The organism is Paraburkholderia nodosa, from assembly GCF_001718195.1.
Classification (GTDB): domain Bacteria; phylum Pseudomonadota; class Gammaproteobacteria; order Burkholderiales; family Burkholderiaceae; genus Paraburkholderia; species Paraburkholderia nodosa_A.
The window spans coordinates 170,875-226,289 of record NZ_MCNV01000009.1 but is presented as its reverse complement, the minus strand read 5'-3'; the positions used below and the strand labels follow the sequence as shown (position 1 = coordinate 226,289).

Annotated in this window: 54 protein-coding genes (1 of these 54 running past the window's edge); 16 read left to right on the top strand and 38 right to left on the bottom strand. The window is 64.8% G+C overall.

Annotation, left to right across the window (positions count from 1 at the left end):
* A protein-coding gene (locus BFD71_RS18125; protein WP_069265673.1) for a penicillin-binding protein 1A crosses the window boundary here: on the bottom strand, positions 1-948 show its 5' portion. The gene continues 1,581 nt to the left of window position 1, outside the view; only the first 948 of its 2,529 coding nucleotides appear in the window; its start codon is at positions 946-948; the stop codon falls past the left edge of the window.
* 227 nt (positions 949-1,175) lie between these two features.
* On the bottom strand, positions 1,176-1,406 hold the full coding sequence (locus BFD71_RS40590) for a hypothetical protein (protein ID WP_141710711.1): 231 nt from the start codon (positions 1,404-1,406) through the stop codon (positions 1,176-1,178).
* Between the two features lie 139 nt (positions 1,407-1,545).
* On the opposite strand from BFD71_RS40590, the gene BFD71_RS18120 reads away from it, so the two are divergent.
* The 4 genes from BFD71_RS18120 to BFD71_RS18105 all read left to right on the top strand — a co-directional run bounded on the left by BFD71_RS18120 (position 1,546) and on the right by BFD71_RS18105 (position 6,175).
* Entirely contained in the window at positions 1,546-2,199 is a 654-nt protein-coding gene (locus BFD71_RS18120) for a hypothetical protein (RefSeq protein WP_069265672.1), read from the top strand.
* 398 nt (positions 2,200-2,597) lie between these two features.
* Positions 2,598-3,278, top strand: a complete 681-nt coding sequence (locus BFD71_RS18115) for a PspA/IM30 family protein (RefSeq protein ID WP_069265671.1) — start codon at positions 2,598-2,600, stop codon at positions 3,276-3,278.
* 126 nt (positions 3,279-3,404) lie between these two features.
* Complete coding sequence (locus BFD71_RS18110; RefSeq protein WP_069265670.1) at positions 3,405-4,571, top strand: tetratricopeptide repeat protein; 1,167 nt, start codon at positions 3,405-3,407, stop codon at positions 4,569-4,571.
* A 113-nt stretch (positions 4,572-4,684) separates the two neighbouring features.
* Positions 4,685-6,175, top strand: coding sequence for a flavin-containing monooxygenase (locus BFD71_RS18105; protein WP_069265669.1), 1,491 nt, complete (start codon positions 4,685-4,687; stop codon positions 6,173-6,175).
* On the opposite strand, the gene BFD71_RS18100 is transcribed toward BFD71_RS18105, so the two are convergent.
* Both BFD71_RS18100 and BFD71_RS42185 read right to left on the bottom strand, forming a co-directional pair.
* Positions 6,172-6,942 (bottom strand): class I SAM-dependent methyltransferase, encoded by a 771-nt coding sequence (locus tag BFD71_RS18100; RefSeq protein WP_069265668.1) that lies wholly within the window; start codon positions 6,940-6,942, stop codon positions 6,172-6,174. The two genes, BFD71_RS18105 and BFD71_RS18100, sit on opposite strands and share 4 nt — an antisense overlap.
* A gap of 18 nt (positions 6,943-6,960) precedes the next feature.
* The gene (locus BFD71_RS42185) at positions 6,961-7,092 is read right to left on the bottom strand and encodes a hypothetical protein (protein ID WP_256094777.1); all 132 of its coding nucleotides are present in this window, start codon (positions 7,090-7,092) and stop codon (positions 6,961-6,963) included.
* A 219-nt stretch (positions 7,093-7,311) separates the two neighbouring features.
* Here BFD71_RS42185 and BFD71_RS18095 point away from each other — a divergent pair, with 219 nt between their 5' ends.
* On the top strand, positions 7,312-8,730 hold the full coding sequence (locus BFD71_RS18095) for a methyl-accepting chemotaxis protein (protein ID WP_069265667.1): 1,419 nt from the start codon (positions 7,312-7,314) through the stop codon (positions 8,728-8,730).
* Between the two features lie 84 nt (positions 8,731-8,814).
* Here the strand turns inward: BFD71_RS18095 and BFD71_RS18090 are convergent, their stop codons facing one another.
* The 4 genes from BFD71_RS18090 to BFD71_RS18075 form a co-directional block, all read right to left on the bottom strand.
* Positions 8,815-9,633: an ABC transporter permease subunit gene (locus BFD71_RS18090; RefSeq protein WP_069265666.1), complete on the bottom strand. Its 819-nt coding sequence runs from the start codon at positions 9,631-9,633 to the stop codon at positions 8,815-8,817.
* Positions 9,630-10,565 (bottom strand): ABC transporter permease subunit, encoded by a 936-nt coding sequence (locus BFD71_RS18085; RefSeq protein ID WP_069265665.1) that lies wholly within the window; start codon positions 10,563-10,565, stop codon positions 9,630-9,632. The genes BFD71_RS18090 and BFD71_RS18085 overlap by 4 nt, the downstream gene beginning before the upstream one ends.
* Positions 10,562-11,722, bottom strand: coding sequence for an ABC transporter ATP-binding protein (locus tag BFD71_RS18080; RefSeq protein WP_069265664.1), 1,161 nt, complete (start codon positions 11,720-11,722; stop codon positions 10,562-10,564). The genes BFD71_RS18085 and BFD71_RS18080 overlap by 4 nt, the downstream gene beginning before the upstream one ends.
* Positions 11,723-11,845: 123 nt before the next feature.
* The gene (locus BFD71_RS18075; RefSeq protein WP_069265663.1) at positions 11,846-12,946 is read right to left on the bottom strand and encodes a polyamine ABC transporter substrate-binding protein; all 1,101 of its coding nucleotides are present in this window, start codon (positions 12,944-12,946) and stop codon (positions 11,846-11,848) included.
* 466 nt (positions 12,947-13,412) lie between these two features.
* On the opposite strand from BFD71_RS18075, the gene BFD71_RS18070 reads away from it, so the two are divergent.
* Positions 13,413-13,616, top strand: coding sequence for a DUF1289 domain-containing protein (locus BFD71_RS18070; RefSeq protein WP_069265662.1), 204 nt, complete (start codon positions 13,413-13,415; stop codon positions 13,614-13,616).
* Between the two features lie 60 nt (positions 13,617-13,676).
* Here BFD71_RS18070 and BFD71_RS18065 read toward each other — a convergent pair whose 3' ends face one another.
* The 5 genes from BFD71_RS18065 to BFD71_RS18045 all read right to left on the bottom strand — a co-directional run bounded on the left by BFD71_RS18065 (position 13,677) and on the right by BFD71_RS18045 (position 20,124).
* Positions 13,677-14,276: an OmpW/AlkL family protein gene (locus BFD71_RS18065; RefSeq protein ID WP_069265661.1), complete on the bottom strand. Its 600-nt coding sequence runs from the start codon at positions 14,274-14,276 to the stop codon at positions 13,677-13,679.
* 126 nt (positions 14,277-14,402) lie between these two features.
* Complete coding sequence (locus BFD71_RS18060; RefSeq protein WP_069265660.1) at positions 14,403-15,593, bottom strand: NAD(P)H-dependent flavin oxidoreductase; 1,191 nt, start codon at positions 15,591-15,593, stop codon at positions 14,403-14,405.
* Between the two features lie 165 nt (positions 15,594-15,758).
* A complete protein-coding gene (locus BFD71_RS18055) occupies positions 15,759-17,192 on the bottom strand; it encodes an aldehyde dehydrogenase family protein (protein ID WP_069265659.1) in 1,434 nt (477 codons plus the stop codon).
* A gap of 241 nt (positions 17,193-17,433) precedes the next feature.
* Positions 17,434-19,026, bottom strand: a complete 1,593-nt coding sequence (locus BFD71_RS18050; RefSeq protein WP_069265658.1) for an ABC-F family ATPase — start codon at positions 19,024-19,026, stop codon at positions 17,434-17,436.
* A 198-nt stretch (positions 19,027-19,224) separates the two neighbouring features.
* Positions 19,225-20,124 carry an NAD(P)-dependent oxidoreductase gene (locus BFD71_RS18045; protein WP_069265744.1) on the bottom strand — a complete coding sequence of 300 codons (900 nt, stop codon included), beginning with the start codon at positions 20,122-20,124 and terminating at the stop codon, positions 19,225-19,227.
* A gap of 189 nt (positions 20,125-20,313) precedes the next feature.
* On the opposite strand from BFD71_RS18045, the gene BFD71_RS18040 reads away from it, so the two are divergent.
* Complete coding sequence (locus BFD71_RS18040; RefSeq protein ID WP_069265657.1) at positions 20,314-20,523, top strand: dodecin; 210 nt, start codon at positions 20,314-20,316, stop codon at positions 20,521-20,523.
* A gap of 152 nt (positions 20,524-20,675) precedes the next feature.
* On the opposite strand, the gene BFD71_RS18035 is transcribed toward BFD71_RS18040, so the two are convergent.
* From BFD71_RS18035 to BFD71_RS18020, 4 genes are all read right to left on the bottom strand, one after another.
* Complete coding sequence (locus tag BFD71_RS18035) at positions 20,676-21,761, bottom strand: BMP family ABC transporter substrate-binding protein (RefSeq protein ID WP_069265656.1); 1,086 nt, start codon at positions 21,759-21,761, stop codon at positions 20,676-20,678.
* Between the two features lie 91 nt (positions 21,762-21,852).
* On the bottom strand, positions 21,853-22,782 hold the full coding sequence (locus BFD71_RS18030) for an ABC transporter permease (protein ID WP_069265655.1): 930 nt from the start codon (positions 22,780-22,782) through the stop codon (positions 21,853-21,855).
* A gap of 39 nt (positions 22,783-22,821) precedes the next feature.
* Positions 22,822-23,928: an ABC transporter permease gene (locus BFD71_RS18025; RefSeq protein ID WP_069265654.1), complete on the bottom strand. Its 1,107-nt coding sequence runs from the start codon at positions 23,926-23,928 to the stop codon at positions 22,822-22,824.
* Between the two features lie 66 nt (positions 23,929-23,994).
* On the bottom strand, positions 23,995-25,623 hold the full coding sequence (locus tag BFD71_RS18020; protein ID WP_069265653.1) for an ABC transporter ATP-binding protein: 1,629 nt from the start codon (positions 25,621-25,623) through the stop codon (positions 23,995-23,997).
* Positions 25,624-25,880: 257 nt separating this feature from the next.
* Here BFD71_RS18020 and BFD71_RS18015 point away from each other — a divergent pair, with 257 nt between their 5' ends.
* Complete coding sequence (locus BFD71_RS18015; RefSeq protein ID WP_069265652.1) at positions 25,881-26,813, top strand: LysR substrate-binding domain-containing protein; 933 nt, start codon at positions 25,881-25,883, stop codon at positions 26,811-26,813.
* A 66-nt stretch (positions 26,814-26,879) separates the two neighbouring features.
* Here BFD71_RS18015 and BFD71_RS18010 read toward each other — a convergent pair whose 3' ends face one another.
* Positions 26,880-28,289, bottom strand: a complete 1,410-nt coding sequence (locus BFD71_RS18010; protein ID WP_069265651.1) for an 8-oxoguanine deaminase — start codon at positions 28,287-28,289, stop codon at positions 26,880-26,882.
* 160 nt (positions 28,290-28,449) lie between these two features.
* Positions 28,450-28,647: a hypothetical protein gene (locus tag BFD71_RS18005; RefSeq protein WP_141710710.1), complete on the bottom strand. Its 198-nt coding sequence runs from the start codon at positions 28,645-28,647 to the stop codon at positions 28,450-28,452.
* Between the two features lie 230 nt (positions 28,648-28,877).
* Here BFD71_RS18005 and uraH point away from each other — a divergent pair, with 230 nt between their 5' ends.
* Together uraH and BFD71_RS17995 are read left to right on the top strand one after the other, a co-directional pair.
* Entirely contained in the window at positions 28,878-29,231 is a 354-nt protein-coding gene (gene uraH / locus BFD71_RS18000; RefSeq protein WP_028204021.1) for a hydroxyisourate hydrolase, read from the top strand.
* 216 nt (positions 29,232-29,447) lie between these two features.
* A complete protein-coding gene (locus tag BFD71_RS17995; RefSeq protein ID WP_069265649.1) occupies positions 29,448-30,641 on the top strand; it encodes a urate hydroxylase PuuD in 1,194 nt (397 codons plus the stop codon).
* 363 nt (positions 30,642-31,004) lie between these two features.
* Here BFD71_RS17995 and BFD71_RS17990 read toward each other — a convergent pair whose 3' ends face one another.
* The 12 genes from BFD71_RS17990 to BFD71_RS17935 form a co-directional block, all read right to left on the bottom strand.
* Positions 31,005-31,529, bottom strand: a complete 525-nt coding sequence (locus tag BFD71_RS17990; protein WP_069265648.1) for an ureidoglycolate lyase — start codon at positions 31,527-31,529, stop codon at positions 31,005-31,007.
* Between the two features lie 18 nt (positions 31,530-31,547).
* Positions 31,548-32,558: an allantoicase gene (gene alc, locus BFD71_RS17985; RefSeq protein ID WP_069265647.1), complete on the bottom strand. Its 1,011-nt coding sequence runs from the start codon at positions 32,556-32,558 to the stop codon at positions 31,548-31,550.
* Between the two features lie 82 nt (positions 32,559-32,640).
* Complete coding sequence (uraD, locus tag BFD71_RS17980) at positions 32,641-33,162, bottom strand: 2-oxo-4-hydroxy-4-carboxy-5-ureidoimidazoline decarboxylase (RefSeq protein WP_069265646.1); 522 nt, start codon at positions 33,160-33,162, stop codon at positions 32,641-32,643.
* Positions 33,159-34,118: an allantoinase PuuE gene (gene puuE / locus BFD71_RS17975; protein ID WP_069265645.1), complete on the bottom strand. Its 960-nt coding sequence runs from the start codon at positions 34,116-34,118 to the stop codon at positions 33,159-33,161. The genes uraD and puuE overlap by 4 nt, the downstream gene beginning before the upstream one ends.
* 258 nt (positions 34,119-34,376) lie before the next feature.
* On the bottom strand, positions 34,377-35,165 hold the full coding sequence (locus tag BFD71_RS17970; protein ID WP_069265743.1) for an aspartate/glutamate racemase family protein: 789 nt from the start codon (positions 35,163-35,165) through the stop codon (positions 34,377-34,379).
* 37 nt (positions 35,166-35,202) lie between these two features.
* Positions 35,203-36,717 carry an NCS1 family nucleobase:cation symporter-1 gene (locus BFD71_RS17965; protein ID WP_069265644.1) on the bottom strand — a complete coding sequence of 505 codons (1,515 nt, stop codon included), beginning with the start codon at positions 36,715-36,717 and terminating at the stop codon, positions 35,203-35,205.
* Between the two features lie 299 nt (positions 36,718-37,016).
* Positions 37,017-37,739 carry a GntR family transcriptional regulator gene (locus tag BFD71_RS17960; protein ID WP_069265643.1) on the bottom strand — a complete coding sequence of 241 codons (723 nt, stop codon included), beginning with the start codon at positions 37,737-37,739 and terminating at the stop codon, positions 37,017-37,019.
* Positions 37,740-38,048: 309 nt separating this feature from the next.
* A complete protein-coding gene (ldcA, locus tag BFD71_RS17955; RefSeq protein WP_069265642.1) occupies positions 38,049-38,975 on the bottom strand; it encodes a muramoyltetrapeptide carboxypeptidase in 927 nt (308 codons plus the stop codon).
* Between the two features lie 25 nt (positions 38,976-39,000).
* Positions 39,001-39,636: a tRNA adenosine(34) deaminase TadA gene (gene tadA, locus BFD71_RS17950; RefSeq protein ID WP_069265742.1), complete on the bottom strand. Its 636-nt coding sequence runs from the start codon at positions 39,634-39,636 to the stop codon at positions 39,001-39,003.
* Between the two features lie 56 nt (positions 39,637-39,692).
* Complete coding sequence (locus BFD71_RS17945; protein ID WP_069265641.1) at positions 39,693-40,103, bottom strand: DnaJ family domain-containing protein; 411 nt, start codon at positions 40,101-40,103, stop codon at positions 39,693-39,695.
* A 279-nt stretch (positions 40,104-40,382) separates the two neighbouring features.
* On the bottom strand, positions 40,383-41,579 hold the full coding sequence (locus BFD71_RS17940; RefSeq protein ID WP_069265640.1) for an amino acid aminotransferase: 1,197 nt from the start codon (positions 41,577-41,579) through the stop codon (positions 40,383-40,385).
* Positions 41,580-41,622: 43 nt separating this feature from the next.
* The gene (locus tag BFD71_RS17935; protein ID WP_069265639.1) at positions 41,623-43,017 is read right to left on the bottom strand and encodes an amino acid permease; all 1,395 of its coding nucleotides are present in this window, start codon (positions 43,015-43,017) and stop codon (positions 41,623-41,625) included.
* Between the two features lie 254 nt (positions 43,018-43,271).
* On the opposite strand from BFD71_RS17935, the gene BFD71_RS17930 reads away from it, so the two are divergent.
* From BFD71_RS17930 to BFD71_RS17915, 4 genes are all read left to right on the top strand, one after another.
* Positions 43,272-43,745: an Lrp/AsnC family transcriptional regulator gene (locus tag BFD71_RS17930; protein ID WP_069265638.1), complete on the top strand. Its 474-nt coding sequence runs from the start codon at positions 43,272-43,274 to the stop codon at positions 43,743-43,745.
* 211 nt (positions 43,746-43,956) lie between these two features.
* Positions 43,957-44,697 carry an ATP-binding cassette domain-containing protein gene (locus BFD71_RS17925; RefSeq protein ID WP_069265637.1) on the top strand — a complete coding sequence of 247 codons (741 nt, stop codon included), beginning with the start codon at positions 43,957-43,959 and terminating at the stop codon, positions 44,695-44,697.
* A gap of 159 nt (positions 44,698-44,856) precedes the next feature.
* The gene (locus tag BFD71_RS17920) at positions 44,857-45,852 is read left to right on the top strand and encodes an ABC transporter permease (protein ID WP_069265741.1); all 996 of its coding nucleotides are present in this window, start codon (positions 44,857-44,859) and stop codon (positions 45,850-45,852) included.
* Between the two features lie 185 nt (positions 45,853-46,037).
* The gene (locus tag BFD71_RS17915; RefSeq protein ID WP_069265636.1) at positions 46,038-47,030 is read left to right on the top strand and encodes a sugar-binding protein; all 993 of its coding nucleotides are present in this window, start codon (positions 46,038-46,040) and stop codon (positions 47,028-47,030) included.
* A gap of 81 nt (positions 47,031-47,111) precedes the next feature.
* Here BFD71_RS17915 and guaA read toward each other — a convergent pair whose 3' ends face one another.
* From guaA to guaB, 3 genes are all read right to left on the bottom strand, one after another.
* The gene (gene guaA / locus BFD71_RS17910) at positions 47,112-48,695 is read right to left on the bottom strand and encodes a glutamine-hydrolyzing GMP synthase (protein WP_069265635.1); all 1,584 of its coding nucleotides are present in this window, start codon (positions 48,693-48,695) and stop codon (positions 47,112-47,114) included.
* 179 nt (positions 48,696-48,874) lie between these two features.
* Complete coding sequence (locus BFD71_RS17905) at positions 48,875-49,591, bottom strand: hypothetical protein (RefSeq protein WP_069265634.1); 717 nt, start codon at positions 49,589-49,591, stop codon at positions 48,875-48,877.
* A 6-nt stretch (positions 49,592-49,597) separates the two neighbouring features.
* Positions 49,598-51,058 (bottom strand): IMP dehydrogenase, encoded by a 1,461-nt coding sequence (guaB, locus tag BFD71_RS17900; RefSeq protein WP_069265633.1) that lies wholly within the window; start codon positions 51,056-51,058, stop codon positions 49,598-49,600.
* A gap of 270 nt (positions 51,059-51,328) precedes the next feature.
* On the opposite strand from guaB, the gene BFD71_RS17895 reads away from it, so the two are divergent.
* Positions 51,329-52,381: a DMT family transporter gene (locus BFD71_RS17895; protein ID WP_069265632.1), complete on the top strand. Its 1,053-nt coding sequence runs from the start codon at positions 51,329-51,331 to the stop codon at positions 52,379-52,381.
* A 97-nt stretch (positions 52,382-52,478) separates the two neighbouring features.
* On the opposite strand, the gene BFD71_RS17890 is transcribed toward BFD71_RS17895, so the two are convergent.
* Positions 52,479-52,811, bottom strand: a complete 333-nt coding sequence (locus BFD71_RS17890; protein ID WP_069265631.1) for an RnfH family protein — start codon at positions 52,809-52,811, stop codon at positions 52,479-52,481.
* Positions 52,808-53,245, bottom strand: coding sequence for a type II toxin-antitoxin system RatA family toxin (locus BFD71_RS17885; protein WP_042265786.1), 438 nt, complete (start codon positions 53,243-53,245; stop codon positions 52,808-52,810). Before BFD71_RS17885 ends, BFD71_RS17890 begins: the two co-directional genes overlap by 4 nt.
* A 102-nt stretch (positions 53,246-53,347) precedes the next feature.
* Here BFD71_RS17885 and smpB point away from each other — a divergent pair, with 102 nt between their 5' ends.
* Complete coding sequence (gene smpB / locus BFD71_RS17880) at positions 53,348-53,794, top strand: SsrA-binding protein SmpB (protein WP_069265630.1); 447 nt, start codon at positions 53,348-53,350, stop codon at positions 53,792-53,794.
* Positions 53,795-53,864: 70 nt separating this feature from the next.
* Here smpB and BFD71_RS17875 read toward each other — a convergent pair whose 3' ends face one another.
* Both BFD71_RS17875 and BFD71_RS17870 read right to left on the bottom strand, forming a co-directional pair.
* Positions 53,865-54,824, bottom strand: coding sequence for an SPFH domain-containing protein (locus BFD71_RS17875; protein WP_069265629.1), 960 nt, complete (start codon positions 54,822-54,824; stop codon positions 53,865-53,867).
* A 55-nt stretch (positions 54,825-54,879) separates the two neighbouring features.
* Positions 54,880-55,365, bottom strand: coding sequence for an NfeD family protein (locus tag BFD71_RS17870; protein ID WP_141710708.1), 486 nt, complete (start codon positions 55,363-55,365; stop codon positions 54,880-54,882).
* Positions 55,366-55,415: the final 50 nt, after the last annotated feature.

Below are 55,415 nucleotides of genomic sequence, written 5' to 3'. Positions count from 1 at the left end.
GTATTCGGCGTGCACGTTGTACTCGGTGCCGGCCGTCTTCGTCTGCAACGGCTCCTTGATCGCTTCGTCGTACTGCGCTTGCGTGATGTAGCCGAGGTCGAGCATGCGCTTGAGGATGTACTCCTGGCGAATCTTCGCGCGGTGCGGATTGACGATCGGGTTATACGCCGAAGGCGCCTTCGGCAGGCCCGCGAGCATCGCCGCCTGGGCCACCGTGATGTCCTTCAGGTCCTTGCCGAAGTACACGCGCGCCGCCGCCGAAAAACCGTAAGCGCGCTGACCCAGATAAATCTGGTTCATGTACAGCTCGAGAATCTGGTCCTTCGTGAGCGCGCGCTCGATCTTGTAGGCGAGCAGCATCTCGTAGACCTTACGCGTGTAGGTCTTCTCGCTCGACAGGAAGAAGTTGCGCGCGACCTGCATCGTGATCGTGCTCGCGCCCTGCGAGGCGCCGCCGTGCATCAGGTCGGCCACGCCCGCGCGCAGGATGCCGACGAAGTCCACGCCGCCGTGCTCGTAGAACCGGTAGTCCTCGATGGCGAGCACGGCCTTCTTCTGAATATCAGGAATATCCTGAAAACGCACGAGCTGACGTCGCTCTTCGCCGAACTCGCCGATCAGCACGTGATCGGCGGTATAGATGCGCAGCGGCACCTTGGGCTGATAGTTGGTGAGCGCATCGAGCGACGGCAGTTGCGGCTCCATCACGACGAGCGCGTAGCCCACGAGCAGCGCACCGACCACGCAGAGCGTGCCGATCAGGCCGACGAACCAGAGCGCGAGCGTGGTGCCGAAGGAGCGCCGCTTCGGGCTCCCGTCGCGCGGCCCGTTGCCGCCGGACCCGCCGCCCGATTCAGGCCGGCGAGGCGGCTGGCGCCCGTTGTTGAAGGAGGGTTCCCGATCTTCGTTCGGGTACTGCGGTGAAGGCGGTCGTTTGATGATAGGCATGACTGGAATGATGGGCGCGTCTCGCGCGCGCCGGCTGCGCGCAACTCGCGCGCATGGATCTCGACCACGGCGTCATGGCGCCAATGCGGCATACGACGTCGCCGGCTCAATCCCGGCGACGCGGCGCGACCGGCAACGCCCCCGTCCGGCCGCGCGGCGCGCGCTATGGCACGCCACATGCGAATACCGCCCGTTCGGGCGCCATTCGCGAAATGTAACAGCGCATTCTAAAGAAATCGCGCACGCCGGGTCGCGCTTTTTTTGTAAGAGTTTCTTGGGAAACACTTCCTGCCCGATTTCTGGCCGTCCGGGCGCTCGCTTGCGTCGATCATGGTTTTATGCGCGAAAAGTTTCGTAACCGTCCTTGTGTAGCGCGATAAATTAGGCATCGACTGGTTGTTGACGGCAGATTTTTGCAGGCAGGGTTGTTCCTGGTCGCGCACCTTCTCATTGCGCATCGGCGCACTCGTCTTATCATGAAAGATCTGCTACACGCCCCTGTCCGCGCCCAGGCAAGCACGCATCCATTCTTACAAAAGCTGTTGCGCAGGCAGGCAAACCGACGTCATACGAAGCCGACCCAACGGCCCGTCGATCATGAACAAGCCCAGCGAACGCATCGTCGTCTTCGTTACGCCCGCGCAAAAGCGCGCGATCTCCGCCACCGCCGACGAGCTCGGCATCAGCCTCAGCGAACTCATGCGCCGCGCCGTGATCGCGTTCAGCGCGACGAGCGATCAGGTGAAGGCCGCGAGCATCGTCGACCGGCTGAACGCGCCGCGTCAGCCCGACGCGCTCGCGCAGGTGCTGCAAAAGGCAGCGAGACCGCTGCGTGTGGGTCGAGCCGGCGCGATCCGGCCAGCAGTGGGCGCGGCGGCGGCCATCGGCGCGAGCGACGCGAACGCGGACGCGCAAAAGGCTGGCGAAGCGGCCGCGGCCCTTCACGACGACGACGCCCACGAGGCAACGCTTCAAGCGTCAAACATACCCCTGCCCGCCGCGCACACCGACGAGGCGGACGTGAGCCATGCCGCGCGCGAAATCGCCCAGGCTGTTGCCCGCCTGAGCGCCGAAGCGGCCGCTGCAGCGCAAAGCGCCGCGCTCGACACGGCCGCCGCACAATCGCTGGACGTCGAACCGCTGCAGCCGCTGAGCTCGGCGCCCTTCGCCCGCTCCCGGCGCGACGCGAGCGATCCACGCGACGAAGCCCGCAGCGACGACGCCGCGCCCGAAGGCGGCAAATACGCCTGACACGCGCAGCATCCACGCCGCCATACACACGAGTCACAATCGGCTTAACGCCCGCTTACATACGCGCCGCGAGCGCTGGGCAGGCCCGATTCCTTTAAGTCCCTTTTAAGACGGGCCGTGGTGTAATATCCGCGATCGATAGCGGCGCCCGGCCTGCAGCGGTGCTTCGCGCCGCGCAGCCAGGCCCCGTCCTGATGAACATACGCGTGCAAGAAAACAGCTTCACGCTATTGCAATTGCCGCACTCGCCCCGATTTTCGCCGTGCATGCGCGCCAGGCGCAAAGCGGCGTAAGCTGGCAGATGGATCAGCCCTCTGCCGGCCGGCTGGCGCGTGAGGCCAAACCGCGAACACGCACCTCGGCCCACCACGGCCGATCTCATTTCACTGGAGGAATTCATGTCGCTTTTCGACTCCATCTCCCGCACCGTCAAGGGCCTGCTCAACGACGCCGCAGACTCGGTGCAGGATCCGTCGCGCGACGCGCGCCAGATCGTGCGTGAGCTCGACGACAGCATCGGCCGCGCGGAGAACTCGCTCGTCGAGATCCAGGCGCAGGTCGCGACGCAGCAAAGCAAGCGCGACGTGGCCGCCGACAAGGCGAAGAAGTACGAAGACGGCGCGAAGCGCGCGCTGCAATCGGGCGACGAAGCGCTCGCACGCGAAGCGCTCGGCGCGCAGCAAACCGCGGAAGCCGAACGCGACGCGCTCGCGGGCGAACTCGCGAAGCTCGAACCGTCGGTCGATCAACTGAAGCAGCAGATCGACGACATGCGCCAGCGCCGCAACGACCTGAACGCGCGCTCGAACATCCTGCAGGCGAAGCAGCAGATCGCCCAGGCGAAGGATGTCGCGGCTACGGCGCTGGGCGGCATCGGCGGCAAGAATCTCGACGGCGATTTCCAGAAGCTGGAAGAAAAGGTCGCGCTCTCGAACGCGCGCTCGGACGCCCGCCTGAATTCGTCCGACCAGTCGAGCGGCAAGGCGCTCGACGACAAGCTCGCGGCGCTCAACAAGGGTCCGTCGGTAGACGAGCGCCTCGAGGCGCTCAAGAAGCAGATGAACACGCCGGCACAGTAAGCGCCTGCGTGCTGGATGCGGCGCGGCATGATCCGTGCGGCCGATGGCAATCGGCAGGCGCGCGAGAGCGCCGCATCCCCGTATCGAATGCCATGGAGACGGGCGTCAATCCGCCCGGCCTGCAACATGAAAAAGTTTCTTGCCGCTGCCAGTATCGCCGTCGCGTCGCTCGCCTTTACGGGCGGCGTTGCGTTCGCCGTGCCGAGCGTGCAGCAGATCGAATCCGCGATGTCGCAGGGTGACTGGCAGCGCGCCGATTCCGGCCTGACCGAAGTCCTGCAGGCGCATCCGGACAACGCTCGCGCGCACTACCTCTACGCCCAGGTCCTCGACCGCGAAGGTCGTTACAGCGACGCGCTTACCCAGGTCGAGCAGGCGAAGTCGCTCGATCCGCAAATCCGCTTCACCCAGCCGCAACGTTTCGCGCAGGTCGAAGCGAAGATTCGTTCCGACGCTTCACGCGCCGGCAGTGTCAACACGAACAGCACGGGCAACCCGTTCACGCAGCAGCAGTTGGCCGCGCCCGCGCCACAGAAGCGAGGTCCTGGTATGGGCATGTGGATTGGTATCGCCATCTTGCTGGTCGGCATTGTGCTCGTGCTGCGCTGGACGCTGCGTCGCGCGAAGTCCACCGAAGACGCGAAGGCCGGCGACGACCGCCGCGACCAGCTCAAGCGCGCCACCGAGTTGCTCAACGGCGTGCGCTCGCTCAAGCTCGACGTGAAGCTCTCGACCGCGCCCGGTCACGAAGCGCTCGAAAAGGAAGTCGAAGGACTCGAAGCGCAGTTGCGCAGCCTCGTCGAAACGCTTTCGAACAGCGCGAATCCGCGACCGCCGTATGAGATCGAGGATCTCGAACGCCAGTTCGCGAGCCTCAAGGCGCGCGCCGAGGGCCGCGCCGATCCGAATGCGCAGCCTGCCGCGCCCGACTACGGCAGCAACTCTCCCTACGCGCGCGAAGCCGACGCCGCCTTCGGACGTCAGCCGCAGTATCCGCCTGCGCCGCCGCAGCAACCGCCGCAGGTCATCGTGCAGCAAGGCGGCGGTGGCATGGGCGGCATGGGTGGCCTGCTCACGGGCGTGCTGCTCGGCGAAGCCCTGAATCATGGCCGTGACCGCGTGATCGAGCGCGATGTGTATGTCGACGACGAGGGCCGCAGGGTTCAGCGCGACGGCAACAACGGCGGCGGCCTCGACTTCGGCCAGGGCTCGAACGACTGGGACGACGGCTCGGGCGGCGGCGGTGTCGATATGGGCAGCAACGACAGCTCGGACGACTGGAACAACTCCTGAACGCCTGAGGCTTGCCCAGCGCACGCCGCTAAAGCAACGACGGGCTCCTTCATGGAGCCCGTTTTGCATCGGCGCAAAATACGCAGCACACACACATAACGGCGGACGCACACATGGCCAATCAAGCGCTCGGCAACGGGGGCGCGCTGCGCATCGCCATCATCGGCAGCGGTTTTTCCGGCATCGGCATGGCGATCCGGCTGCGTCGCATGGGGGTGGATTCGTTCACGATCTATGAGGCCGCCGAAGGCCTCGGCGGCACCTGGCGCGACAACGCCTATCCGGGGGCCGCTTGCGATATTCCTTCGCACCTCTACTCATTTTCGTTCGAGCTGAATCCGGCGTGGACGCGCACCTTCGCGCCGCAGCATGAAATTCTCGACTACCTGCGCCATTGCGCGCACAAGTACGATGTCGAGCGCTTCATCGAATACCGTTCGCGCGTGCGCGCGGCGCGCTTCCTGGAGGCGCGCGGCGTCTGGCAGGTGGAGATCGAACGCGACGGCGCGAGCACGACGATCGAAGCCGATATGGTGATCGCCGCGAACGGTCCGCTCTCGCGCCCGGCGCTGCCGCATATCGCGGGCATCGAGCGCTTCGAAGGCACGCTCTTCCACTCGGCGCGCTGGGACCACGACTACGCGCTCGAAGGCAAGCGCATCGCCGTGATCGGCACCGGTGCGAGCGCGATCCAGTTCGTGCCGCATATCCAGCCGCGCGCGGCTCAGCTCACGGTGTTTCAGCGCACGCCGCCGTGGATCATGCCGCGGCGCGACCGCGCCATCAGCGAACGCTGGCGCTGGATTTATCGGCACATGCCGTTCGCGCAACGTGTGGCGCGCGCAAAGATTTACTGGCAGCACGAATCGCGCGCGGTCGGCTTCGCGGTCGAGCCGCGCCTGCTCAAGACGCCGACGAAGTTCGCGCTGAGCTACCTCGCGCACAAGGTGAAAAATCCCGAGCTGCGCGCGCGCCTCACGCCCGACTATCGGCTGGGCTGCAAGCGCGTGCTGCTGTCGAGCGACTACTACGCTGCCCTCGCGCAGCCCAACGTCGAGCTGGTGACCGACGCGATCCGCGAGGTCGTCGCCGATGGCATCGTCACCGCCGACGGTATGCATCGGCCCTACGACGCGATCGTGTGCGGCACGGGCTTCCAGGTCAACGATGTGGACGCGCCCTTCCAGGTGACGGGCGTGGGTGGCCAGGACCTCGGCGAGACGTGGCGGCGCGACGGCCCCGAGGCCTACCTCGGCGCGAGCGTCGCGGGCTTCCCGAATCTCTTTTTCGTGATCGGGCCGAACACGGCGCTCGGGCACAACTCGATGATCTACATGATCGAGTCGCATATCGCCTATATCGCGGCCTGCATCCGCGCGCTGCAGCGCTCGGGCGCCCGCACGATGGAGGTTCGCGCCGAGGCGCAGCAAAACTGGAACGCGCGCGTGCAGGCGCGCTTCGCGCGCACCGTGTGGCAGTCGGGCTGCCGCAGCTACTACCTCACGCAGGCGGGCAAGAACACCGCGCTGTGGCCTGGCTTCACGTTCATGTTCCGCCGCAAAACGCGCCGCGTGCGCACCGCCGACTACGCGTTCGAGCGCTAGATGCGCTGCGGCTGCCCCGCGTACACGCGCGTCTCGTAGGCGAAGTTGACGGTGCCGTCCTTTTGCGTGGCCTCGAACAGCTCGCGCAGCGCCGCGAGCATCGGCTCGTGGCGTTCGTCGCCCGCGCGCGGCGCGTATGACGACGACATCAGCCGTCCGCGCAGGCCATCGAAGTCGAGCAGTTGCGCGTTCGGGAACACGGTCTGATGCTCGAAGCCATCGCCGAACCAGTCGGCCATCGCGGCCGAGTCCGGATAGGTCTCGGCCACGCGCGCGTAGTCGGGGCAAAAACGCTGCAGGAGCGCCTCGTAGCCTGCCAAAAACGCCGAGCCCTCGAGCAGGCGGCTGTTCCAGAACAGCACGATCTTGCCGCGCGGCTTGAGGATGCGCGCGAATTCGCGCTGCGTGTCGGTCTTGTGGAACCAGTGAAACGCCTGTGCGGCGCTCACGAGATCCACGCTCGCGTCTTCGAGCGTCGTCGCCTCCGCCGTGCCCGCCACGCTGCGATAGCCTTGATAGCCGCCTAGCAGTTCGTCCGCCGCGGCGCGCATGGCCGCGTTCGGCTCGACTGCCGTGACAGGATGACCCGCGTCGAGAAAGAGCTTCGTGGAGAGGCCCGTACCCGCGCCGATGTCGGCCACGGGCGCGCCCGGCGCGATGCCGCACTCCACATGCACGAAAGTCGCCACTTCGCGCGGATAGGTCGGCCGGAATTTCACGTAATCTGCGACCCGGTCGGTGAAACGCCGGGTGGAATCGTCGATCATCGTCTGCCCTTTTGTCGTTCAACCGCCGCCGCCGAGGAGCTTCACCAGCTCCCAGAGGAAGCGCAACACCATCACGATCAGCTCCCAGAGCTGGATCAGCTGCTGCCAGAGCGCGAGCGGCGCGCTCCCGCCGAAAATCGCTTCTATCATCTTGCTCCCGTCGCGACGCCCCTTTGCCCCTCTTTTCCGGCTTTCGGAGCGCCCGAGTTCCCGATCATAGCGCCAGGCGCCACCCCTGCGCTCAAGTCGCCGTATTACGCGCCGTAAACCAGTTCAGAAAGCCCGGCGATCGAACCTGCCGACGACCGGGCCTGCAGGTTTGGGCAGTTGTCCGCAGCTTTCATGGCGCACCGGGAAAGGAGACACCCGATGGCACGTTTGCGTTTGTTGGGCCTGCGCGGTCGCCGCGCGGGGAAATCCGCCGGCGTCGTCGGCGACATTGCCGCACATGCCGGCAGGCTCGGTATCGAGATCTGCGACGTGGCGGGCCATGTCGACGAAGTCGCCGCGCGCGTGCAGCGTCAGACCGACGTCTGCCACGCCCTGCGCGAGTCGGCGGCCCACACCCTCGCCGGCAACCATCAGATCGCCACGGCGGCCCGCGCCATGCGCGAGCTGAGCACCGGCACCGCCGCCACCGTGCAGCAGTCGCAGCAGACCATCGAGGAGTCGCTTGCCGACATTCACGGTCTCGTGGAGAGCGTCACCGTCATCGAGACGCAGATCCGGGCGCTCAAAAGCGCGCTCGCGCATGTCTCGAAGGTCTCCGAGGAAATCTCCCTGATCGCGCGGCAAACCCAGCTTCTCGCGCTCAACGCGGCCATCGAAGCGGCGCGCGCGGGCGAGTCCGGCAAGAGCTTCGCCGTGGTCGCGGCCGAGGTGAAAAACCTCTCCGCCAAGACGGCGCAGGCCACCGGCCAGATCGAGCAGACGCTCGGACAACTCACGCAGCAGACCGAGCAACTCATCGCCGAGGGCACCGCCAACACCGAACGCGCGCATCGCGTGCGCGAGGGCACGCACACGATCGGCGAGGCCGTGCACAGCACCGGCCAGGCGATCATGCAACTCGACGAGCACGCCGGCCAGATCGCCCAGCTCACGGGCGAGATCGAAACGAAATGCGACGGGCTCGAAAGCCAGGTGGGCGAAATGGTCGCGGGCGTCGAAGATTCGGGGCGCAACTTCGTGCAGGCGAAGGATCAGCTCGGCAAGCTGCTCGAGGTCTCGGAAACGCTCATCGAGCTGTCCGCCGCAACCGGCGTGGAAACCGACGACACCCGCTTCATCGAGACAGTGCAGCGCGCCGCCGCCCAGGTGAGCAAGCTGTTCGAAGGCGCGCTCGCGCGCGGCGAGATCGGCGAAGCGGATCTGTTCGACAGCGTCTACGCGCCGGTGCCGAACACGAACCCGCAGCAGCATATGACACGCTTTACGGCCTTCACGGACCGCGTGCTGCCCCCGGTCCTCGAACCGCTGCTCACGTTCGACGAACGCGTCGCCTTCTGTGTCGCGATCGATCCGCGCGGCTACATACCGACGCACAATCGCAAGTTCTCGCATCCGCAGGGCGCCGACCCGGTGTGGAACGCCGCGAACTGCCGCAATCATCGAATATTCAACGACCGCGCGGGCCGCGCGGCCGGCTCGCATACCAAGCCCTTCCTGCTGCAAACCTATCGTCGCGACATGGGCGGCGGCACGTTCGTGATGATGAAGGACGCCTCCGCGCCGATCTTCGTGAACGGGCGACACTGGGGCGGGTTTCGTATGGGATACCGGCTGTAAGGACTGCGCCGAATAAAGCAAACGGCGCGCGGACATGACTGCCCGCGCGCCGTCTATTGCAGGCGCTTCGAAGCGCGGCGGCGCTCAGACCGCCATCGCCATCCGCTTGCGCTCCGCGCGCTGCATGAAGTAGTTGCCGGCAATCACGCCCACCGTCACGACCGCGATGAAGAGCGTCGCGAGCGCGTTCATCTCCGGGTTCAGGCCAAGGCGTACGCGCGAGAACACCACGAGCGGCAAGGTGGTCGAGCCCGGGCCCGAGAGGAACGCCGAGAGCACCAGATCGTCGATCGACAGCGTGAACGACAGCAGCCAGCCTGCCGCAAGCGCCTGCGAGATGAGCGGTAATGTGATCTGGAAGAATACCTTGAACGGCGTTGCGCCAAGGTCCAAGGCCGCTTCTTCGAGCGACGGGTTCAGCTCGCGCACGCGCGACTGCACGATGATGGCGACGTACGAAATGCACAGCATGACGTGGCCGATCCAGATCGTGAACACACCGCGCCCCGCGGGCCAGCCGATCAGCTTGCCCATTTCCACGAACAGCAGCAGCAGCGAAATGCCCTGGATCACTTCGGGAATCACGAGCGGCGCATTGATCATGCCCGAGAAGAGCGTGAAGCCGCGAAAGCGCCCCATGCGCGCGAGCACGAAGCCCGCCCACGTGCCGATGAACACCGAGGCGAACGCTGTCATCAGCGCAATGCGCAGCGAGAGCCACGCGGCGGTGATCAACTCGTCGTCGGTGATGAGCGCCTGATACCAGCGCGTGGAAAAGCGCGTCCACACCGTCACGAGTTGCGACTCGTTGAACGAGTAGACGACGAGGCTCAGGATCGGAATGTAGAGGAACGCGAAGCCGAGGCCGAGCGCGATGAACTGCAGAACGCGATTCGGTTTCATTTGCCGCGGCCCTCCAGTTCCTTCGCCTGATAGTGCTGGAACAGCGCCATCGGCACGAGCAGCAGGAGCACCATCGCGCAGGTCACCGCGGAGGCCATCGGCCAGTCGGCATTGTCGAAGAACTCGTTCCACATGACGCGGCCGATCATCAGCGTGTTCGCGCCGCCGAGCAGCTCAGGAATCACGTACTCGCCCACCGCCGGAATGAACACGAGCAGGCAGCCGGCGATGATGCCGTTCTTCGAGAGCGGCAGCGTGATCTCCACGAACGCGCGCCACGGCTTCGCGCCGAGGTCGTAGGCGGCTTCGAGCAGCGTGAGGTCCATCTTCACGAGGTGCGCATAGAGCGGCATCACGAGAAACGGCAGATACGAATACACCATGCCGATGTAGACGGCCGTGTTCGTGTGATACAGCTCGATGGGCGAATGGATGATGCCGATCGACATCAGGAAATTGTTCAGCAGTCCGTTGTTCTTCAGGATGCCGATCCATGCGTACACGCGGATCAGGAACGACGTCCAGAACGGCAGCATCACGGCCATCATGAGGATGTTGCGCGAGGCCGGATTCGAGCGCGCAATGTAATACGCCATCGGATAACCGATGATGAGGCATAGCAGCGTCGAAATCGCGGCCACCACGACCGAATTCACGTAGGTCGCGAAGTACAGGCTGTCCTGGAACAGGAACGCGTAGTGCGAAAGGTCGAGCGAGATATGCCAGATGCCATCCGCGAACGACGTCAGTTCCGTGTACGGCGGAATGCCGAGTTGCTGGTCGGCGAAGCTGATCTTCACCACCAGGATGAACGGCACGAGGAAGAACAGCAGCAGCCAGATGAACGGGCCCGCCACGACGGCCGTACGCCCGGTCAGGTTGAAGCGTTTCGCCGGCCAGTTCAGGGTGCTGCGCAAAGTCGTCGCGCTCATGACGTCAGTACCACACCGGCGGAAGCGCTCCAGCGCACGTAGACTTCGTCTTCCCAGGTGGGCGAATCGATCTCGGAGAGCGCGAGGCTCGACATGTTCGCGATCACCGTTTTGCCCGAATCGAGCTTGACGTGATAGAGCGAGTAGCCGCCCATGTAGGCGATGTTCTTCACTACGCCCTTGCCCCAGTTGAACACGCCCTCGGGCGGCTTGCGCGTGAGCGCGATACGCTCCGGGCGCACCGAGATCGTCACAGGCATGCCGAGCGGCCCGGTGATGCCGTGGTTCACGTAGAGGCGCACCGGCAGCTCGGGGCACTCGACGAATACATGGTCGGGCTCGTCCTCGACCACGTTGCCATCGAAAAGATTGGTCGAGCCGATGAACTCCGCCGAGAAGCGGCTGTTCGGGAATTCGTAGACCTGGTTGGGCGTGCCGAGCTGGACGATCTCGCCTTCGCTCATCACCGCGAGGCGCCCCGCCATCGTCATCGCTTCTTCCTGGTCGTGCGTGACCATGATGCAGGTGACGCCGACCTTGTCCAGAATGTTGACGAGTTCGATTTGCGTGCGCTGGCGAATCTGCTTGTCTAGCGCCGACATCGGCTCGTCGAGCAGGAGCAGCTTGGGGCGCTTCACGAGCGAACGCGCGAGCGCCACGCGCTGCTGCTGGCCGCCCGAGAGCTGATGTGGCTTGCGCCTGGCAAAGCGCGTCATCTGCACGAGTTCGAGCGCGTTGGCCACCCGGTCCTTGAGCTCGCCCTTCTTCACGCCTTCCTGGCGCAGCCCGAAGCCCACGTTCGACTCCACCGTCATGTGCGGAAAGAGCGCGTACGACTGGAACATCATGTTGACCGGGCGGCGGTACGGCGGCATCGACGCGAGATCCTCGCCGTCGATCATGATCTTGCCCGAGGTCACGGTCTCGAGACCCGCGAGCATGCGCAGCAAGGTGGACTTGCCGCAGCCCGAGCTGCCGAGCAGCGCGAACAGCTCGCCCTTCTTCACCGACAGATTGACGCCCTTCACGGCGGTCGTCTCGCCGAACTTCTTGACGACATCGACGATCTGCACGAAGTTGTCCGCGGCCGAATCTGCCGCGGTGAAGCCCGAAGGCAGCGAGCCGGCGGATGCCGGCGCGCTCGACTGGTCACTCATGATTCTCTCTGCCCTGCCTGTTTCTGCGTGAATGCTGGACGGGGTTGACGAACAAAGCCCCCGGCATCGTGCCGAGGGCTCGGGGTAAAACGGGATCGAATTTCAACCGCGGCTGCGAGCGCGTCAGCGGCCCGACTTGAACTCGGTCCACAGACGCGTCTGCAGGCGCTGGATCTCAGGCGGCAGCGGCTTGAGCAGGAACAGCGTCTTCAGGACTTCGGGCGGCGGGTACACGGCCGGGTCGTTGGCGATGTCCTTGTCCACGTACTTGCGTGCTTCCGCGTTCGCACTCGGGTAGTAGACCGCATTCGTGATCGCTGCGTGGACCTGCGGCGTCTCGATGTAGTTGATCCACTCGTGCGCGGCTTCCTTGTGCTGAGCATCCTTCGGGATGGTCATCACGTCAAACCAGATCGGCGCGCCGCCCTTCGGGATGTAGTACTCGATCTTGTAGGGCTTCTTCGCGTCGATGGCGCGGTGCTTGGCAATCACGACGTCGCCCGACCAGCCGTACGCGAAGCAGATGTCGCCGCCCACGAGGTCGTTGATATAGCCCGACGAGTTGAACTGCGTGATGTACGGACGGATCTTTTTCATCATCGCGAGCGCGGCGCGATAATCGTCCGGGTTCGTCGAGAGCGGGTCCTTGCCGATGTAGTGCAGCGCGGCCGCGAACATCTGGTCCGGCGCGTCGAGCACGGACACGCCGCAGGCCTTCAGCTTCGAGATGTTCTCGGGCTTGAAGAGGATGTCCCAGTTGTCGAGCGGTACATTCTTGCCGAGGATCTGCTGCGCCTTCGTGACGTTATAGGCGAGACCCGTCGTGCCGTACGCCCAGGGCACCGCATACTTGTTGCCCGGATCCGCGCCGGCGACGAGCGCCATCAGCTGCGGATCGAGGTACTTGAGGTTGGGGATCTTCGACTTGTCGAGCGGCGCGAAAATGCCGGCGGCGATCTGCTTGCCTGCGTAATTGCTGGTCGGCACGACGATGTCATAGCCCGAGTTGCCAGCGAGCAGCTTGGCCTGGAGCGTGTCATCGCTGTCGTAGTTGTCGTACTTGACCTGAACGCCAGTCCGCTTGGTGAAGTTCGGAATCGTGTCCTTGGCGATGTAATCGGACCAGTTGTACACGTTCAGCTGCGTGTCCTTCGCCACTGACGTCATCCACGGCGCCGCGCACAGTGCGAGCGCGGCCAGTTGCGCCACAACCCCTTTCTTCATCCCGTTCTCCGATCCTGACCGGCTCCGGCCGGCCGCCTGCCTCGCTTCGTGCCGTGCTCCGTTTCACCTGTGCACGGCTCCCCTGACTTTCCCAGAACCTACCATCAAACCCGCCCGGCAAGAAATAAAACGCGGGCGTGTCGCACAAACGGAACATGAGCCCTGGAAGGCCGGCAAGCCGTGCGCGGACGGTAAATCGCGCGCAATTTTAGCCGTTTCACGGGCCGTGTCCACAAAAAACCGCTTCGGTGGCGCATGCGCGCGACGCCCGGCTGCCAGCGGGACGCGGCGGCGCCCTTCACCTTGCTATCGCCTTGCAGCGGCCTGGCCGATTCATCACGCATCGCACATCGCCGCCGCTCGCCTGGAGGTGCGGGCGGCCGCCCCGCGCCGTATCGGTTAACATAGCGGCGTTCCGTACCGAAGCCGGCGCGCGCGATGCCCGGCCACGCCCCAAGGTTCTTCAATGGCATCCAATCTCCACGACCTCCCCGACAGCCCGTGCATCGGTGTGTGTTCGACACTCTTCGACGACGTCTGCAAAGGTTGCGGGCGCACCGCCGTGGAAGTTTCCAACTGGGTATTTCTGAGCGACGAAGAAAAGCGCGCCGTGTGGGAGCGCATCGAGCGCGACGGCACCGCCATGCGCTTCCAGAAAGACCGCGCCTGAACGCGGATAAAAAAACGCCGGGCAAGCCGGCGTTCGAAAAAGCGGTGATGAGGCGACCGATCAGAACTTCATGCCGACGCCCAGACCCACCACGAGCGGATCGATATGCAGCGTGCCGAGAGAGGTGCCGCCCAGCGACGCGTCGGTGTGCATCCAGATCTTCTTGATATCCGCGTTCACGAAGATGCGCTTCGTCACCTGGAAGTCGATACCGAACTGCAGCGCCGGGCCCCAGCTGTGGTTGTCGATCGAAACCGATTGGCCGCCCGCGTGCAGACCGTTGTTGTAGAACAGCGTGTAGTTGATACCCGCGCCCACGTACGGCCGCACCCTGCCCGCGTTGTTGAAGTGATACTGCAGGAGCAGCGTTGGCGGCAGCACGCCCACGCCGCCGAGTGCACCGATATTCGACGTCACCTGGTTGCGCGACGTGCCGAGAATCAGCTCGACGCCGATGTTGTTGGTCGCCATATAGGTGAAGTCGACCTCGGGCACGATGGCGTTGTTCACGTCCGCGCCAAGCGCGCCGAGCGTACCGCTGCCGCGCGCGTCCGGCGCGATTTCGATCGCGCGCAGGCGCACCAGCCAGTCGCCCGCGTAAATGCCCGAGTCGGGCGAACCGGCCGCGCTGGCCGGCACTGCCAGAAAGACCGCGCCCATGGTGAGCGCGGCAGTTGCTGCTGCCTTTCTAATTGCTTTATACATCGTTGATCCCCGTGTCTGTAGGTCTAGCCTTGAAGGCCCACAAATTGTCAGAGACGGGGTCTGGCGCCGTTTTGATACGTGTCAAGCCAGTGCGAAGGCTGCGCGCCGTGCGACCGCAGGTCGCGCAGCGCCGGTCAGCAGCAACTCCAGCAGGTCGCGGACGCTGCGGATTGCATTGCCGAACGGCAACGCTTCACGCCCGCGGAAGAACAAGCCGTTCGCGACGTCGCCACGCAACGCCGCGGCAAGGCGCGTGTCGATGCAGAAGTGGCCGAACTTCTCGATGCCGTCGCGCAGCCCGCAGGCCGAAAGACATTCGAGACCGGTTGGGCAAGCAAGCTTGAGCGAGCCGATCTTGGCGCGAATGCGCGACTCGTTGCGCAAGTAACGTTCGAGCCACGGCGTTTTCACTGCGCGTGCGGGCAGCCCCGTCACACTCACGAACTCGACGATGTCTTCAGGCTTCGCTTCGGCGAGCACGCGCTTGAAGTCGGGGTGCGCGTCGCCCTCCTCGGTCACGGCGAACGGCGTGCCGACCTGCACGCCGTTCGCGCCCGCCTCGAGCCATTTGCGCACGGCCTCGTGGCTGTTGACGCCGCCCGCCACGACGAGCGGCACGTCACGCCGCGAAATGCCGAGCGTGGCATAGACGCCTTCGAGTTCCTCGAATATCTTCGTGAAGGCGAAGCGCTCGTTGCCCATGTCGGCGATGTCGGTCACGCCGAGGTGGCCGCCCGCGTAGGCCGGATGCTCGATCACGATGGCGTCGGGCAGGCGACCCTTCTTCATCCACTTCTTGAGCACGAGCGCGACGCCGCGTGCGTCCGACAGGATCGGCACGAGCGCGATTTCCACGCTCGCCGTGAGGTCGGGCAGATCCAGCGGCAGGCCCGCGCCCATGACGATGGCGTCGGCGCCGTGCTCGCACGCGGCGCGCACGTAGTCGGCATGGGCGTTCACCGCCTTCATGACGTTCACGGCGATCATGCCGTTGCCGCCCGCAAGCTTGCGTGCCGCCGCGATTTCGCGGCCGAGCGCGACGAGGTTCGCGCGTGCGAGCGTTTCGTGCCGCGGGTCCGCGCGGCACATGTCCATGAGGTCGCTGTGATGATGGCGCAGGTCGATGCTCGCAATCGTGCCGAGCGCGCCTTCACGCGCCACACTGCCGGCCAGCCGGTGTGCCGAAATGCCGACACCCATGCCGCCCTGCACGACGGGCAGGAGTTGACGACCGCGAATCTGGAGGGGAGCGAAGGAGTGGCCAGGAAACATGTTGTGCTCTGTCGATGACAAAGCGCTTATGGTCGCGCGTACCCCATATATGACATTGACGCACATCAAACAAAAACGCGGACTTCAGCAAAGAAGTCCGCGTTCATGACTTGCATCAACACGTCGTATTAAAAGATTTGCGATAGCGCGCGACGAGATGCCTCATCAGCCCTTCGGCACCTTGAACTGCATCGACTTGTATTCGAGGTATTCCTCGAGGCCATACGCGCCGTTTTCGCGGCCGTGTCCCGACTGTTTGAAGCCGCCGAAGGGTGCGGCCATGTTCCAGGCGCCGCCGTTGATGTCGATCTGGCCCGTACGGATACGGCGTGCCACGCGCATCGCGCGCTCGTCGCTGCCGGCCCAGACCGCGCCGCCGAGGCCATAGAGCGAGTCGTTGGCGATCGCGACGGCGTCGTCTTCGTCCTTCGCCGTGAGGATCGTCAGCACCGGGCCGAAGATCTCTTCCTGCGCGATGGCCGCGTCGCGCGGCACGCGGCCGAACACGGTCGGTTTCACGAAGAAGCCCTGCGTCACGCCTTCCGGCATGCCGGGGCCGCCCGTCACGAGTTCGGCGCCGTCGGCCATGCCGCGCTCGATGTAGTGCAGCACGCGCTCCTGCTGCACTTTCGAGGCGAGCGGGCCGAGCTTCGCTTTGTCGTCGCGCGGGTCGCCCACCTTGAACGCCTCGGCGGCCTGCTTCGCGAGGTCTCGCGCTTCTTCGTAGCGCGACTCCGGCACGATCATGCGCGTGTGGGCCGAACAGGTCTGCCCCGAGTTGAGGAAGCACGCGCCCACCGTGCCTTTCACGGCAGCCGCGAAGTCGGCGTCATCGAGCACGACGGAGGCCGATTTTCCGCCCAGCTCCAGCGCGACGCGCTTGACCGTGGCCGACGCGACTTCCGACACACGTTTGCCCGCACGCGTCGAACCGGTGAACGACACCATGTCGACGTCCGGATGGCGCGCGAGCAGCTCGCCCACCACGGGACCGTAGCCCGTCACGAGATTGAACACGCCCGCGGGCAGGCCGGCGTCATGGATGGCCTCGGCGAGCACGAATGCGTTCAGCGGCGCGACCTCGGAGGGCTTGAGCACGACGGTGCAGCCGGCGGCGAGCGCGGCGGCGACTTTGAGCGTGATCTGGTTGAGCGGATAGTTCCACGGCGTGATAGCCGCGACGACGCCCACCGGTTCGCGCACGACGAGCGAGTTGCCCACGCGCTCCTCGTACTGGAACTCGCTTGCGAGCTGCGCGTAAGCGCCCCAGTTGTAGACCGGGCCGCCCACCTGAATGGCACGCGCGAGCTTGAGCGGCATACCCACTTCGCCTGCGATCAGCTGCGCGAGTTCGTCGGTGCGGGCCTTGAGATTGTCGGCAATTTTTTGCAGATACGCCCCGCGCTCGGCGGCGGGCGTCGCGGCCCAACCATCGAAGGCGGCGCGTGCTGCGGCGACGGCCGCTTCGGCATCGGCTTCGACGCCCTCGGGGATGCGGCCCATCACCGCCTCGGTGCCCGAATCGATCACGTCGATCGTGCCCTTGCCGTGCGGGGCGACCCATTGGCCGTTGATGTAGAACTGCGTGTAGTCGTTCATCTACTTGTCTCCTGTCTGTCGATGGCGGCTTGCGCTTTAGCGCTTACTGCCATCCCATGCAAAGCTCTGTGTTCGTTCGCGATTTCATCGCGGCGCTCGCCGCGGCGACAGTGCATTCTAGCGTGGTTGACGCATACGTAAAGCGGGCGCGCCGTAGGCTAAGGCACGCAGGCCAAAAACAAAACGGGCGACGCTCACGCGCCGCCCGTTTTCATTTCACGCCTCGATCAGCGATCGAAATTCATTGCAGCCCCTGGCTCACCAGGAAGTCTTCGTAGTTGCCGCTGTAGTCCTTGACCGTGCCATCGGTTTTCACCTCGATGATGCGGTTGGCCAGGCCGTTCACGAACTCGCGGTCGTGCGACACGAAAATAAGCGTGCCTTCGAACTTTTCGAGCGCGATCTGCAACGACTCGATCGATTCCATGTCCATGTGGTTGGTCGGCTCGTCCATGAGCAGCACGTTGTGGCGGCCGAGCATCAGCTTGCCCCAGATCATGCGACCCTTCTCGCCACCCGACAGCACCTTCACCGACTTCCTGATGTCGTCCGCATTGAAGAGCAGACGGCCCAGCGTGCCGCGCACCGACTGCTCGTCGTCGCCTTCCTGGCGGTACTGGTCGATCCAGTCCATCAGCGTCACGTCGGCCGGAAACTCTTCGTACGTGTCCTGCGGCATGTAGCCGACGTTCGCATTCTCCGCCCACTTTACCGAGCCGTTGTCGACGGCCAGATTGCCGAGCAGCGAACGCAGCAGCGTGGTCTTGCCCGCGCCGTTCTCGCCGATGATCGCGATGCGCTCGCCCGGCTGCACGCTGATGCTGAGCTTGTTGAAGATGCGGCGCTCGTACGTCTTCGTGATCTCTTCCGCGACCACGACGATGTTGTGCAGCTTCTTCTCGAATTCGAAGCGGATGAACGGGTTCTGGCGCGACGAGGGCTTGAAGTCCTCGATCTTGATCTTGTCGATCATCTTCAGGCGGCTGGTGGCCTGGCGTGCCTTCGACTTGTTCGCCGAGAAGCGGCGCACGAAGTCCTGCAGGTCGGCCACGCGCTCCTTCGCCTTCTGGTTCGCGGCCTGCTGACGCTCGCGCGCCTGCGTCGACGCCAGCATGTAGTCGTCGTAATTGCCCGGCCAGACCTTCAGCGTGCCGTAGTCCATGTCTGCCATGTGCGTGCAGACCTGGTTCAGGAAGTGTCGATCGTGGGAGATGATGATCATGGTCGAGTTGTACTCGTTCAGAACATCTTCCAGCCAGCGGATCGAATTGATGTCGAGGTTGTTGGTCGGTTCGTCGAGCAGCAGCACGTCCGGCTTCGAGAACAGCGCCTGCGCGAGCAGCACGCGCAGCTTCCAGCCCGGCGCCACGCCGCTCATCGGGCCGTTGTGGAATTCCGTGCCGATGCCGATGCCGAGCAGCAGTTCGCCCGCGCGCGCTTCGGCCGTGTAACCGTCGTACTCGGCGAACTTCGCTTCGAGCTCGGCGGCGTGCATGTAGTCGTCGTCGGTGGCTTCGGGGTTTGCGTAGATCGCGTCGCGCTCGCTCATCGCGGCCCACATTTCGGTGTGGCCCATCATGACGACGTCGAGCACGCGCACGTCTTCGTACGCGAACTGGTCCTGACGCAGCTTGCCCAGACGCACGTTCGGCTCGAGGATGACGTTGCCCGAACTCTGCTCGAGATCCCCACCGAGGATCTTCATGAACGTGGATTTGCCGCAACCGTTCGCGCCGATCAGGCCATAGCGGTTGCCTTCGCCGAATTTGACCGAGATGTTCTCGAACAAGGGCTTCGGCCCGAATTGCATGGTGATGTTGGCGGTAGAGAGCACAGCGCGTCCCGGAAAGTAGATCGACGAAAAACCTGTAATTTTAGCAGGTTATGCCACTTCGCGCGCGAGTTCCAGCCGCGCGGACAGCCTTGCTCCGCGCAGCATGACACGGCAGGAAGTGAGCAATGTGAAGGCCGCCATGCACGCCGGTTACAACGGGGCCGCATCGCTCGCGAGGCCTGCCGGTGCCTGATCAGGTCACGCTTCGCCGCTGCGCGGTGTCTGCAGCACGTCGATGAAGCCCGAAAAATCGGCCTGCTCGAGGCCCATGGCTGCCGCGAGACGCAGCAATTGCTGGACCGTGCCCGAGACGGGCATAGGCGTGCCGGTCTGAGCGGCCGCGGCGGCGATCGTGTCCACGTCTTTCTGGAACGTTTTGAGCGTGCCGATGGATTCGAACCCGTCTTGCGTCATACGCGGCACGAACGTGCGCAGCAACGTCGAATCGGCCCAGCCGCCCGCGAGCGCCTCGGGCAGCTTCGCCGCCTCGATGCCGCTGCGCCGCGCGAGGCTCACCGCTTCGGCAATTGCGGCGACCGTAGCCGTGACGATGGCCTGGTTGCACAGCTTGGTGGTCTGACCCGCGCCCACGCCACCCATATGGGTCACGCGCGCCGCGTAGGCGCCGAGGATCGGCGTAACGGCTTCGACGTCGGCCGCTGCGCCGCCCGCCATGATCGCCAGCGTGCCGTTTTGCGCGCCCGCCACGCCGCCCGACACCGGCGCGTCGATCCAACCCACGCCGAAAGCCGCCGCGCGCTCCGCGAGCCTGCGCGTCGCGTCGGGAGGAATGCTCGAATGATCGACGATGCGACGCACGCGCACGCTCGCGCCGGGCGTACCGGCCAAAAGCCCGTGTTCGCCGAACACCACCTGCTCGACCGCCGCCGCGTCGGCGACGCACAGCAACACCACGTCAGCCTCGCGCGCGAGCTCGCCAGGCGTCGCGGCCACCTGCGCGCCGTCGGCGATCAGCGCCTGCGCCTTCGCCGGCGAGCGGTTCCACACGCGCACTGCATGCCCGGCGCGCAGCAAGTGACGGATCATCGGCGCGCCCATCAGCCCCGGTCCGCAAAAACCCAACACCTGCCCGTCCATTTTCTCCGTCTCCTGTCGATCGCCGTTGCGCATTCCCGCCTGCAAAACGGGCACGTCGAATGCTCGTTTTCGGGCGAGGCGTCATGATAACTGGCGCCGGGCTTCTCTCATCTTTGCCCTTGCGCCCCGGTCCGTTACCTATACTCGATTGACGCGCCGACGCCGCGCGACCCACGAGGAGACTCTGCCATGAACGACCACGTCTACAAGCAGATCGAACTTACCGGCTCGTCGAAGGTGTCCAGCGACGACGCCATTCGTTGCGCCATCGCGCGGGCATCGAAGACGTTGCGCTACCTGCACTGGTTCGAGGTCGTGGAAACGCGCGGCCTGATCGAAAACGATCAGGTCTCGCACTGGCAGGTCACGATCAAGGTCGGCATACGCATCGACGACTGACGCGGCGCTGCGTTGCGCTGCTAGAACGTCAAACGGCTGCGCGCGCCTCTCAGCGCTACACGCAGCCGCTTCGCGTACGCACGGCGAAATCGTACGAGGAATGCAACTCGCACCCGCGCCGTGCAGGACGGGCGAGCGCGCCCGGCATATGCCTATTTCGGCAGCGAGCCGTCCACGCCTTCGACGTACCAGTTCAGGCGTTGCAGTTCCGGGTCGGTCAGCGTCTTGCCGGCCGGAACCTTGACTGCGCCCGTCTGATCCTTGATCGGGCCCGTGAAGACGTCCCACTTGCCGCTCGCGATCTGTTCTCGCTTCGCGGCGACCGCCTTTTGCGCGTCTGCCGGGAGCTCGGACGTGTTGACGTCGCCGAGATCGACGGCCTTTTGCGGAATGCCCCACCACACGGGGTCGTTCTTCCACTTGCCATCGAGCACCTGCTGGATCGCCGCGACGTAGTACACGCCCCAGTTCGCCTCGACCGAGCCCAGGTGCGCGTGCGGGCCGAACTTCTTCATGTTCGAATCCCAGCCGAACGCGTGGACCTTCTTCTCTTCGGCGGTGGCGAGCGTCGCGCTCGAATCGGTGTTTTGCAGCAGCACGTCGGCGCCCTGGCCGATCAGCGTTTCGGCGGCCTGCTTCTCCTTGCCCGGATCGAACCAGCTGTTGATCCAGATGACCTTGGTATGCACCTTCGGATTCACCGAGCGCGCGCCGAGCGTGTACGCGTTGATGTTGCGCACGACTTCGGGAATCGGCACCGAGGCGACGAAACCGAGCGTGTTGGTCTTCGTCGCGTAACCCGCGGCGACGCCCGCGAGATACGCGCCCTGATACATGCGCACGTCATAGGTGCCGAAGTTCGGCGCCTTCTTGTAGCCCGTCGCGTGCAGGAACACGGTGTCCGGGAAATCCTTCGCCACCTTGAGCTGGAAGTCCTGGTAACCGAAGCTCGTGCCGAAGATGATCTTGTTGCCCTTGTTCGCGAGATCGCGGAACACGCGCTCCGAGTCCGCCGACTCCGGCACGTTTTCCACGCGCGTGATCTTGATCTTGTTGCCGAACTTCTGCTCGGCGACCTTCGAGCCCTGATCGTGCGCGAAGGTCCAGCCGGCATCGCCCGGATTGCCGAGATAGACGAACGCGACGCCCGGCGCGTCGGCGGCGTGGGCCACGGGCGCGAGGGCCGCCGTGCCGCACGTGGCGGCGACGGCGAAAGCGGTCAGGATGGTTTTTTTCATCGTGGATCTCCTGTCGTGAATGGGGAACTGCGAGCGTTCAAGGCGTTTTGGTTAGTATTCCCGATAGATTGCCCGTCTTAAGCAACCGCACCTATGCGGCCCCAAAGAACGACTTGCCGAGCGAAGCCGGCGCGTTCAGGCGGATCGTGTTCGGGTTGCGCGAAATGAGCACGAGCACGACGATCGTCGCGACGTACGGCAGCATGGCGAGGAACTGCGTGGGCACCGGCACGCCCACGGCCTGCGCATAGAACTGCGCGCCCGTGACCGCGCCGAAGAGCAGCGCGCCGATCAGGAGGCGGCCCGGGCGCCACGTCGCAAACACGACGAGCGCGAGCGCGATCCAGCCGCGCCCTGCGGTGATCTGCTCCTGCCACAGATGCAGTTGCACCACGGAGTAGTAGCTGCCCGCGAGGCCCGCCATCGCGCCGCCGAAGGCGGTCGCGCCATAGCGCACGCCGATCACGGGAAAGCCCACCGAATGCGCGACCTGCGGCGACTCCCCGACCGAGCGCAGCACGAGCCCGGCGCGCGTGCGATAGAGGAACCAGCCGACTACGGCGAACATGATGAACGCGAGGTAGTCGACAGGCGTGAGGCTGAAGAACGCCTGTCCGACCACGGGCAGTTGCGAGAGCCCCGGAATCGGCCAGGCCGCGATGGTCGCCGAAGTCGCGGCCGAGGTGTACGGCTTGCCGACATACGCCGAGAGCCCGACGCCGAAGATCGTGAGCGAGAGGCCCGTGGCGACCTGGTTGGCGAGCATGGTGAGCACGAGAAAGCCGAACAGCAACGACATCGCAATGCCGGCGGCCATACCCGCAACGAGGCCGAGCCATGGGTTGCCGGTGATGGTGGTGACCGCGTAGCCCGTGACGGCGCCCATCAGCATCATGCCTTCCACGCCGAGGTTGAGCACGCCCGACTTCTCCGTGACGAGTTCGCCCACGCCCGCGAACATGAGCGGGATGGCGGCGGTGACGGCGCTCGAGGCGAGCGAGCTGGCTTGCTGGATATCCATGTCGTGTGGCCCGTTTGATTGTTCTCTGGCTTGCGCTGGTCAGTTCGCAACCGCGACCGGATGACGGCGGCGCACGCGATAGTTCACGAAGAGGTCCGCGCCGAGCAGGCAGAACAGCAGCAGCCCCTGGAACACGCCGGACAGCGCCTGCGGCAATTGCAGCGATGTCTGCACGGCTTCGCCGCCCAGGTAGAGCAGCGCCATCAAGAGGCTCGCGAGCACGATGCCGACCGGATGCAGACGCCCCACGAACACGACGATGATCGCCGTGAAGCCGTAGCCCGGCGACCAGGTCGCCTGCAGCTGACCGATGGGACCGGCAATCTCGCCCATGCCCGCGAGGCCGGCGAGGCCGCCGGAAAGCAGCAGCGAGGTCCAGATCGTCTTCTTCTCGGAGAAGCCCGCATAGCGCGCAGCGAGCGGCGCGAGGCCGCCCACGCTCATGCGATAGCCCGCAAAGCTGCGGCGCATGAAGAGCCACACGAGCGGAATGGCCGCGAGCGTCAGGAAGATCGATGCGTTCAGGCGCGTGCCGCGCAGCCAGTGGATGCGCCAGTCGCCGCCGAAGGTCGGATAGAGCGCGTCGCCGCTGAACATTTCGGAGAGCGGAAAGTTCATGCCCTGCGGGTCGCGCCACGGACCGCTCACGAGCCAGATCAGTAGCTGCGTGGCGACGTAGGTGAGCATCAGGCTCGTGAGGATCTCGTTGGTGTTGAAGCGGCTCTTGAGCCACGCGGGAATTGCCGCCCACGCCATGCCGCCCAGCACGCCCGCGAACATCATCAGGAACAGGATCCACCAGCCCGTGGCCTGATCGAAATAGATCGCCACGCCGCTCGCCGCGATGCCGCCCAGCACCATCTGCCCTTCCGCGCCGATGTTCCACACGTTGGCGCGATACCCCGCCGCGAGACCGAGCGCGATCAGGCATAGCGGCGAGGCCTTGAGCAGGAGCTCGGACCAGCCGTTGATGCTCGACAGCGGTTCGATGAAGAACGCGTGCATCGCCTGCAAGGGATCGCGGCCCACGAGGCCGAAGATCAGGAAGCCGATGGCGAGCGTGAGCAGCGCCGCGATGAGCGGCACGGCGATGCGCACCGTGCGCGACGGCGTCGTGCGGGCTTCGAGTCGGTACGGGAAGATCATGGTCGTGAAGTCGGTGGTCGGTCTCTGGTGGTCGATGTGCTTTAGCGCGTTGTTATGTGTCGCCGATCATGCGTTCGCCACGGTCTGCGCGGGCGGCTCGCCGTCGGGCCTGCCGCCGCCGTCTCCGCGATCCGCGCGCTCGCCGAAGAGCCCCGCCATCCAGCGGCCGATTTCCTCGGCGTTCGTCTCGCCGGTCAAACGCGCGGGCGAAAGGCGTCCGCCCGCGAGCACGGCAATGCGGTCGCAGATGTCGAAAAGCTCTTCCAGTTCTTCCGAGATCACGAGTATCGCCACACCGCGCGCCGAAAGATCGAGCAACTGCTGGCGAATGAATGCGGCCGCGCCCACGTCCACGCCCCAGGTGGGTTGCGCGACCACGAGCACCTTCGGCGCCTGGAGAATCTCGCGCCCCACGATGTACTTCTGCAGGTTGCCGCCCGAGAGGCTTTGCGCGAGCGCATCCGGGCCGCCGCAGCGCACATCGAACGCGCCGATGCAGCGCTCGGCGAACGCGCGCATCGCGCCCGTCCTGAGCCAACCCGAGCGCACCATGCCTTCGCGGTGTGCCGTGAGCAAGGCGTTTTCGGCAAGCGACATGGCCGGGACCGCGCCGCGCCCAAGGCGTTCCTCCGGCACGAAAGCGAAGCCGAGCTTTCGGCGCGCCCCAGCCGAAAGGCGTCCCGAGGCCTTGCCGCAAATCCTGACGGCATCGGCGCTCACCCCGTGACGGGCCGCTTGCGCCTCGCCCGAGAGCGCGGCGAGCAGTTCCGCCTGGCCGTTGCCCGAGACGCCGGCGATACCGAGTATCTCGCCCGCATGCACGCCGAACGAAACGTCGTTGAGCGAGGTGCCGAACGGATCGTCGCTCGGCATCGACAGATGCCGTGCTTCGAGCAGCACGTCGCCGGGCGCGTGTGCGCGCCGCGTGTAGTCGGGCAGTTCGCGCCCGACCATCAGCCGCGCGAGCGACGCATGCGTTTCTTCGCGCGGAATGACGCGGCCCGTGACCTTGCCGCCGCGCAGCACGGTGGCCGTGTCGCAAAGCTCCTGGATTTCGTCGAGCTTGTGGCTGATATAGAGAATGCTGCAGCCTTCGGAAGCGAGACGCCGCAGCGTGCCGAACAGCTTGCGCACCGCTTGCGGCGTGAGCACCGAAGTCGGTTCGTCCATGATCAACAAACGCGGATTCTGCAGCAGGCAGCGCACGATCTCCACGCGCTGACGCTCGCCCACCGTGAGGCTATGCACGTGGCGCTGCGGATCGACATCGAGGCCGTATTGCGCCGACACCTCGCGAATGCGTTTGCCGAGCGTTTTCAGGTCGAACGGTTCGTCGAGCGAGAGCGCGATGTTCTCGCCGACCGTAAGCGTTTCGAACAACGAAAAATGCTGGAACACCATGCCGATGCCGAGTTTGCGCGCCCCAGCCGGACTCGCGATTTCGACGGCGTGGCCTTCCCAGCGGATCTCGCCCGCGTCGGGCCGCACCGCGCCGTAGACGATCTTCATGAGCGTGCTCTTGCCCGCGCCGTTCTCGCCGAGCAAGGCGTGGATTTCGCCCGGCGCGACCGAGAGCGTGACATCGTCGTTCGCGCGCACCGCCGGGTACTGCTTCGTGATGCCGGCAAGCGCGAGGCGCGGCACATCGCTGCCGTTTTGCCCAAGCGTTGCCTGACGAGAAGAAGAATCACCCATGGAGGTTCCGCCGTTGTACGTAATTGCTGTTCGTTAACCCGATTGACGCTGGCCGCCGTGCGGGGGTGACGATACCTGTTAGCCCTGCGAAGGTCGAGCCGTCAAAATTCGCTGTTGCCTCGCTGCACGGGGCTGGCCGGCATAACCCCGGCGCGAGCCTCGGGGTAAGCCTCGCTTGACGCCACTTTTTGTCCATATTAAAAACGATATACCCCCAAGCCTCATCGATCAGCCAGAACATATAATTCGGAGAATTCATGAGTCAGCAACGCGAGGCGATCGACACGTACCTCTTGCGCGTCTTGCACACGCTTCTGATGGAGCGCAGCGTGACACGCGCAGCCGTCAAGCTCAATCAGTCCCAGCCCGCAATCAGCGCGGCGCTTCGGCGCCTGCGCGACATCACCGGCGACCCGCTGCTCGTGCGCGGCAAGTCCGGCATGGTGCCGACCGAGTACGGCCTGCGCCTGCTCGAGCCCGTGCAGAACGCACTGCGCGAGATCGAGCGCATCCGCTTCCAGCAGCACAATTTCGATCCGGCCACCTCTATCCGTTGCTATCGGATTGGCTGTCCTGACTATTTGAACGTCCTGTTCGTGCCGACCGTGGTCGAGCGCTTCCGCCTGGCCGCGCCCAACGCCACGCTCGAGTTTCACTCGCTCGGGCCTGCGTTCGACTACGAGCTCGCGCTCGAGGAAGGCAAGCTCGATATCGTCATCGGCAACTGGCCCGAGCCGCCCGAACAACTGCACCTGTCGAACCTGTTCGTCGACCAGATCGTCTGCCTGATGAGCAACTCGCACCCGTTCGCCAAGCGCGGCGGGCTCACGCTCGACCAGTATCTGAACGCGCCGCATCTCGCGCCCACGCCCTACTCCGTGGGCCAGCGCGGCGCCATCGACGTGCACCTCGCGCGCGAGCGCCTCAAGCGCCACGTGGTCGTCACGCTGCCGTACTTCAATCTCGCGCCCTACGTGCTCGTGAAGTCGGACCTGGTCTTCACGACCACGCGCCTGTTCGCCGACCACTATGCGCGCTTCCTGCCGCTCACGGTCGTACCCGCGCCGCTCGACTTCCCGCCGATGCAGTACTACCAGTTGTGGCACGAACGCTGTCATTACTCGGACGAAGTACGCTGGTTACGCAGCCTCATCGCCGAAGCGACGAAGACGCTGATCGACAAGCCTTGAGCAGCACGGCCGCACGCTGCTGCGGCCGCCTGAACTTTCAATACGTCCATGCGTGGCGCGCTTGCCTCAGCGCGCCATCTGCACGAGTTGCGCCGCGAGCCGGTTATGCCGCTCGATGACCGGCCCAAGCTCCACCGTCTGCAACACGCCGTCCTTCACGACCACGCGCCCGCCGATCACGCTCAGCGCGACCTGCGAGGGTGCGCAGAAGACGAGCGCAGCAACAGGATCGTGCAGCGCACCCGCGAAAAGCGGCTGGCGCAGGTCGAACGCCACGAAGTCCGCCGCCATGCCGGGTGCAAGCGCGCCGATGTCGTCGCGGCCCAGCACCTGCGCGCCGCCCAGCGTCGCGATTTCGAGCGCTTCGCGCGCCGTCATGGCATCCGGCCCGAAGCCCACGCGCGCGAGCAGCATGGCCTGCCGCGCCTCGGCCACCATCTGCGCGCCGTCGTTCGACGCCGAACCATCCACGCCGAGCCCGACCGGTACGCCGGCGAGCCGCATCTTCTTCACGGGCGCGATGCCGGAGGCGAGCCGCATATTCGAGCACGGGCAATGCGCGACGCCGGTGCCGGTCCGGCCGAACAAACCGATGCCGTGATCGTCGAGCTGTACGCAGTGCGCATGCCAGACGTCGCGGCCCACCCAGCCCAGGTCCTCCGCATATTCGGCGGGCGTCATACCGAACTTTTCGCGGCTGTAAGCAATGTCGTTGGCGTTCTCGGCGAGATGCGTGTGCATCGACACGCCGTAGTGCCGTGCGAGCACCGCCGATTCGCGCATCAGGTCGCGGCTCACCGAAAAGGGCGAGCACGGCGCCACGACGACGCGCAGCATCGCGTACCGGCCCTCGTCGTGATACGTCTCGATGAGGCGCTGCGTGTCGGCGAGAATCGCGTCCTCGCGCTCGACCACGGAATCGGGCGGCAAGCCGCCGTCCTTCTGGCCGACGCTCATGCTGCCGCGACTTGCATGAAAGCGCATGCCGATGCGCTGCGCCGCGCGGATGCTGTCGTCGAGGCTGCTGCCGTTCGGATAGATGTACAGATGATCGCTGGACGTCGTGCAACCCGAGAGCAGCAGCTCCGCCATCGCGGTGAGCGTGGAGACCTCGATCATCTCGGGCGTGAGGTTCGCCCATACCTTGTAGAGGCTGGTGAGCCAGCCGAACAGTTCGGCGTCCTGCGCGGCGGGCACGGCGCGCGTGAGGCTCTGGTACATGTGGTGGTGTGTGTTGACGAGCCCCGGCGTCACGAGGTGGCCGCTGGCGTCGATCACCTCGTCGGCCGTGGCGGGCAGGTCGGCCGTCGGGCCGACCGCGACGATGCGGTTGCCTTCGACGTAGAGCCCGCCGCCGCGAATCTCGCGACGCGCGCCGTCCATCGTCACCAGCATGTCGGCGTTTTTCACCAGCAATGTCTTGCCGGGCTTTTGTGGGTCTTGCGGGTTTTGCCGCTGTGCGAGAGTGGGTTCCATCGTCCTTGTTCGCTCCGTTGTCGTGCCGCCACGAGCCCTGGCTTTTCGTTCGGACTCGCGCACGGCACGTGAACCAGACGCCCTCGCCTCACCCGCCGACCTCGCCGGTCGCCCAGGCGCCCGGTGCCGACGCGTCCCGACGAGGACGCCGCTGGCCCGGTTACCCGGCGTCCACCGCCGTCTTCGGGACGCGCAGCACGCGCTGCGCATGGCCTATACGATCCGCAACCAAAATAGTCGTGGCAATTCGCGCCGCTGCGATACCCAAATTTACGCCACGCATATAAAGGTCGATTTTTGGCGTCGCTACGATGCCAACAAGGGACGCGCGAATCCGGGGCGCAATGAGCGACAGCATCCAGGCAGTCCCAGGGCTCACCCTCATGCGTGTCGCTTTATCTTTCCTATCTCGCGCGCGCTCCGGGTGCGATCGTTCTTAAAATGCGTTCACGGCGCTCGCTTCGATCCGCCGACGGGTATGTAGCCACTGATGTGGAGCCTCGATCCGCCGCAATGCATCATGCATGGGATCGAGAGCTGCCGCTGAAACCTCGCAATCGCACCAGGCACTCACAAGGAAAACTGCGAATGGGCAAGCTGACTACCCACGTGCTCGACACCGCGAACGGCCGTCCCGGCGCGGGCATCAAGGTCGAGCTCTTTGCGCTCTCGGGCGACGCGCGCCGCGCGCTCAAGACCGTGACCACCAATGACGACGGCCGCTGCGACGCGCCGCTGCTCGAGGGCGTTGCGCTCGCCAAAGGCGAATACGAACTCGTGTTCCACGCCGGCGACTATTTCGCCGCTCTCGGCACGAAAGTGCCCGAGCCGCGCTTCGTCGACCGCGTGGTGCTGCGCTTCGGCATCGCCGACGCGGGCTCGCACTACCACGTGCCGCTACTCGTTTCGCCGTGGTCGTACAGCACCTATCGGGGCAGCTGAGCGTCAATCGGGCGGCCACCGCAACACGAACTCGTAGGGCATTCCGGGCGATCTTCCAGCCCGACTCATCAAGCCCGAGGACATACAAGAAACAATGGCAGCGCGGCAGCGCGCATGGGTCACTCTGCGGCCCCAACGCTACGCAGCGCGCTCATACCCCGCAGTTAGCACGTGCGTTCAGACGCGCGCGCAATGCATCAGGACTGGAGACGTTTCATGGAAGGCTTTATTACCGATTGGCTGAACCTCGCACTGCGCTGGTTCCACGTCATCGCGGCGATCGCCTGGATTGGCGAGTCGTTCTATTTCGTCGCGCTCGACAACAGCCTCAAACCGCCCACGGACCCGAACCAGCGCCGTCGCGGCGTGTTCGGCGAGCTGTGGCACGTGCACGGCGGCGGCTTCTACAACATGCAGAAGTACACCGTGGCGCCGCCCGAAATGCCCGACGACCTTCACTGGTCGAAGTGGCCGTCGTACACCACGTGGCTCTCGGGCGCGTCGCTCTTCACGGTGCTGTATCTCATGGCGCCGAACACGTATCTGATCGACAAGAACGTGCTCGACATGGGTCCTGTCGTCGCGATCTTCTCCGCGCTCGGCTTCCTCGCCGCCGGCTGGATCGTCTATGACTCGCTGTGCCGCGTGCTTGGCACAAAGGACAAGCTGCTGGGCGTATGCGTGGGCCTCTATGTCGTGATCGCCGCCTACCTCGCCTGCCACATCTTCTCTGGCCGTGCCGCGTACCTCATCATGGGCGCGATGCTCGCGACGATCATGTCGGCCAACGTGTTCTTCGTCATCATTCCGGGCCAGCGCAAGATGGTTGCCGCGATGCTCAAGGGCGAAGTGCCGAACCCGATCTACGGCAAGCGCGGCAAGCAGCGCTCGGTGCACAACACGTATTTCACGCTGCCCGTGGTGTTCGCGATGCTGTCGAACCACTACGCCATGACCTACGCCCACGCCTATAACTGGGCCGTGCTCGTGGTGATCATGCTGGCCGGCGCACTGATTCGCCAGTTCTTCGTGATGCGTCACCGTGGCCAGCAGCTCTGGTATCTGCCGATCGGCGGCGTGGCCCTGATGTTCGTCGCGCTGGTGTGGACGCTGCCGCGCCCGGTCGTGCCTCAGGCCGAAGCCGCGAACGCACCGTCGCTGAAGGTTTCCGACATTCAGCCTATCCTGCAGCAACGTTGTGCGGCCTGTCACTCGGCGCACCCGACGTTGATGGGCGCAGCGCCGGCCGGCGTGATGCTCGATACGCCCGACGAGATTTCGCAGAACGCGCAGCGGCTCTATCAGCAGGCTGTGACGCTCAAGGCGATGCCGCTTGGCAACGTCACTCACATGACCGACGACGAGCGGCAGAAGATCGCCACCTGGTTCCAGGGCGGTGCGAAGCAATGATGTAGTTGGCAGCGCGAGTGGTTTGCCTCGCGCTACGTGAGATGTGACTGGAAGGACCCGAGGCGCGACGCGCTTCGGGTCCTTTTTCCTTTGGTACGGTCATTGCTGAGGGGGTTGCGCGTTGGGCTGCGAACCATTCGGGCTGGCGACGGCAGGCGCATCACGCAGTCGGGCGCCGCTGAGCATACAGAGCGCGTATGCCAACGACCCTCGCCACCTGATCCAATCGACGTATTGAAGCGTCGCACACAGCCATGCATGACTCGCCACGTTTCACCGCGCCTTCATCCGCAAAACGCAAAAAAGCCACGTCTCGGACGTGGCTTTCCCCTGCTGATACGGACTGCCTGGTAATTCCGCGAATTAGCGCATCGCCGCCTTCATCGCTTCTTCCGTCAACCAGAACGACTCAGGCAGATCCTGCTCGTTGAGATTGAGCCCGTCTCCACCGCGGTCGACGACGATGAAATCGCTCACCTCGCCCAACGCAATCAGCGGGTGATGCCAAACGCCCTTCGCATAATTCACGCCCTGCCAGCCGCGCGAAACGAACGCGCGAACCCGGGTGACGTCCAGATCGCCCGCCGGTGCGACCACCACGAGATACGGCTTGTCGTTGAGCGGCACGAACGCCTGACTGCCCAGCGGATGCCGTTCGAGCATCTTCACTTCGAACGGCAGCTCGCGCGGCTGCCCGCGAAAGAGATTCACGAGCGTGCGGCCGCCCTCGTCGGTCACATCCACTTTCGCGAGATCGTGAAAGCGGATGGTCGTCCCTAGATTGATCGGAATCTGCTTCGCACCCGCGAGTTCGATCACGTCGCCGAAGGGCGCGAACGCCTCGGGCGTGAGCGGCTCGATAGTCAGCGTCGTCCTTGTTTCACTCATGATGGCCTCGTCAGCGTATCAGGCGAGCGTGCCCCAGAGGCGTACACGCGACACGCCGCCGTCCGGGATGATGTTGAAGCGCACGTGCGTAACCGGACCGAGCGCCGCCAGTTCGCTTTCGTAGTAGTGCTGCTTGTCCATCTGCAGCTTCTGCTCGCCGAGCAGCACCGGCCAGAACATGGCCTGGGTCACGAGCGAGCTGTCCGTGCCGCCCACCACGCGCGCGGCCTGGAACGAGCAGCGATCGGGATAGTTGCCCTTGAAGTGCGCCGTATCGACTTCGATCTTCTTGATGATGCCCGGCTGTGCGAGCGCAATGATCGCCCAGTCGTTGCCCGGCTCCCGGCGGCGGCGCGTTTCCCAGCCGTCGCCCATGTTCACGCCGCGGCCCGGCATGAGCAGCGTGGAGGCCATGCCAAAGTGCTGGTTGTTCGCGCTAACGAGGTACGCACCGTTTTCCATCGCGGCCAGGTCGAACAGTTCGGTACGGCTCGCGCCCGCCCAGTCCACCTGCGGCTGGCCGTACACGCGCAGACGCGCGATGCCGCCATCGGGATAGATATTCACGCGCAGGTGCGTGTACGGCTTGTCGCTCGACACTTCCACGTAATGGTGGCTATTGCCGTTCAACGAGGTCGAAGGAACGATCTCCGTCCATTGTGTCGTGGCGGTGGGTGCGCCATCGGCCACGTACGCGCCCTCCACCGATGCCGCCGGCGGGTAGTTGCCCGTGAAGTGGCTCGTGTCGATATCGAGGCCCTTGATGACGCCGGGGCGTGCGAGCTTCACGATGCACCAGTCATAGCCGGTCGTGCGCTTGCGGCGCGTTTCCCAGCCGTCCATCCACTTGCCGTGTTCGTCGTACTTGCCCGGAATAAAGACGGCCGGCTCCGGATTGAGCATGCGATCCTTCGGCGCGAAGAAGTCGTCGCTCGCCTCGAGCGCCTGCGCGCCCAGGCGCGGGTCCGCGAGATTCACGAAGCGGCGCGTGAAATCGGGGGCGTTGGGGTCGAGAGTCGGGAGTGCCATCGTTGTCTTCCTTCGTGTCTTTTCTGTAGATCAAAACGGCGCTGCACCCCTTCCGCGAGAAGCCGGGGGGCGCGTCGCCACGTTACGCGTCGATCAGTTCGTCCAGCCTGAAGCGCGCAATGCGGTAAATCTGGTCGAGGCTCGCGCGCATTTCATCGGCGCGGCTGTTGTTCACGCGCGCCTCGAAATTCGCGATGATGCCGTGGCGGTCATAGCCGCGCACCGCGAGAATGAATGGGAATCCGAACTTCTCGCGATACGCGCCGTTGAGCGCCAGCAGCTTGTCGAACTCTTCCTGCGTGCACTCGTTCAGACCCGCGCCGCTTTGCTCGCGCGTGGATTCGGCGGTCAGCTCGCCACGCACGGCGGCCTTGCCCGCAAGTTCCGGGTGGGCGTTGATGAGCGCGAGCTGCTGCGTCTCGCCGGAGGTTTCCACGGCCTGCGACATGGCGCGATGCAGCGCGTCGATGCTCGCAAACGGGCGTTGCTGCGCGGCCGCAGCGGCGACCCAGGGCGAGTGCTCGAAGATGCCCGAAAGTGCCGCCACGAAGGCGTCGACCGAGGCTTGATTCAGCTGTTCGAGGGTGTAGTGCATTGCCTTCATGCGGCGGCCCCGCGGTGGTCGTTCTGCTGCGGTTGATAGGGATGATGCTCGCGCCAGTGGCGCGCGATGTCCACGCGGCGCGTGACCCACACGCGCTCGTGTTTCTCGATGTGATCGAGAAAGCGCTGCAGCGCGCGAAAACGCCCGGGGCGCCCGAGCAGCCGGCAGTGCATGCCGATCGAGAGCATCTTCGGCGCTTCGTCGCCTTCTTCGTAGAGCACGTCGAATGCGTCGCGCAAATAGGTGAAGAAGTGGTCCGCCGTGTTGAAGCCCTGGGGCGACGCGAAGCGCATGTCGTTCGTGTCGAGCGTGTAAGGCACGATCAGTTGCGGCACCGACGCGCCGCCGGTGACCTCCACGTCCATCCAGAACGGCAGGTCGTCGCCGTAGTAATCGGAGCCGTAGAGGAAGCCGCCATACTCGGCCACGAGGCGATGCGTGTTCGGGCTGTCGCGTCCCGTGTACCAGCCGAGCGGACGCACGCCCGTCACGCGCTCGATCGCTTCCATGCCGAGCTTGATATGCTCGGCTTCCTTGGCGGGCGAGACGTCCTGGTAGTGAATCCAGCGATATCCATGGCACGCGATCTCGTGACCCAACTCGACGAACGCACGCGCGACTTCGGGATGACGCTCGATCGCCATGCCCACACCGAACACGGTGAGCGGCAGGCCGCGCTTTTCGAATTCGCGCAGGATGCGCCACACGCCCGCGCGCGAGCCATATTCGTAGATCGACTCCATGCTCATATGGCGCGCGGGATAGGCCGCGGCGCCCACGATTTCGGAGAGGAACTGCTCGGAGCCGGGGTCGCCGTGCAGCACGCAGTTTTCGCCGCCCTCTTCGTAGTTGAGCACGAACTGCACTGCGACGCGCGCCTGGCCGGGCCAGTTGGCCTGCACCGGATACCGGCCATAACCGATCAGATCGCGGGGATATTGGGGATCGAGTGGCATGCTGGTCGAATCAATCGAATAGAGAGAATGAAACGCAATATCCGCACAACGGCGAAGCACCGTGAAGCGGCCGCTGGCGCTGCATTGCAGGGCCTCGCGGACGGTCCGCGCAACCTGCTCACAGGACCGGACCAGTGTAGCGAAATCACCTGTACGCGCCCATACGCACGCTCAGATAGTACGGGTCAAGCGAGGTGTATGTGGCCGCCCGATACGACGTGATCCGGGTGGCCACCTCCGCTTGCGCGCGCTGCGCGTTTACCCGTAACGCAGCGGCCGCACGGGCGGCGGCGTTTCCGTGGCCGGGGCGGGGTTGGCCGGGCTGAAACGCGCGAAGTCGCCGTCGTAGCGCTTGGCGAGCGGGCGCGCGAAGTCGCCGCGCTTGGCGGTCGTGAGGCGCAGTGCGACGAGCGCCTCGACCCACTTCACGGCGGCCGTCACGCCGTCGACCACCGGCACGCCGAGCGCGTCTTCCACCTGCGCGCACAGGCTCGTCATGCCCGCGCAACCGAGCACGATCGCGTCCGCACCGTCTTCTTCGAGCGCACGGCGGCACTCGTCGACGATCGCGCGGCGCGCGGCCGACCCCGGTTCATCGAGTTCGAGCACAGCCACGTCGATCGCGCGCACGTTGCGGCAAAAACGCGTCATTCCGTAACGCTCGGCGAGATGCCAGGCCATGGCGCGCGTGCGCGAGAGCGTCGTCACGACCGAGAAGCCCGGCGCGAGCACGCTCGCCGCATGCATCGCGGCTTCCGCGATGCCCACGACGGGCCCGCGCGCCAACTCGCGCGCCGCGTACAAGCCCGGGTCGCCAAAGCACGCGATCACGTAGCCGTCGAAGCCTTCGCGCTCGCCCGCCTCCACTTCGGCGAGCAGGCCAGGGGTGGCGAGCGCCTCGTCGTAATAGCCTTCGATCGACGGCGGGCCCATCGTCGGGCTCACCGCCACCACCTCCGTGCCCGGTGCGATCACGGCGCGCGCGCACTGCTCCATCGCGGCGGTCATACGCTGCGTAGTGTTCGGATTGATCAGTTTGATGCGCATTTCGATTCCTTCGTCGATGCCTGGTTTTACGCGCAGCTCATGCGTTCGCGCGAGCACGTTCGCCCATCGTGAGCGCACGGTAGAACAACGCGCCGAGTGCGGCACCGATGAACCACGAGAAGTTCGCCGCGCCGCCGAGCGAAGGCACCATCACGCAGAGAATCGCGATCACGGCGGCGGGCAGCAAGGCCGACACCGCGCGCCAGTTCACGCCGTTGCGATACCAGTACGCCCCGTTCGGCGACACCGTGTAGAGATCATCCACGGCAAGACGACCGCGCTTCACGAGATAAAAGTCGATGATCAGCACACCATACAAAGGCCCGATAAAGGCGCCGAGTATGTCGAGCGTGTAGTGAATCACGGCCGGGTTGTTGAAGAGATTCCACGGCGTGATGAAGATCGAGGCCACGGCGGCGAGCATGCCACCCGCACGCCAGCTGATGAGCCGCGGCGCGACGTTGGAAAAATCGAACGCGGGCGAAACGAAGTTCGCGACGATGTTGATGCCGATAGTCGCGATCGTGAACGTGAGCGCGCCGAGAATCACCGCGGTCGGATGATCGATGCGGCCGACCGTTTCGACGGGATCGGTAATCAGTTCTCCGAACACAGGCAGCGTTGCCGACGTCGTGATGACCGTGACGAGAGAGAAGGCGAGGAAGTTGACCGGCAGCCCCCAGAAGTTGCCCTTGTGCACGCTCTTGAGCGACTTGCCGTAGCGCGAGAAGTCGCCGAAATTGAGCATCGGCCCCGAGAAATACGACACCACGAGCGAGATCGCCGTGATCATCACGGGAATCACTTCAGTGCCGTGATACTTCACGCCGCCGAGATTCAAACCGATGTTGTGCCAACCCGCGCGATACACCATGTAGCCCGCGAGCGCGAACATCACGACATAAACAGCCGGCCCCGCGAAGTCGATGAACTTCTTGATGGTCTCCATGCCGTTCCAGAACACGAGGGCCTGCAGCACCCAGAGCGTCATGAAGCCGGCCCAGCCGACCGCGGAAAGCCCGAGCAAGCCGTGCTTGTGCACGTCGGCATAAGGCATGAGTTGCGGAACGAACTTGAGCACGACGATCACGAGCGCGCTCGAAGCGAGATAGGTCTGGATGCCGTACCACGCCACGGCGATGAGGCCGCGAATCACGGCGGGAATGTTGGCGCCGAGCACGCCGAAGGTGCCGCGACATGCCACCGGGTACGGCACGCCGTGACGCTGGCTCGGCCGCGCGATCAAGTTGCAGAGCACATTGACGATGGAGATGCCGACGATCAGCGCGACGAGCACTTGCCAGCTCGTGAGGCCGAGCGCGAAGAGGCTCCCCGCGAACACATAGCCGCCGACGCTATGCACGTCGGACATCCAGAACGCGAAGATGTTGTACGCGCCCCAGGTCTGCTCCTTGAGGGGAGCCAGGTCGTGGTTGTAGAGCCGCTCGCTGTAGCCGGCCGGCAAGCGCAGATTGTCTGCGGACTCGCTGCTTTCGCCAGATTCGAAGTTGGGCACTGCCGGACTGCCAGGTGACGCGCTGAACTGAGCCATGATCCGCTCCTTGGATGGATATGCCGACGGAAAAAAGACGCCTGAACGCCTCGAAACGCGTGCGTACCGCCGCTGGACGCGGCCGCCGCGATATCCCCGAATGGTCTGGCCTTCGCTGGCACTGCGCCGGTCGCCGTCTGCTGGCGCCCTGTAACGCTGTGCCTGTTCTTGCCGTACGCATGCTCTGCATGCGCCCCACTCCATCCTTTTCAGCCGCGGTGGCCACCGTTCGTAGCGGGCCGCCGCGCGTTACTGCAATCCCTTACTGCAATCCGTTTCAGTGCTGCCTTGGAAGCGCATCAGCGTGCCAGCGAGGTCGCCTCGCGCGCGCTGAACACTTCCTGCAAATCGACCGAAGCGCCCGCCGGCCGGTCGAGCATTCGCAACTCGACACCCTGCAGATGGCGCACCATGAGTTCGACGGCCTCTTTCTCGTTTCCGGCCTCGAGCGCCGCGAGAATCGCCTCGTGATCGTCGAACGAACACGGACTGCGTCCCGGCGATTCGTAGAGCGCCGAAATCAGCGTGGAGCGCGCCACGAGCCCGTTAAGACAGTCGCACAGCACCGTATTGCCGGTGAGCGTGGCCAGCGACGTATGGAACTCGCCCGAAAGCCGGATCCACGTCGGGAAGTCGCGCCCTTCGAAGGCCTTGCGCTCGCGCCGGATCGTCTCGCCGATGGTCTTCAGCCGACGGTTGCCGTGCTGCGCGCTGCAAATGCGCCCCACTACTGCCAGCTCGATGATCCGTCGCATCTCGAACACCTCGTGCACTTCCTGGAGCGACGGGCTTGCGACGAACGCGCCACGATTGGGCTCCAGATCCACGAGGTGGTCCTTCGCGAGCAGCGCGAGCGCCTGGCGGATCGGGCCGCGCTTCACGCCGAATACTTCGCACAACTGTGCTTCGGTCAACTTCGCGCCGGGCGGCAGCCGGTGCTCGAGAATCGCTGCGCGGATTCGCGCGGCGATTGCCTCGGGCTTCATGCCGGTTGCTTCGGCGTCGATATCGGTCTTTCGCATGGCTCGTGTCTCTATGCTGGGTATCCTAGGTTGGACATAAATATTGTCAACAATTATGTTGGCGAACCTGGGGAAGATCCCCACGTGCGCGCCGACTGCCACGTGCCTCGTATCGGTGAAAGGCGCTCCACTTCGGGGAATTCAGCACCTGCATGGTGATTTGTTGCCCCAATCCGGGCGAATTTTTTGTCAACAATTTAGAGAAGAAGCGTTGGCGTGAACATTGTCAGATGCCGCTTGTGACTGGCCGTTAGTTGCATAAGACTCCGTGAAAAAAGCGCCCGAAAGCGCTTCCATGTCGGTGCGAAATCAACTCAGGTGCGGATACCCGCTCACGATCAGCTCGAAACCGTGCGCGGTGGTGGTCAACTGCGCAGGTGCGCCCATCGGCAACGTGACCATGTCCGGAATATGGCCGAACGGCAGGCCCGTGACCACCGGAATGCCAACCACGGCGCGCACCTGCTCAACCATTTCGCGCAGATCGTAGCCATTGTCGTAATCGAACTGCTTGTGGCCCGTGAAGTCGCCCAGCACCAGGGCTTGCTGGCGAGCAAGGATGCCTGTCAGATGCAACTGATAAATCATGCGCTCGATGCGGAACGGCTGCTCGTTCACGTCTTCGACGAACAGGATGCCGCCCTCGACCGGCGGCAGATAAGGCGTGCCGATCAGCGAAGTCAGCACGGCCAGATTGCCGCCCCAGAGCGTGCCCGAAACACTCGTCGACTGGGCCTGCGGCGCGTTCACCTTGAGCGTGTAGTTCGGTTTCGAGAGCGCGCCCCAGAAGTGATGCATCGTGAAGCTGCTGAGACTCTCGGCGCCGAAGTCGCTGCAGAGCATCGGGCCGCCGAACGTCGTGAGCCCGGCGCGCGCGAGCAGCGCGAGCTGGATGGCGGTGAAATCGCTATGCCCCACGAACGCAATGGGCTGATCCGTCAAACGCCGCTGCAGACCGTCGTAATCTAGACCGTGCAGGATGCGCACCGCGCCATAGCCGCCACGTACGGCGAGTACGATGTCCGGCAGGTCGCGCGATGGGTCGGCGAGGCGATTCAGTTCGGCCGCGCGCTGGCCATCCGTGCCGGCAAAACGCTGATAGCGCCGCTCGGTCGCCTGCACGCCGTTGACGTGATGGCCCTGCGCCCGCAACCGGACAAGCGCTCGGTGCACCGCTTCCGCATCATGCGGATAACCGGACGGAGCAACCAGCTCGATGGTGCGATGAATGGTCATGTCGAATTCGCTTCAACCGTGAGATTCAACCCGCGGGTCCGTCCGGACCGGCTACGCCAGTCCCTCCCTGCGCCTGCTCAGCCTGTTCCCGAGCCTTGCGGCGCGCTTCCCGGCTCGCGCGGCGCCGATCGGCGAAGAACGCGCGCAGCGCCTCGCCGCACTCGTCCGCCAGCACGCCTGCGGACACGCTCGTGTGATGATTGAGCTGCTCGTTGGCGAAGGCGTCGACCACGCTGCCGCACGCGCCGGTTTTCGGATCATGTGCGCCGAACACCACACGTGCGATGCGCGCGTGCATGATCGCGCCGGCACACATCAGGCACGGTTCAAGGGTCACATAGAGTTCGCAGCCCGGCAAGCGGTAGTTACCCAGCGCGTGCGCGCCCGCGCGCAAGGCCGCCATTTCGGCGTGCGCGGAGGGATCGTGCGCGCCGATCGGGTGGTTGAAGCCCGAGGCGATCACTTCGTCGCCACGCACGAGCACCGCGCCCACGGGCACTTCGCCGGCGGCGCGCGCCTCTTCGGCGGCGGCCTGTGCGAGGCGCATGAAATGCCGGTCGCGCTCGGAGACGGGATTGAGCTGGACGTCGGATTGAGGCGCGGGTGTGGACGCCGTCACGAGCGGATCGGCGGGAACCGATCCAGCGGGCGAAGTGACCACCGGGTGCGCCTCTTCGCGTTCGCCGCCGGGGGCGTCTGGCTGGACGGGACTGCCCGTCACGCCGCCCCCGCCGGGAGCCCCGGGAGGCCGGGCTCGCCCGCTGCGCGTTCGGACAAACGCTCCGCGATGCGGCGGCGATATTCGTGCGGCACGACCATCGGTCCGCCGCGCAACGATTCGAGCGCCATGTCGAGCGCCAGCATGCGCGCGCGCAGACGACACTGCACGGCCTTGTCGCCCACCGTGGCGAGCTCGTCCTCGAGGTCGCGCAAGGCCCGCAGCTGTTCGACTGCGGGCGGCACGAAGCCCGCGTTCTTCAGGATGCGGTGGGCTATGCGCACTTCTTCGGGCACGAGCAGGTCGTCGTCGAGCGTCTGCGGCGCACCGGCGCCGGGCAGGTCGTCGAAGTCACCGCGCGCGGCCGCGGCGGCAATCCGTTGTTCGACGAGGGCATCAAGCAATTTCATCAGCAATCCACTACGTTGCGGCTCACGCATTCTATCAGGGTGAGACCTGGAAGACCGTGCGCGGCCGGCATGTGTGCCATCTACCCCCTGCAGCTTGACAGACCGACGGTTTGATGCGAATGAAAAGACGCGGGCGTCGCAATCTGGAATCGCCTGATGGCAGCCGGCTGAGGCAGCCGTTCCAAGGGCTGGATGCAAAAACGCCGCTGGAGCGTCCGGCACATACCGGCACGCCAGCGGCGCAAGAAAGATATCGGGGCATTCGGCCCCGCCCTTCCCTTAGTCCTTCATCACCTTGCCGACCGCGTCGACCACCACGCTCACGTTCTTCTCGTTCAGGCCTGCCACGCACATACGGCCCGAGCGCAGGATGTACACGGCGAATTCTTCTTTCAGGCGCTCGACCTGCTTCTCGCTCAAGCCCGTGTACGTGAACATGCCGCGCTGCTTCACGTAGCGAGCGAGCGCCGCTTCGCTCGCATGCGAGCGCAGGCCGTCGTGGATCGCCACGCGCATGCGCGCAATGCGCTCGCACATCGCCGCCAGCTCCTGCTCCCACGACGCCTTCAGCTCCGGCGTGCCCAGCACGCGCGTGACGATCTTCGCGCCGTGCGTCGGCGGATTGCTGTAGTTCGCGCGCACCGAGCCCGTGAGCTGGCCGAGCACGCGGTCGGCGGCCGCCGCGTCTTCGCAGATCACGTGCAGCCCTCCGCAACGCTCGCCGTAAAGCGAGAAGTTCTTCGAGAACGAATTCGCCACGAGCGCCGGCACGCCACGGCGCGCAAGCTCGCGCACGGCGAACGCGTCGTCCTCGAGGCCCGCGCCGAAGCCCTGATACGCCATATCGACGAACGGCAGCAGGTCGCGCTTTTGCAGCACGTCGATCACTTGCTCCCATTGCGCGCGATCCAGGTCGACGCCCGTCGGGTTATGGCAGCACGCGTGCAGCAGCACGACGCTCTTCGCCGGCAGCGCGTCGATGGCCGAGAGCATCGCCTCGAACTTCAGGCCGCCCGTCACCTCGTCGTAGTACGGGTACGTGTTCACCGTGAAGCCCGCGCGCTCGAAGATGAAACGGTGGTTCTCCCACGTCGGATCGCTCACCCACACCTGGCTGGTCGCAAAGTAGCGCTTGATGAAATCGGCGCCCACCTTGAGCGCGCCCGAGCCGCCCAGCGTCTGCACGGTCGCGATGCGGCCGGCCGCGCGCGACGGGCAGTCGGCGCCGAACACCAGTGCCTGCACAGCGTCGCGATACTGCGCGAAACCGGCCATCGGCAGATACGGCTTCGGACCCGGCTCCTCGAGAATCGCCGCCTCGGCCGCGTGAACGGCCTTCATGACGGGCAGACGGCCTTCGTCATCGAAGTAGATGCCAATGCTCAGATTGACCTTGTTCTGACGCGGGTCCTTCTGGAAATTCTCGTTGAGCGAGAGGATCGGGTCGCCGGGGTAGGCATCGATGTGTTCGAACATGCTGTTTAACTCTCTGGACGAAATTCGGGACGAATATCAGCGCTTACGGAGCCGGCACGCCGCGTTGCAGCGCCGGCACTGACTTGCGGCACCACAGGCGGTAGGCGAGCCCAAGCACGCCCAGCCAGACCGGAATCAGGTACACGGAAATGCGCAGATCCGGGATCAGATACATTACAACGAGAATGCCGCCGAGGAACGCGAGACACACGTAATTCGTCAGCGGATAACCGAGGCTGCGGAACGTGGTCGTCTGACCGGTACGCGCCTTCTCGCGGCGGAACTTCAGGTGAATCAGGCTGATCATCGCCCAGTTAATGATGAGCGCGGACACGACGAGCCCCATCAGCAGTTCGAACGCCTTGCCCGGCATGAAGTAGTTGATGATCACGCAGGCGGCCGTGACGAACGCCGACACGCCGAGCGCCGCCAGCGGAATGCCGCGCCGGCTCACCTTGAGCAGCGCCTTCGGCGCATTGCCTTGCTGCGCGAGACCGTAGAGCATGCGGCTGTTGCAGTACACGCCGCTGTTGTAGACCGAGAGCGCCGCCGTCAGCACGACGAGATTCAGCACGTTGGCCACGAGGTCGCTGTTCATCGCGTGGAAGATCAGCACGAAGGGGCTGCCGCCGGCCACGACCTTCTGCCAGGGGTAGAGCGAGAGCAGCACGCCGAGCGCGCCGATGTAGAAAATCAGGATGCGGTAGATCACCTGATTCGTCGCGCGCGGAATGCTGTGCGAGGGATCATCGGCCTCTGCCGCGGTGATGCCGACCAGCTCCAGCCCGCCGAACGAGAACATCACGACCGCCATGGCCATGACGAGACCCGAGACGCCGTGCGGGAAGAAACCGCCGTTGCGCCAGAGGTTCGACACGCTTGCCTCGGGACCGGCCGAGCCCGAGAACAGCAGCCAGCCGCCGAAGGCGATCATGCCGACGATCGCGAGCACCTTGATGATGGCGAACCAGAACTCGAGTTCGCCATACGACTTGACGCTCGTGAGGTTGATGCCGTTGATCACGACGAAGAACACCAGCGCCGAGACCCACGTGGGCAGCGTCGGCCACCAGTAATGCATGTAGATGCCGACCGCCGAAAGCTCGGCCATGCTCACGAGCACGTAGAGCACCCAGTAGTTCCAGCCGGAGAGAAAGCCCGCGAACGGGCCGAAATACTTGTCTGCGAAATAGCTGAACGAACCGGCGACGGGCTCGTCCACGACCATCTCGCCCAGTTGCCGCATGATGAAGAACGCAATGATGCCGGCGACGCCGTAGCCGAGCAGCACCGAGGGGCCGGCGGTCTGAATCGTCTGCGCAATGCCGAGGAACAGGCCCGTGCCGATCGCCCCGCCCAGCGCAATGAGCTGAATGTGGCGATTCTTGAGGCCGCGTTTTAGCTGGCCGCGATTTTCACGCGTGTCGTTTGAAACCATGTCTCGTCCTGTCTCCGACTTATGTGCGCAGGGCCGAAGCATCCGGGTAGGACGCCGGCTCCGCTCCACGAAATAAAATTGCGCACACAACCTTCTGCATCGGCGCGCTGCCGGGCTTGGTGGTATTGGCCGCCAGCCCGATCGGGTGCGCCCAGTGTATAGTTGACGCGGAAAAATATGATTTCATCTCGTACGCAGGCAAACCCTGATTGATACAATTCCCTCTCGCCCCAAACCCATCTCACGCAAGATAAATGCAAAATCTCGCGCTCGATACGATCGACATGCGGCTTCTCGCCGCACTGCAGGAGCGTGGACGCGCTTCGAACCTCGAACTCGCGGCCGCGATCAAGCTCTCGCCCGCGCAGACGCTCAGGCGTCACCGGCGGCTCGAGGAGCTCGGCGTGATCCGGCGCTACGAGACGCGCCTCGACGCGCAGGCGCTCGGCTTCGGCGTGGTCGCCTTCATTCAGGTGACGATGGAGCGCGGGCACATGCGCGAGCTCGTCAAGTTCAAGGAACTCGTCGCGACGTTGCCGCAGGTGCAGGAGTGCTACTCCGTGACTGGCGATATCGACTACGTTCTGAAGGTGGTGGCGCGCGATCTCAAGGCGCTTTCCGAGTTCCTGCTCGATACGCTGATGCGCGCGCCCGGCGTGAACAGCGTGCAGTCGATCGTCTGCCTCGATGAACTCAAGGGGACGAGCGCGATGCCGCTGGAAGCCTGAGACAAGCGCGCGCCAGGTCCGTCTGGCGGGGGTTTTCGGCGAAAACGCAATTTTATCTCATCAGCGGCCTGCTCGCGGCGTCGCAAGACCGCCAGATGAAATAGTCTTGCTAAAAGCCCCATCGTGCTCTAAAAAACATGCTAGTTAGCCTGTCTCCTGGCCATCCTGGACACGGCAACGGGCGGCTTCACAGGCGCGAGCGCGACAGTCCATGAGTCTTCTTGAGCTCAGAGGCGTTTCCAGGCACTTCGGCGCCATCCAGGCGCTGACCGACGTGACGTTGAGCCTGGAACCCGGCCAGGTGGTCGGACTCATGGGCGACAACGGGGCCGGAAAATCGACGCTGGTGAAGGTCATCGCCGGCAACTTCCCGCCCTCTCACGGCGAAGTCCTCATCGACGGCAAGCCCGTTCATTTCAGCCGCCCCGTGGATGCCCGCGCCAAGGGCATCGAGGTCGTGTATCAGGACCTCGCGCTCTGCGACAACCTCACCGCGGCGGCCAACGTCTTTCTCGGGCGCGAGCCGCGCCTCGGCATATGGCCCTTTCGCGTACTCGATCACGCGGCCATGTACCGGCGCGCTGCCGAGCTGTTCAAGGAACTGAAGTCCGAAACGCGCCCGCGCGATCTCGTCCGGCAGATGTCGGGCGGCCAGCGCCAGGCCGTGGCGATTGCGCGCACGCGACTGTCCGAGGCGCGGCTCGTGCTCATGGACGAACCCACCGCCGCGATCAGCGTGCGCCAGGTCGCGCAGGTGCTCGACCTCATCAAACGCCTGTCCGAACATGGCATTGCCGTCATTCTCATCAGTCACCGCATGCCTGACGTTTTCGAAGTCGCCCACCGCGTGGTCGTCATGCGGCGCGGGCGCAAGGTTGCGGACAAGCAGACCGAAGCCTCTTCGCCGGAGGAAGTCACCGGCCTGATCACCGGAGCCATCGCCGCGGCCTGAAGCGGCCCGCGCGCGATTGTGTTGCATGGGGCCGCACTAAGCGCTGAAGCGCTAAGTGCGCGCCGACCGCTTTGCATGGGGCCGCACTAAGCGCTGAAGCGCTAAGTGCGGCCGACAGGAGACCCGGAATTGAACGATGCGCCGCAAAGGCCGAATCCGATGCCGACACTGCTTGACGATCCCCAATCCGCGAAGACCCACGCCCGCTGGAGCGGACTGCTCGCGAGCCAGGTGTTCTGGGTGGTGCTCGCGACGCTCGCAGCCTGCCTCCTGCTCTCGTTCGTCACCTCGACGTTCGCCACGCAGCAAAACCTCTTCAACGTCACGCGCAACTTCGCCTTTGTCGCCATCGTCGCGCTGGGGATGATGGCCATCATCATTACAGGCGGGATCGACATTTCGGTCGGCTCGACGATCGGCCTGAGCGGCATCGTGCTTTCCGTCACGATGAACGCGGGCTACCCGATCTGGGCCGGCATCGGCCTCGGCCTGCTCACCGCGGGGGTGGTCGGCCTCGTGAACGGCCTGCTCATCGCCTATCTCAACATGCAGCCGTTCGTCGTGACGCTCGGCATGCTGAGCGTGGGCCGCAGCCTCGCGCTCGTGATCTCCGGAAGCCGGACCATCTTCGAATTCGGACCCGACGGGCACAAGCTCCTCGTGCTCGGCGGCGGCAAAACGCTCGGCGTGGCCAATCCCGTGTGGTTTCTGATCGTCCTCGGCCTGCTGTTCTGGTTCGCCTTCGCCTTCACGCGCTGGGGCCGCTATGTCTTCGCGGTCGGCGGCAACCGTCATGCGGCCAATCTCACCGGCGTGCCGGTACGGCGCGTGATCTGCTCGGTCTATGTGCTGGGCGGCCTGATGGCAGGCGTCGCGGCCATTCTCGAAGTGGGCTGGCTCGGCGCGGTGACCACCGGCCTCGGCACCGGCGACGAGCTACGCGTGATCGCCGCCACGGTGATCGGCGGCACCAATCTCGCGGGCGGCGTGGGCAGCGCGTTCGGCACGATCGTCGGCGCCGCGCTCATCGAAGTGATCCGCAACAGCCTGATCCTGCTCGGCGTCGATTCGTTCTGGCAAGGCACGGTCGTAGGCGGCTTCATCATCATCGCCGTGCTGTTCAACCGGCTGGGCGGCGAGCGGCAAAACGACTGAACGGAATTCAGGGAGGCGCGGCCGGACTGCACGCGGAACCGCCGGCCGTCAGCCATCACAAGAAGCGCGACTCGTTGCGCGCGGTTCCGCAGAAAGCCCAAGGCACGGGCGCGGGCTTTCCTTCCGATGACGAAAACTGTACGAGACACGCGCGCCGTACAACCGGCGCCGAACAGGAGGAAACCATGAAGAAAGCGTGGAAGTATCTCGCTGCGATCGGAGGGCTCGCGATGCTGGCCTCTTCCGCCTACGCAGCCGACAAGGCCCTCGCGCTGGTCGTGAAGGGCCTCGACAATCCGTACTTCGACCTCATGCACCAGGGCTGCGACCGGGCCAACAAGGAGCTCAGCAAACAGGGCTACAACTGCTACTACACGGGCCCCGCGACAGCGGCGGATGAAAGCGCCGAAGTGCAGATCGTCGACGACCTGCTGACCAAGGGCGTCGCGGCGATTGCCATTTCGCCGTCGAACGCGCCGGCCATTGCCGAGGTGATCCGCCGCCGCAACGCGAAGATCCCGATCATCACCGCGGACGCCGATCTGCTGCCGAAGGACCAGTCGTTGCGCAAGGCGTATGTGGGCACCGACAACTACGAGCTGGGCGTGAAGCTCGGCGAGCAGTTGAAGACGCTGATGCCCAAGGGCGGCAACATCTGCCTCGTGATGGGCAACCCCGCGGCCGAGAACATCAACCAGCGCGCCCAGGGCACACGCGACGTGCTCTCGGGCAAGAAAGGCATCAAGAAGCTGGCGGGCGAAAACAACTGGCACGAGATCAGCGCCTGTCCGCTCTACGTGAACGACGATGCCGCGAAAGCGAACCAGATGATGCAGGACACGCTCACCGCGAACGCCAGCACGCTCCAGGCGTTCGTGTTCGAGGGCGGCTGGCCGCTCTTCGCACCCGAGGCGTATTCGCAGGTCGTCGCGCCGATCATGGACAAGATCAACAGCGGCCAGTTCGTGATCGTTTCAGCCGATACGCTCGGGCCGGAGCTGCAGGCCCTCAAGGACCACAAGGTCAATGCGCTGGTCGGGCAGCGGCCTGAGGAAATGGGCTATCAGGCGGCGATGGTGATGCGCGACCTCGCCGAAGGAAAGACGGTGAAGCCGATCGTCCACACGGGTCTCGACGTTTGCACCTGGAAGAACGCGGATACGTGCCTGAAGCATTGAGCGCCGGAAGCAAAAAACCCGCGCCGGCACACCGTGCCGAACGCGGGTTCTTTGCTTCGCCTGCAGGCTAGCGGGAGAACGTCACTCCCATTCGATCGTCGCGGGCGGCTTGCCCGAGATGTCGTACACCACACGGTTGATGCCGCGCACTTCATTGATGATGCGGTTCGACACGTGGCCCAGCAACTCGTGCGGCAAGTGCGCCCAGTGCGCCGTCATGAAGTCGAGCGTCTGCACTGCGCGCAGCGCAACGACATACTCGTACGTGCGGCCATCGCCCATCACGCCCACGCTCTTCACCGGCAGAAACACGGCGAACGCCTGGCTCGTGAGCTCGTACCACGACTTGCCGGTTTCCTTGTCGATCGTGTTACGCAGCGTCTCGATGAAGATCGCATCCGCGCGGCGCAGCAGATCCGCAAAATCGCGCTTCACTTCGCCGAGAATACGCACGCCGAGGCCAGGGCCCGGGAACGGATGGCGATAGACCATTTCGTGCGGCAGGCCGAGCTTCACACCCAGTTCGCGCACTTCGTCCTTGAAGAGTTCACGCAGCGGTTCGAGCAGCTTGAGGTTGAGCGTTTCCGGCAGGCCGCCCACGTTGTGGTGGCTCTTGATCGTGTGCGCGGCCTTCTTGCCCTTGCCGGCCGACTCGATGACGTCCGGATAGATCGTGCCTTGCGCGAGCCATTTGGCGTCGGTGAGCTTGCCAGCTTCCGTCTGGAACACTTCGACGAACTCCGCGCCGATGATCTTGCGCTTCGCTTCCGGATCGGTCACGCCGGCGAGCTTCGACATGAACGCTTCGCTCGCGTCGACATGGATCACCTTCACGCCGAGGTTGTCGGCGAACATCGACATCACCTGCTCGGCTTCGTTCAGACGCAGCAGGCCGTGATCGACGAACACGCAGGTCAGCTGGTCGCCAATCGCACGATGCAGCAGCGCCGCCGCGACCGACGAATCCACGCCGCCCGAGAGGCCGAGAATCACGTGCTCGTTGCCCACCTGCCTGCGGATCGTCTCGACGGCTTCGTCGATGTAGTGGCCCATCTCCCAGTCGGCCTTCGCGCCGCAGATGCCGAGCACGAAGCGCTCGAGCATCGCGCGGCCCTGCACCGTGTGCGTGACTTCCGGGTGCCATTGCAGGCCGTAGAAGTGGCGCGCTTCATCGGCCATGGCCGCGATCGGGCACGATTCCGTCGACGCCATCAGCTGGAAGCCTGCCGGCATTTCCGTGACCTTGTCGCCGTGGCTCATCCACACCTTGAGCATGCCGTGGCCTTCGCTCGTGCGGAAGTCTTCGATGCCCTCGAGGAAGCTCGTGTGGTTGCGCGCGCGCACTTCGGCGTAGCCGAATTCGCGCAGGTGGCCGCCGTCGACCTTGCCGCCGAGCTGTTCGGCCATTGTCTGCATGCCGTAGCAAATGCCGAGAACCGGCACGCCCAGTTCGAACACGGCTTGCGGCGCGCGCGGCGTGTCGGTGTCCGTGACCGAGTTCGGGCCGCCGGAGAGGATGATGCCCTTTGGCGCGAATTCGCGCACGAATGCGTCATCCACATCGTACGGATGGATTTCCGAATAAACGTGGGCTTCGCGCACGCGGCGCGCGATGAGCTGGGTGACTTGCGAGCCGAAGTCGAGGATCAGGATTTTGTCGTGCATGGCTGCGGACGAGACCTAAAAAAGAACGGATACGGAAAGCCGCGCGACACTTCAAATGCGCGCAGCGTGAATTCATCAGGACCCAAGCGCCGCGCTACGGCGGCACCGGGTGGCGCAAGTTCGGGTGTGCTTCGGGCGCACTGCGTCTGCTGTTTGGGAGGTCGGGTTTGCGCGTGGCTTCAGCCACGCAGCGGCGGCCTCGGTGCGTCGGCCGCCTCGTCGCGAGCCGCCTGGCGAGCCTCTCGAGCTTGCGCGGGACTGGCGGGCGGCGGCGTAACCGGCGATGGACGGGGCGCAACCGGCGGAACGGCCGCGGGCGTCACGGTCGGGACTTCCACAACGGGTTCGACCGGCGCTGCCGCCCGTTTTGCCCCTCCGCCCCACGCCATCGTTCGCATAAAGCCCGGCTTCGCGTACGACACCGGCTCTTCGCGCCGTTCGGGCTGGGCCTTCTCCACCTTGCGCTGCTGCGCGGAACTGCCGCTCGCCTGCCCCTTCTGGCGCTTGCGCACCGCGCCCGCGAGCCGGACGCCGCCGAGGCCGAGGACGATCAGCCACACCCCAACCGCACCTGCCACCAACTGGCCAAAACCCGTGAGCCGCGGCGCACGCAGTCCGATCAGCCAGACCAGCATCAGCACGCCGGCAATCCAGTTGACGTGCCCCACGGTGCGGCCCACAGGCAGTGTCATCTCCCCGTGGAAGGCCGCGCGCAGCGCGAGCCACGCGAAACCCAGCAGCACCACGCCAAACGCCTGCCCAACGAGCGCCGGCTGCGTTTGCACCAGTTGCAACGCGTCGTAGACGAGAGTCCAGGGCGTGAGAACGAACAGCACGCCGAACCCAAGCAACGTCAACGCATCGACAATCAGTAGCACGCGCAGCAGCGGCTTCATCGGGGTTTAGTCCACGTGATAGTTGGGCGCTTCCTTCGTGATCTGCACGTCGTGCACGTGCGACTCGTGCAGGCCGGCGCCGGTAATCTGCACGAACTCCGCCTTCGCGTGCAGGTCTTCGATCGTACGGCAGCCGCAGTAACCCATCGAGGCGCGCACGCCGCCGATCAGCTGGAACAGGATGGCGTTGATGGGACCCTTGTAGGCGACGCGGCCTTCGATGCCTTCCGGCACGAGCTTGTCGATGTTCGCCGAGTTGTCCTGGAAGTAGCGGTCCGCGGCGCCGTCCTTCATCGCGCCGACCGAGCCCATGCCGCGATACGACTTGTACTGGCGGCCCTGGTACAGGAACACGTCGCCGGGCGACTCTTCGGTGCCCGCGAACATGCTGCCCATCATCACGGCGTTCGCGCCGGCGGCCAGCGCCTTCGAGACGTCGCCCGAGTAGCGCACGCCGCCGTCGGCGATGCACGGCACGCCCGTGCCCTTGAGTGCTTCCGAGACATTGGAGATCGCGCTGATCTGCGGCACGCCCACGCCGGCCACGATACGCGTCGTGCAGATGGAGCCCGGGCCGATGCCGACCTTCACGCCGTCCGCGCCGTACTCGACGAGCGCGCGCGCCGCGTCGGCCGTCGCGATGTTGCCGCCGATCACTTCGACGTGCGGGAAGTTCTTCTTGACCCAGCGAACGCGCTCGAGCACGCCCTTGCTGTGACCATGCGCCGTATCCACGACGATCACGTCCACGCCGGCTTGCACCAGCAACTCGACACGCTCTTCGTTGTCCGGACCGACGCCGACTGCCGCGCCCGCGCGCAGCTTGCCGTGCTCGTCCTTACAGGCGGCCGGGTGCTCGGTCTGCTTGGTGATGTCCTTGACGGTCATGAGACCGCGCAGCTCGAATGCGTCGTTGATGACCAGCACGCGCTCGAGGCGGTGGCTGTGCATGAGCGCCTTGGCTTCGACGAGCGGCGTGCCTTCCTTGACGGTGACGAGGCGCTCGCGCGGCGTCATGATCGAGCGCACCGGCTCATCCAGGCGCGTTTCGAAACGCAGGTCGCGGTTCGTGACGATGCCGACGAGTTGCGCGCCTTCCACGACCGGGAAGCCCGAAATGCCATGCTGCTGCGAGAGCGCGATGACGTCGGCGACCTTCATTTGCGGCGGAACCGTGATCGGATCGCGCACGACGCCCGACTCGAAGCGCTTCACCTTCGCGACCTCGCGCGCCTGCTCGGCCGGCGTGAGGTTCTTGTGAACGATGCCGACACCCCCCTGCTGCGCCATGGCGATTGCCAGACGGCCCTCCGTGACGGTATCCATAGCGGCCGACACGAGCGGAATGTTCAGGGAGATATTGCGGGTCAGCCGGGTCTTCAGGCTGGTGTCGCGCGGGAGAACGTCGGAAAAGGCGGGGACGAGGAGCACGTCATCGAACGTGAGTGCTTTCTGGATCAGACGCATGGCAAATCCTATAGGCGCAAAAGCAGATTATACGCGATAGCGCCCTGGAAATCATCAGCGCTAACAGTAGCTTAGCGCCGTTTTCGGGATTATTTCCATGCTCCGGCCCTGCCGGTGCGAGCCGTGCGGGCATGGCCCGCCTCCGACCCGAATATCGGGCGCACGCTGCAGGATTGAACAAGACGGGTGCGCGCACCTCCAGTTATGCTTCGGGCCGTTCTCTCAAAACGGCCTGCCTTGGGCCACCCGAAGTATCCGGAGGCAATACAAATGCAGCGTGGTGTGTTGTACGGCGTGCTCGCCGGCGCATTATGGGGAACGGTGTTCGTCGTGCCCCGGCAACTGGCGGAGTTCTCGCCACTGCTCCTGAGCGCGGGCCGCTATGCGATGTATGGGCTCGTTTCGCTCGCTGCGCTTTTGCCCATGCTGCGCCGTGTCTGGCCGCGCATGACGCGCGCCGATCTCGTCGCGCTCGTGAAACTCGCGCTGGTGGGCAACGTGCTCTATTACCTCTTTCTCGCGAGTGCCATCCATCTGGTGGGCATCGCGCCGGCCTCGCTGATCGTCGGCGTGCTGCCCGTCACGGTCACGCTGCTCGGCCGCCGTGACCATGGCGCCGTGCCGCTTTCGCGTCTGGTCTGGCCGCTTGCGATGATCGCGGCCGGCATCGTCTGCATCAACGTGGACGTGTTCAGCGCAGCCGGCGACGCGGGCGGCGCGAGTATCCTCACGCGCATCGCAGGCATTGGCTGCGCAGTCGGCTCGCTCGTGTGCTGGACCTGGTTCGCGGTCGAGAACGCGCGTTATCTGCAGCGCAATGCGCACTTCAGCGGCAACGAATGGTCGGTGCTCTGGGGCGTGGTCACGGGCGCGCTCGGCGGCCTGCTCTGGCTCGGCATTCTCGTCGTGCCGTCGCACTGGGTGCAGGAAACCGTGGCCGCCGGCCGCTGGACCACGTTCTGGCAGCTGAATCTGGTGCTCGCGATCGGCGCCTCGTGGCTCGGCAACGGACTCTGGAACGCCGCCGCCAAGCGCTTGCCGCTCACGCTCTCGGGTCAGATGATCGTGTTCGAGACGCTGTTCGCCCTGCTCTATGGCTTTATTTACGATCACCGGCTGCCGCGCGGGCTGGAAATCGCGGCGATCATGCTGCTCGTGGCGGGCGTAAGCTGGTCGGTACGCCAGCATTCGGGCGGTCCGGAAGACACCGCGCACGGCGACGGCATCGTGCCGAACGGCGATCTGCCGGGCATCGGCAACGAAAGCCGCCTTGCGCAACCCAACGTCGACGCGAAGCAAAACGGCCGCACGACCATCGCCTGAGCGCGCCGGGCCGCAAAATGCCGAATGGGCGAGACAGCGCAAGCTGTCCCGCCCATTACGTTCGTGCGTTAAATCCGTGGCAACCCGGCTCGAACCTCTAGCGCGAGTCCTTGGGCAACCACTTGCGCCCTTCGATCGAGCCTTCCTTGCGGGTCTTGTCGACGCGACGCTGGCGCGCCATCTTGGGGTCGACGATCAGCGGCCGGTAGATCTCCACGCGGTCGTGGTCGGCGAGCACGGTGTCGAGCGGCTTGAGCTTACCGTACACGCCCACCTTGAGCTTCGCCACATCGATCTCGGGATGGCGCGCGAGAATGCCGCTTGCTTCGATGGCCTGCTGGACGGTCGCTCCCGTCGGCAACTCGATGCTGATGAGCGTCTGCGCATCCGGCAGCGCGTAGCAGACGTCGATGGAAAGATTCGCGCTCATGGCTTGCCGTAGCGCTGGTCGGCGCGCTTCACGAAGGAGTCGACGAAGGTGTTCGCGATGTGATGGAACACTGGCCCGATGAGCTTCTCTAGAATGATGTTTGAAAACTCGTAATGCAGCGCAAACTCGATCTTGCAGGCGTCGGCGCGCAGCGGCGTGAAACGCCAGTAGCCCGTGAACTTGCGGAACGGGCCATCGGCGAATTCCATGTCGATGCGCTCGGGCCGCTTTTGCGAGTTGCGCGTGGCGAAGTGTTGCTTGATGCCCTTGAAGTTGATGTCGATCTTCGCCTCCATGCCGCTCTCGTCCTGACGGCGAATCTCGACGCCGCCGCACCACGGCAGGAAGTTGGGGTAGTCGGCGACGTCGGTGACGAGGTCGAACATTTGTTCCGCCGAATGGCGAATCAACACGGTTTTCTGGACATCCGCCATAAATTGCGCAATGCGTGGCTAGGGTGAAAGCGCCACGGGCTTTCGGGAGCCCGCTTTGCTAAAATCGTAATTTTAAACGAGTTGGGCCAATCCCATTTTCCTATGAGCATCATCGACAACAGAAAAGCGTTCTTCGATTACTTCATCGAAGAGCGCCACGAGGCCGGGCTCGTGCTGGAAGGATGGGAAGTCAAGGCCATGCGCGCCGGGCGAGCCAACATCAAGGAAAGCTACGTCGTGATCAAGGACGGCGAGCTCTACCTGATCGGCACGCACATCAGCCCGCTGCCCGAGGCCTCGACGCACATCCAGCCGGACCCCACGCGCACCCGCAAGCTGCTGCTCCATCGCGAGGAAATCGACAAGCTGATCGGCAAGGTCGAGCAGCGCGGCTTCACGCTCGTGCCGCTGAACTTTCACTACAAGGGCGGCCGCGTGAAGTGCGAGATCGGCCTCGCCAAGGGCAAGAAGCTGCACGACAAGCGCGAAACCGAGAAGAAACGCGATTGGGAGCGCGAAAAGGCGCGCCTGATGCGCTCGCCCACCTGAATCTTCCGGAAGTTCAGATGGACAACGGGCCGCTCATGCGGCCCGTTGTCATTTGCAGCGGCCTGAGCGCTTATGCGCCCTTCGCCGCCCCGGCCCCGCTGATCTGCCCCTCGCGCAGGCCTGCCCGGTTCACGATCGTCAGCGCTGAAGCGATCATCGAGCTCAAGTCGCCCATGTTACCCGGCACGATCAGCGTATTGCCCTGCTTCGCCAGATTGGCGAAAGCATTCACGTACTGTTCGGCCACCTTGAGGTTGACGGCGTCCATCCCGCCCTGCGCCTGGATCGAGTTGCCTATCTTCTGGATGGCCTGCGCGTTGGCCTCGGCCACTGCGAGAATGGCGGCCGCCTGACCCTGCGCCTGGTTGATCGCCGCCTGACGCTCGCCTTCCGACTTCTGGATCGCTGCCTCGCGCGCGCCGGCTGCCAGGTTGATCTGCTCCTGCTTGCGGCCTTCCGAGGCCGCGATGAGCGCGCGCTTTTCGCGCTCGGCGGTGATCTGCGCCTGCATGGCGTGCAGGATTTCCTTCGGCGGCGTGAGATCCTTGATTTCGTAACGCAGCACCTTCACGCCCCAGTTCGATGCGGCTTCATCGAGCGCCGACACGACGCTATGGTTAATGAAGTCGCGTTCCTCGAAGGTCTTGTCGAGTTCGAGCTTGCCGATCACCGAGCGCAGCGTGGTCTGCGAAAGCTGCGTAATCGCGAACACGAAATTGCTCGAGCCGTACGACGCCTTCATCGGATCGGTCACCTGGAAGTACAGCACGCCATCCACCTGAAGCTGCGTGTTGTCTCGCGTGATGCAGACCTGGCTCGGCACGTCGAGCGGAATCTCCTTGAGCACGTGCTTGTACGCCACGCGATCCACGAACGGCAGCACGATCGTCAGCCCCGGCGTAAGCGTGGCGTGGTAGCGCCCAAGCCGTTCGAGCACCCAGGCATGCTGTTGCGGCACGATCTTGATAGTCTGCGCGATCAGCACGACGACGATCACGAGCAGAATCAGGCCGACGACTGGGACTTGCATACGGGACCTCCGTTCGCTTCTGTGTGGTGTGTTGGTGTGAGGTGAATTCGGCCGGTCACGCGTGGCGCGCGTCGTCGCGAGCGGCGCCGGGCGCATTGGCATCGCGCCGTTCGCGCTTCGCCGCCACGACGAGGCAACTGCCGCGCACTGCCTTGATTTCATAGAGCGGCGCGTCTTCGGGCTCGCCGGGCGCGAGTTCGACGTCCCATTCGGCGCCGCGATACATCGTGCGCGCGCGGCCGTCGCGCCATGCGGCGACAGCAAGCGTCGCGCCAATATCGAGGTTCACGCCCGGATCGGTCGAGGCGTCGGTCATGCGCCGGCGGCGGCCAAAACGCGAGCGCCGCAGCGTGACCACGGCCGCGAGCCCGACCGCCGCCGCGACGAGCAGTTGCCCGTCGAGCGGCCAGCCAAGCTCATAGCTGAGCGCGCCGGCGAGAAAGCCGAGCGCGATCATCAACAAGTAGAAGGTGCCGGTCATCAGCTCGGCGACGATGAGCACGCCAGCGGCAATCCACCAGAACAAACCATGCGGACCCACGACGACCTCCCAAAGTAAAACACCCCGGATAGACCGGGGTGTTATAGCAC

What these genes read in the sequence shown, in the direction of transcription:
- BFD71_RS40590 (WP_141710711.1), bottom strand. Translation starts at nt 1,406, where the DNA reads ATGCGCAATGAGAAGGTGCGCGACCAGGAACAACCCTGCCTGCAAAAA.
- BFD71_RS18120 (WP_069265672.1), top strand. Translation starts at nt 1,546, where the DNA reads ATGAACAAGCCCAGCGAACGCATCGTCGTCTTCGTTACGCCCGCGCAA.
- BFD71_RS18115 (WP_069265671.1), top strand. Translation starts at nt 2,598, where the DNA reads ATGTCGCTTTTCGACTCCATCTCCCGCACCGTCAAGGGCCTGCTCAAC.
- BFD71_RS18110 (WP_069265670.1), top strand. Translation starts at nt 3,405, where the DNA reads ATGAAAAAGTTTCTTGCCGCTGCCAGTATCGCCGTCGCGTCGCTCGCC.
- BFD71_RS18105 (WP_069265669.1), top strand. Translation starts at nt 4,685, where the DNA reads ATGGCCAATCAAGCGCTCGGCAACGGGGGCGCGCTGCGCATCGCCATC.
- BFD71_RS18100 (WP_069265668.1), bottom strand. Translation starts at nt 6,942, where the DNA reads ATGATCGACGATTCCACCCGGCGTTTCACCGACCGGGTCGCAGATTAC.
- BFD71_RS42185 (WP_256094777.1), bottom strand. Translation starts at nt 7,092, where the DNA reads ATGATAGAAGCGATTTTCGGCGGGAGCGCGCCGCTCGCGCTCTGGCAG.
- BFD71_RS18095 (WP_069265667.1), top strand. Translation starts at nt 7,312, where the DNA reads ATGGCACGTTTGCGTTTGTTGGGCCTGCGCGGTCGCCGCGCGGGGAAA.
- BFD71_RS18090 (WP_069265666.1), bottom strand. Translation starts at nt 9,633, where the DNA reads ATGAAACCGAATCGCGTTCTGCAGTTCATCGCGCTCGGCCTCGGCTTC.
- BFD71_RS18085 (WP_069265665.1), bottom strand. Translation starts at nt 10,565, where the DNA reads ATGAGCGCGACGACTTTGCGCAGCACCCTGAACTGGCCGGCGAAACGC.
- BFD71_RS18080 (WP_069265664.1), bottom strand. Translation starts at nt 11,722, where the DNA reads ATGAGTGACCAGTCGAGCGCGCCGGCATCCGCCGGCTCGCTGCCTTCG.
- BFD71_RS18075 (WP_069265663.1), bottom strand. Translation starts at nt 12,946, where the DNA reads ATGAAGAAAGGGGTTGTGGCGCAACTGGCCGCGCTCGCACTGTGCGCG.
- BFD71_RS18070 (WP_069265662.1), top strand. Translation starts at nt 13,413, where the DNA reads ATGGCATCCAATCTCCACGACCTCCCCGACAGCCCGTGCATCGGTGTG.
- BFD71_RS18065 (WP_069265661.1), bottom strand. Translation starts at nt 14,276, where the DNA reads ATGGGCGCGGTCTTTCTGGCAGTGCCGGCCAGCGCGGCCGGTTCGCCC.
- BFD71_RS18060 (WP_069265660.1), bottom strand. Translation starts at nt 15,593, where the DNA reads ATGTTTCCTGGCCACTCCTTCGCTCCCCTCCAGATTCGCGGTCGTCAA.
- BFD71_RS18055 (WP_069265659.1), bottom strand. Translation starts at nt 17,192, where the DNA reads ATGAACGACTACACGCAGTTCTACATCAACGGCCAATGGGTCGCCCCG.
- BFD71_RS18045 (WP_069265744.1), bottom strand. Translation starts at nt 20,124, where the DNA reads ATGGACGGGCAGGTGTTGGGTTTTTGCGGACCGGGGCTGATGGGCGCG.
- BFD71_RS18040 (WP_069265657.1), top strand. Translation starts at nt 20,314, where the DNA reads ATGAACGACCACGTCTACAAGCAGATCGAACTTACCGGCTCGTCGAAG.
- BFD71_RS18035 (WP_069265656.1), bottom strand. Translation starts at nt 21,761, where the DNA reads ATGAAAAAAACCATCCTGACCGCTTTCGCCGTCGCCGCCACGTGCGGC.
- BFD71_RS18030 (WP_069265655.1), bottom strand. Translation starts at nt 22,782, where the DNA reads ATGGATATCCAGCAAGCCAGCTCGCTCGCCTCGAGCGCCGTCACCGCC.
- BFD71_RS18025 (WP_069265654.1), bottom strand. Translation starts at nt 23,928, where the DNA reads ATGATCTTCCCGTACCGACTCGAAGCCCGCACGACGCCGTCGCGCACG.
- BFD71_RS18020 (WP_069265653.1), bottom strand. Translation starts at nt 25,623, where the DNA reads ATGGGTGATTCTTCTTCTCGTCAGGCAACGCTTGGGCAAAACGGCAGC.
- BFD71_RS18015 (WP_069265652.1), top strand. Translation starts at nt 25,881, where the DNA reads ATGAGTCAGCAACGCGAGGCGATCGACACGTACCTCTTGCGCGTCTTG.
- BFD71_RS18010 (WP_069265651.1), bottom strand. Translation starts at nt 28,289, where the DNA reads ATGGAACCCACTCTCGCACAGCGGCAAAACCCGCAAGACCCACAAAAG.
- BFD71_RS18005 (WP_141710710.1), bottom strand. Translation starts at nt 28,647, where the DNA reads ATGCTGTCGCTCATTGCGCCCCGGATTCGCGCGTCCCTTGTTGGCATC.
- uraH (WP_028204021.1), top strand. Translation starts at nt 28,878, where the DNA reads ATGGGCAAGCTGACTACCCACGTGCTCGACACCGCGAACGGCCGTCCC.
- BFD71_RS17995 (WP_069265649.1), top strand. Translation starts at nt 29,448, where the DNA reads ATGGAAGGCTTTATTACCGATTGGCTGAACCTCGCACTGCGCTGGTTC.
- BFD71_RS17990 (WP_069265648.1), bottom strand. Translation starts at nt 31,529, where the DNA reads ATGAGTGAAACAAGGACGACGCTGACTATCGAGCCGCTCACGCCCGAG.
- alc (WP_069265647.1), bottom strand. Translation starts at nt 32,558, where the DNA reads ATGGCACTCCCGACTCTCGACCCCAACGCCCCCGATTTCACGCGCCGC.
- uraD (WP_069265646.1), bottom strand. Translation starts at nt 33,162, where the DNA reads ATGAAGGCAATGCACTACACCCTCGAACAGCTGAATCAAGCCTCGGTC.
- puuE (WP_069265645.1), bottom strand. Translation starts at nt 34,118, where the DNA reads ATGCCACTCGATCCCCAATATCCCCGCGATCTGATCGGTTATGGCCGG.
- BFD71_RS17970 (WP_069265743.1), bottom strand. Translation starts at nt 35,165, where the DNA reads ATGCGCATCAAACTGATCAATCCGAACACTACGCAGCGTATGACCGCC.
- BFD71_RS17965 (WP_069265644.1), bottom strand. Translation starts at nt 36,717, where the DNA reads ATGGCTCAGTTCAGCGCGTCACCTGGCAGTCCGGCAGTGCCCAACTTC.
- BFD71_RS17960 (WP_069265643.1), bottom strand. Translation starts at nt 37,739, where the DNA reads ATGCGAAAGACCGATATCGACGCCGAAGCAACCGGCATGAAGCCCGAG.
- ldcA (WP_069265642.1), bottom strand. Translation starts at nt 38,975, where the DNA reads ATGACCATTCATCGCACCATCGAGCTGGTTGCTCCGTCCGGTTATCCG.
- BFD71_RS17945 (WP_069265641.1), bottom strand. Translation starts at nt 40,103, where the DNA reads ATGAAATTGCTTGATGCCCTCGTCGAACAACGGATTGCCGCCGCGGCC.
- BFD71_RS17940 (WP_069265640.1), bottom strand. Translation starts at nt 41,579, where the DNA reads ATGTTCGAACACATCGATGCCTACCCCGGCGACCCGATCCTCTCGCTC.
- BFD71_RS17935 (WP_069265639.1), bottom strand. Translation starts at nt 43,017, where the DNA reads ATGGTTTCAAACGACACGCGTGAAAATCGCGGCCAGCTAAAACGCGGC.
- BFD71_RS17930 (WP_069265638.1), top strand. Translation starts at nt 43,272, where the DNA reads ATGCAAAATCTCGCGCTCGATACGATCGACATGCGGCTTCTCGCCGCA.
- BFD71_RS17925 (WP_069265637.1), top strand. Translation starts at nt 43,957, where the DNA reads ATGAGTCTTCTTGAGCTCAGAGGCGTTTCCAGGCACTTCGGCGCCATC.
- BFD71_RS17920 (WP_069265741.1), top strand. Translation starts at nt 44,857, where the DNA reads ATGCCGACACTGCTTGACGATCCCCAATCCGCGAAGACCCACGCCCGC.
- BFD71_RS17915 (WP_069265636.1), top strand. Translation starts at nt 46,038, where the DNA reads ATGAAGAAAGCGTGGAAGTATCTCGCTGCGATCGGAGGGCTCGCGATG.
- guaA (WP_069265635.1), bottom strand. Translation starts at nt 48,695, where the DNA reads ATGCACGACAAAATCCTGATCCTCGACTTCGGCTCGCAAGTCACCCAG.
- BFD71_RS17905 (WP_069265634.1), bottom strand. Translation starts at nt 49,591, where the DNA reads ATGAAGCCGCTGCTGCGCGTGCTACTGATTGTCGATGCGTTGACGTTG.
- guaB (WP_069265633.1), bottom strand. Translation starts at nt 51,058, where the DNA reads ATGCGTCTGATCCAGAAAGCACTCACGTTCGATGACGTGCTCCTCGTC.
- BFD71_RS17895 (WP_069265632.1), top strand. Translation starts at nt 51,329, where the DNA reads ATGCAGCGTGGTGTGTTGTACGGCGTGCTCGCCGGCGCATTATGGGGA.
- BFD71_RS17890 (WP_069265631.1), bottom strand. Translation starts at nt 52,811, where the DNA reads ATGAGCGCGAATCTTTCCATCGACGTCTGCTACGCGCTGCCGGATGCG.
- BFD71_RS17885 (WP_042265786.1), bottom strand. Translation starts at nt 53,245, where the DNA reads ATGGCGGATGTCCAGAAAACCGTGTTGATTCGCCATTCGGCGGAACAA.
- smpB (WP_069265630.1), top strand. Translation starts at nt 53,348, where the DNA reads ATGAGCATCATCGACAACAGAAAAGCGTTCTTCGATTACTTCATCGAA.
- BFD71_RS17875 (WP_069265629.1), bottom strand. Translation starts at nt 54,824, where the DNA reads ATGCAAGTCCCAGTCGTCGGCCTGATTCTGCTCGTGATCGTCGTCGTG.